Origin of the sequence: Marinomonas colpomeniae, assembly GCF_014803385.1 — a bacterium.
In the GTDB taxonomy this organism is placed as follows: Bacteria; Pseudomonadota; Gammaproteobacteria; order Pseudomonadales; family Marinomonadaceae; genus Marinomonas; species Marinomonas colpomeniae.
Genome location: NZ_JACYFC010000002.1, coordinates 461,372 through 519,042, shown reverse-complemented (window position 1 = coordinate 519,042; position 57,671 = coordinate 461,372). Strand labels below are relative to the sequence as shown.

The 57,671-nt window shown below is 41.8% G+C and carries 61 protein-coding genes (1 of these 61 cut by a window edge); 28 read left to right on the top strand and 33 right to left on the bottom strand.

Going from position 1 to position 57,671, the window contains the following annotated elements:
• Positions 1-187: 187 nt before the first annotated feature.
• Both IF202_RS07590 and IF202_RS07585 read left to right on the top strand, forming a co-directional pair.
• Complete coding sequence (locus IF202_RS07590) at positions 188-343, top strand: hypothetical protein (RefSeq protein ID WP_191594278.1); 156 nt, start codon at positions 188-190, stop codon at positions 341-343.
• Positions 344-463: 120 nt separating this feature from the next.
• Positions 464-1,303 carry an isopenicillin N synthase family oxygenase gene (locus IF202_RS07585; RefSeq protein ID WP_191594277.1) on the top strand — a complete coding sequence of 280 codons (840 nt, stop codon included), beginning with the start codon at positions 464-466 and terminating at the stop codon, positions 1,301-1,303.
• Positions 1,304-1,423: 120 nt separating this feature from the next.
• Here IF202_RS07585 and IF202_RS07580 read toward each other — a convergent pair whose 3' ends face one another.
• On the bottom strand, positions 1,424-2,173 hold the full coding sequence (locus IF202_RS07580; protein WP_191594276.1) for a sulfite exporter TauE/SafE family protein: 750 nt from the start codon (positions 2,171-2,173) through the stop codon (positions 1,424-1,426).
• A 243-nt stretch (positions 2,174-2,416) separates the two neighbouring features.
• Here IF202_RS07580 and IF202_RS07575 point away from each other — a divergent pair, with 243 nt between their 5' ends.
• Entirely contained in the window at positions 2,417-3,076 is a 660-nt protein-coding gene (locus tag IF202_RS07575) for a DsbA family oxidoreductase (protein ID WP_191594275.1), read from the top strand.
• Here IF202_RS07575 and IF202_RS07570 read toward each other — a convergent pair whose 3' ends face one another.
• From IF202_RS07570 to IF202_RS07560, 3 genes are read right to left on the bottom strand one after another with little or no spacing between them, the layout of a single operon-like run.
• Positions 3,077-3,679: a Crp/Fnr family transcriptional regulator gene (locus IF202_RS07570; protein WP_191594274.1), complete on the bottom strand. Its 603-nt coding sequence runs from the start codon at positions 3,677-3,679 to the stop codon at positions 3,077-3,079.
• Entirely contained in the window at positions 3,654-4,604 is a 951-nt protein-coding gene (locus IF202_RS07565; protein ID WP_191594273.1) for a DMT family transporter, read from the bottom strand. The genes IF202_RS07570 and IF202_RS07565 overlap by 26 nt, the downstream gene beginning before the upstream one ends.
• The gene (locus IF202_RS07560) at positions 4,601-5,464 is read right to left on the bottom strand and encodes an arylamine N-acetyltransferase family protein (protein ID WP_191594272.1); all 864 of its coding nucleotides are present in this window, start codon (positions 5,462-5,464) and stop codon (positions 4,601-4,603) included. Before IF202_RS07560 ends, IF202_RS07565 begins: the two co-directional genes overlap by 4 nt.
• 298 nt (positions 5,465-5,762) lie before the next feature.
• On the opposite strand from IF202_RS07560, the gene IF202_RS07555 reads away from it, so the two are divergent.
• Entirely contained in the window at positions 5,763-6,701 is a 939-nt protein-coding gene (locus tag IF202_RS07555; protein WP_191594271.1) for a DMT family transporter, read from the top strand.
• Positions 6,702-6,736: 35 nt separating this feature from the next.
• Here the strand turns inward: IF202_RS07555 and IF202_RS07550 are convergent, their stop codons facing one another.
• Both IF202_RS07550 and IF202_RS07545 read right to left on the bottom strand, forming a co-directional pair.
• Positions 6,737-7,240 carry a GNAT family N-acetyltransferase gene (locus tag IF202_RS07550; protein WP_191594270.1) on the bottom strand — a complete coding sequence of 168 codons (504 nt, stop codon included), beginning with the start codon at positions 7,238-7,240 and terminating at the stop codon, positions 6,737-6,739.
• A gap of 23 nt (positions 7,241-7,263) precedes the next feature.
• Positions 7,264-8,223, bottom strand: a complete 960-nt coding sequence (locus IF202_RS07545) for a helix-turn-helix domain-containing protein (protein WP_191594269.1) — start codon at positions 8,221-8,223, stop codon at positions 7,264-7,266.
• A gap of 208 nt (positions 8,224-8,431) precedes the next feature.
• On the opposite strand from IF202_RS07545, the gene IF202_RS07540 reads away from it, so the two are divergent.
• From IF202_RS07540 to puuE, 5 genes are all read left to right on the top strand, one after another.
• Positions 8,432-9,853 (top strand): ethanolamine ammonia-lyase subunit EutB, encoded by a 1,422-nt coding sequence (locus IF202_RS07540; protein WP_191594268.1) that lies wholly within the window; start codon positions 8,432-8,434, stop codon positions 9,851-9,853.
• Positions 9,850-10,737, top strand: coding sequence for an ethanolamine ammonia-lyase subunit EutC (eutC, locus tag IF202_RS07535; protein ID WP_191594267.1), 888 nt, complete (start codon positions 9,850-9,852; stop codon positions 10,735-10,737). Before IF202_RS07540 ends, eutC begins: the two co-directional genes overlap by 4 nt.
• Positions 10,738-11,002: 265 nt before the next feature.
• Entirely contained in the window at positions 11,003-12,328 is a 1,326-nt protein-coding gene (locus IF202_RS07530; protein WP_191594266.1) for an ammonium transporter, read from the top strand.
• A gap of 17 nt (positions 12,329-12,345) precedes the next feature.
• A complete protein-coding gene (locus tag IF202_RS07525; RefSeq protein WP_191594265.1) occupies positions 12,346-12,510 on the top strand; it encodes a hypothetical protein in 165 nt (54 codons plus the stop codon).
• Between the two features lie 195 nt (positions 12,511-12,705).
• The gene (gene puuE / locus IF202_RS07520; RefSeq protein ID WP_191594264.1) at positions 12,706-13,647 is read left to right on the top strand and encodes an allantoinase PuuE; all 942 of its coding nucleotides are present in this window, start codon (positions 12,706-12,708) and stop codon (positions 13,645-13,647) included.
• 61 nt (positions 13,648-13,708) lie between these two features.
• Here puuE and IF202_RS07515 read toward each other — a convergent pair whose 3' ends face one another.
• Positions 13,709-14,542: a helix-turn-helix domain-containing protein gene (locus tag IF202_RS07515; protein WP_191594263.1), complete on the bottom strand. Its 834-nt coding sequence runs from the start codon at positions 14,540-14,542 to the stop codon at positions 13,709-13,711.
• Positions 14,543-14,802: 260 nt separating this feature from the next.
• Here IF202_RS07515 and IF202_RS07510 point away from each other — a divergent pair, with 260 nt between their 5' ends.
• The 5 genes from IF202_RS07510 (at position 14,803) to IF202_RS17595 (ending at position 20,408) form a co-directional block, all read left to right on the top strand.
• Entirely contained in the window at positions 14,803-15,957 is a 1,155-nt protein-coding gene (locus IF202_RS07510; RefSeq protein WP_191594262.1) for a tyramine oxidase subunit B, read from the top strand.
• A gap of 107 nt (positions 15,958-16,064) precedes the next feature.
• Positions 16,065-16,484, top strand: coding sequence for a Rid family hydrolase (locus tag IF202_RS07505; protein ID WP_191594261.1), 420 nt, complete (start codon positions 16,065-16,067; stop codon positions 16,482-16,484).
• 27 nt (positions 16,485-16,511) lie between these two features.
• Positions 16,512-17,804, top strand: coding sequence for an NAD(P)/FAD-dependent oxidoreductase (locus IF202_RS07500; protein ID WP_191594260.1), 1,293 nt, complete (start codon positions 16,512-16,514; stop codon positions 17,802-17,804).
• Positions 17,805-17,857: 53 nt separating this feature from the next.
• Positions 17,858-19,249 carry an APC family permease gene (locus tag IF202_RS07495; protein ID WP_191594259.1) on the top strand — a complete coding sequence of 464 codons (1,392 nt, stop codon included), beginning with the start codon at positions 17,858-17,860 and terminating at the stop codon, positions 19,247-19,249.
• 82 nt (positions 19,250-19,331) lie between these two features.
• Positions 19,332-20,408, top strand: coding sequence for a methyl-accepting chemotaxis protein (locus IF202_RS17595; RefSeq protein ID WP_206705420.1), 1,077 nt, complete (start codon positions 19,332-19,334; stop codon positions 20,406-20,408).
• Between the two features lie 158 nt (positions 20,409-20,566).
• Here IF202_RS17595 and IF202_RS07485 read toward each other — a convergent pair whose 3' ends face one another.
• From IF202_RS07485 to IF202_RS07435, 11 genes are all read right to left on the bottom strand, one after another.
• On the bottom strand, positions 20,567-20,932 hold the full coding sequence (locus IF202_RS07485) for a cupin domain-containing protein (RefSeq protein WP_191594258.1): 366 nt from the start codon (positions 20,930-20,932) through the stop codon (positions 20,567-20,569).
• 135 nt (positions 20,933-21,067) lie between these two features.
• A complete protein-coding gene (locus tag IF202_RS07480; RefSeq protein WP_191594257.1) occupies positions 21,068-22,294 on the bottom strand; it encodes an allantoate amidohydrolase in 1,227 nt (408 codons plus the stop codon).
• On the bottom strand, positions 22,294-23,514 hold the full coding sequence (locus IF202_RS07475) for a pyridoxal-phosphate-dependent aminotransferase family protein (RefSeq protein ID WP_191594256.1): 1,221 nt from the start codon (positions 23,512-23,514) through the stop codon (positions 22,294-22,296). Before IF202_RS07475 ends, IF202_RS07480 begins: the two co-directional genes overlap by 1 nt.
• A gap of 56 nt (positions 23,515-23,570) precedes the next feature.
• Positions 23,571-24,389: a sulfite exporter TauE/SafE family protein gene (locus tag IF202_RS07470; protein WP_191594255.1), complete on the bottom strand. Its 819-nt coding sequence runs from the start codon at positions 24,387-24,389 to the stop codon at positions 23,571-23,573.
• Positions 24,390-24,495: 106 nt separating this feature from the next.
• Complete coding sequence (locus tag IF202_RS07465) at positions 24,496-26,103, bottom strand: gamma-glutamyltransferase family protein (RefSeq protein WP_191594254.1); 1,608 nt, start codon at positions 26,101-26,103, stop codon at positions 24,496-24,498.
• Complete coding sequence (locus IF202_RS07460; RefSeq protein WP_191594253.1) at positions 26,100-27,323, bottom strand: amidase; 1,224 nt, start codon at positions 27,321-27,323, stop codon at positions 26,100-26,102. The genes IF202_RS07465 and IF202_RS07460 overlap by 4 nt, the downstream gene beginning before the upstream one ends.
• A 131-nt stretch (positions 27,324-27,454) precedes the next feature.
• Complete coding sequence (locus IF202_RS07455) at positions 27,455-28,198, bottom strand: BPL-N domain-containing protein (RefSeq protein ID WP_191594252.1); 744 nt, start codon at positions 28,196-28,198, stop codon at positions 27,455-27,457.
• A gap of 57 nt (positions 28,199-28,255) precedes the next feature.
• Positions 28,256-28,816 carry a biotin transporter BioY gene (locus IF202_RS07450; protein ID WP_191594251.1) on the bottom strand — a complete coding sequence of 187 codons (561 nt, stop codon included), beginning with the start codon at positions 28,814-28,816 and terminating at the stop codon, positions 28,256-28,258.
• The gene (locus IF202_RS07445; protein WP_191594250.1) at positions 28,816-29,439 is read right to left on the bottom strand and encodes an energy-coupling factor transporter transmembrane component T family protein; all 624 of its coding nucleotides are present in this window, start codon (positions 29,437-29,439) and stop codon (positions 28,816-28,818) included. The genes IF202_RS07450 and IF202_RS07445 overlap by 1 nt, the downstream gene beginning before the upstream one ends.
• Positions 29,414-30,184, bottom strand: coding sequence for an energy-coupling factor ABC transporter ATP-binding protein (locus IF202_RS07440; protein WP_328797207.1), 771 nt, complete (start codon positions 30,182-30,184; stop codon positions 29,414-29,416). Before IF202_RS07440 ends, IF202_RS07445 begins: the two co-directional genes overlap by 26 nt.
• A 366-nt stretch (positions 30,185-30,550) precedes the next feature.
• The gene (locus IF202_RS07435; RefSeq protein WP_328797206.1) at positions 30,551-31,384 is read right to left on the bottom strand and encodes a MurR/RpiR family transcriptional regulator; all 834 of its coding nucleotides are present in this window, start codon (positions 31,382-31,384) and stop codon (positions 30,551-30,553) included.
• Between the two features lie 324 nt (positions 31,385-31,708).
• Between IF202_RS07435 and IF202_RS07430 the strand changes: the two genes are divergently transcribed.
• From IF202_RS07430 to IF202_RS07415, 4 genes are read left to right on the top strand one after another with little or no spacing between them, the layout of a single operon-like run.
• Complete coding sequence (locus tag IF202_RS07430; RefSeq protein WP_191594249.1) at positions 31,709-32,500, top strand: transporter substrate-binding domain-containing protein; 792 nt, start codon at positions 31,709-31,711, stop codon at positions 32,498-32,500.
• 9 nt (positions 32,501-32,509) lie between these two features.
• Positions 32,510-33,172, top strand: a complete 663-nt coding sequence (locus tag IF202_RS07425) for an amino acid ABC transporter permease (protein WP_191594248.1) — start codon at positions 32,510-32,512, stop codon at positions 33,170-33,172.
• Positions 33,173-33,187: 15 nt separating this feature from the next.
• Positions 33,188-33,838, top strand: a complete 651-nt coding sequence (locus tag IF202_RS07420; RefSeq protein WP_191594247.1) for an amino acid ABC transporter permease — start codon at positions 33,188-33,190, stop codon at positions 33,836-33,838.
• On the top strand, positions 33,825-34,553 hold the full coding sequence (locus tag IF202_RS07415) for an amino acid ABC transporter ATP-binding protein (RefSeq protein ID WP_191594246.1): 729 nt from the start codon (positions 33,825-33,827) through the stop codon (positions 34,551-34,553). The genes IF202_RS07420 and IF202_RS07415 overlap by 14 nt, the downstream gene beginning before the upstream one ends.
• A 267-nt stretch (positions 34,554-34,820) precedes the next feature.
• On the opposite strand, the gene IF202_RS07410 is transcribed toward IF202_RS07415, so the two are convergent.
• The 6 genes from IF202_RS07410 to IF202_RS07385 form a co-directional block, all read right to left on the bottom strand.
• Positions 34,821-35,507, bottom strand: coding sequence for a fumarylacetoacetate hydrolase family protein (locus tag IF202_RS07410; RefSeq protein WP_191594245.1), 687 nt, complete (start codon positions 35,505-35,507; stop codon positions 34,821-34,823).
• Positions 35,508-35,850: 343 nt separating this feature from the next.
• The gene (locus IF202_RS07405) at positions 35,851-36,141 is read right to left on the bottom strand and encodes a YciI family protein (protein ID WP_191594244.1); all 291 of its coding nucleotides are present in this window, start codon (positions 36,139-36,141) and stop codon (positions 35,851-35,853) included.
• A 41-nt stretch (positions 36,142-36,182) separates the two neighbouring features.
• Positions 36,183-36,662: a GNAT family N-acetyltransferase gene (locus tag IF202_RS07400; protein WP_191594243.1), complete on the bottom strand. Its 480-nt coding sequence runs from the start codon at positions 36,660-36,662 to the stop codon at positions 36,183-36,185.
• A 49-nt stretch (positions 36,663-36,711) separates the two neighbouring features.
• A complete protein-coding gene (locus IF202_RS07395; RefSeq protein WP_191594242.1) occupies positions 36,712-37,221 on the bottom strand; it encodes a hypothetical protein in 510 nt (169 codons plus the stop codon).
• Between the two features lie 117 nt (positions 37,222-37,338).
• Positions 37,339-37,923: a hypothetical protein gene (locus tag IF202_RS07390; RefSeq protein ID WP_191594241.1), complete on the bottom strand. Its 585-nt coding sequence runs from the start codon at positions 37,921-37,923 to the stop codon at positions 37,339-37,341.
• Positions 37,924-37,936: 13 nt separating this feature from the next.
• Positions 37,937-38,290, bottom strand: coding sequence for a DUF805 domain-containing protein (locus IF202_RS07385; RefSeq protein ID WP_191594240.1), 354 nt, complete (start codon positions 38,288-38,290; stop codon positions 37,937-37,939).
• Positions 38,291-38,463: 173 nt separating this feature from the next.
• On the opposite strand from IF202_RS07385, the gene IF202_RS07380 reads away from it, so the two are divergent.
• Positions 38,464-39,522 carry a helix-turn-helix domain-containing protein gene (locus IF202_RS07380; RefSeq protein WP_191594239.1) on the top strand — a complete coding sequence of 353 codons (1,059 nt, stop codon included), beginning with the start codon at positions 38,464-38,466 and terminating at the stop codon, positions 39,520-39,522.
• Here the strand turns inward: IF202_RS07380 and IF202_RS07375 are convergent.
• The 8 genes from IF202_RS07375 to IF202_RS07340 all read right to left on the bottom strand — a co-directional run bounded on the left by IF202_RS07375 (position 39,519) and on the right by IF202_RS07340 (position 48,726).
• On the bottom strand, positions 39,519-40,535 hold the full coding sequence (locus tag IF202_RS07375) for an alpha/beta hydrolase family protein (protein WP_191594238.1): 1,017 nt from the start codon (positions 40,533-40,535) through the stop codon (positions 39,519-39,521). The two genes, IF202_RS07380 and IF202_RS07375, sit on opposite strands and share 4 nt — an antisense overlap.
• Before the next feature lie 196 nt (positions 40,536-40,731).
• Complete coding sequence (locus tag IF202_RS07370; protein ID WP_206705418.1) at positions 40,732-41,712, bottom strand: aldo/keto reductase; 981 nt, start codon at positions 41,710-41,712, stop codon at positions 40,732-40,734.
• Between the two features lie 96 nt (positions 41,713-41,808).
• On the bottom strand, positions 41,809-42,663 hold the full coding sequence (locus IF202_RS07365; RefSeq protein ID WP_191594237.1) for a fumarylacetoacetate hydrolase family protein: 855 nt from the start codon (positions 42,661-42,663) through the stop codon (positions 41,809-41,811).
• A gap of 60 nt (positions 42,664-42,723) precedes the next feature.
• A complete protein-coding gene (locus tag IF202_RS07360) occupies positions 42,724-43,671 on the bottom strand; it encodes an ABC transporter substrate-binding protein (RefSeq protein WP_191594236.1) in 948 nt (315 codons plus the stop codon).
• A gap of 98 nt (positions 43,672-43,769) precedes the next feature.
• A complete protein-coding gene (locus IF202_RS07355; RefSeq protein WP_191594235.1) occupies positions 43,770-44,777 on the bottom strand; it encodes an ABC transporter permease in 1,008 nt (335 codons plus the stop codon).
• A 24-nt stretch (positions 44,778-44,801) separates the two neighbouring features.
• Positions 44,802-46,295 (bottom strand): sugar ABC transporter ATP-binding protein, encoded by a 1,494-nt coding sequence (locus tag IF202_RS07350; protein ID WP_235963350.1) that lies wholly within the window; start codon positions 46,293-46,295, stop codon positions 44,802-44,804.
• 48 nt (positions 46,296-46,343) lie between these two features.
• Positions 46,344-47,093, bottom strand: a complete 750-nt coding sequence (locus IF202_RS07345; protein ID WP_191594234.1) for an SDR family oxidoreductase — start codon at positions 47,091-47,093, stop codon at positions 46,344-46,346.
• Between the two features lie 88 nt (positions 47,094-47,181).
• Positions 47,182-48,726: a UxaA family hydrolase gene (locus IF202_RS07340; protein WP_191594233.1), complete on the bottom strand. Its 1,545-nt coding sequence runs from the start codon at positions 48,724-48,726 to the stop codon at positions 47,182-47,184.
• A gap of 101 nt (positions 48,727-48,827) precedes the next feature.
• Here IF202_RS07340 and IF202_RS07335 point away from each other — a divergent pair, with 101 nt between their 5' ends.
• From IF202_RS07335 to IF202_RS17335, 8 genes are all read left to right on the top strand, one after another.
• Positions 48,828-49,520, top strand: coding sequence for a GntR family transcriptional regulator (locus tag IF202_RS07335; RefSeq protein WP_191594232.1), 693 nt, complete (start codon positions 48,828-48,830; stop codon positions 49,518-49,520).
• Between the two features lie 69 nt (positions 49,521-49,589).
• Entirely contained in the window at positions 49,590-50,033 is a 444-nt protein-coding gene (locus IF202_RS07330; protein ID WP_191594231.1) for an RbsD/FucU family protein, read from the top strand.
• Positions 50,023-50,853 (top strand): amidohydrolase family protein, encoded by an 831-nt coding sequence (locus IF202_RS07325; RefSeq protein ID WP_191594230.1) that lies wholly within the window; start codon positions 50,023-50,025, stop codon positions 50,851-50,853. Before IF202_RS07330 ends, IF202_RS07325 begins: the two co-directional genes overlap by 11 nt.
• 315 nt (positions 50,854-51,168) lie before the next feature.
• Positions 51,169-52,179, top strand: a complete 1,011-nt coding sequence (locus IF202_RS07320) for a zinc-binding alcohol dehydrogenase family protein (protein ID WP_191594229.1) — start codon at positions 51,169-51,171, stop codon at positions 52,177-52,179.
• Between the two features lie 339 nt (positions 52,180-52,518).
• Positions 52,519-53,436, top strand: a complete 918-nt coding sequence (locus tag IF202_RS07315; protein WP_235963348.1) for a sialic acid TRAP transporter substrate-binding protein SiaP — start codon at positions 52,519-52,521, stop codon at positions 53,434-53,436.
• Positions 53,437-53,459: 23 nt separating this feature from the next.
• Positions 53,460-54,038: a TRAP transporter small permease gene (locus tag IF202_RS07310; protein WP_191594228.1), complete on the top strand. Its 579-nt coding sequence runs from the start codon at positions 53,460-53,462 to the stop codon at positions 54,036-54,038.
• A gap of 8 nt (positions 54,039-54,046) precedes the next feature.
• Positions 54,047-55,324, top strand: a complete 1,278-nt coding sequence (locus tag IF202_RS07305; RefSeq protein ID WP_191594227.1) for a TRAP transporter large permease — start codon at positions 54,047-54,049, stop codon at positions 55,322-55,324.
• A gap of 233 nt (positions 55,325-55,557) precedes the next feature.
• Entirely contained in the window at positions 55,558-56,154 is a 597-nt protein-coding gene (locus tag IF202_RS17335) for a helix-turn-helix transcriptional regulator (RefSeq protein ID WP_206705417.1), read from the top strand.
• Between the two features lie 50 nt (positions 56,155-56,204).
• Here IF202_RS17335 and IF202_RS07295 read toward each other — a convergent pair whose 3' ends face one another.
• On the bottom strand, positions 56,205-56,666 hold the full coding sequence (locus IF202_RS07295) for an Lrp/AsnC family transcriptional regulator (RefSeq protein ID WP_191594226.1): 462 nt from the start codon (positions 56,664-56,666) through the stop codon (positions 56,205-56,207).
• A 132-nt stretch (positions 56,667-56,798) separates the two neighbouring features.
• Here IF202_RS07295 and IF202_RS07290 point away from each other — a divergent pair, with 132 nt between their 5' ends.
• Positions 56,799-57,671, top strand: partial view of a DMT family transporter gene (locus tag IF202_RS07290; protein WP_191594225.1) — the 5' portion only. It continues 57 nt past the right edge of the window; 873 of the gene's 930 nt are visible here — the first part of the coding sequence; it begins with the start codon at positions 56,799-56,801; the stop codon falls past the right edge of the window.

The window sequence follows — 57,671 nt, the reverse complement described above, 5'->3', positions numbered from 1 at the left end:
TAAGACGGTTTAACAATAATGTCGACTCAAGCAGTATAGGACAAGCTACCAATTAATAACCCCCTAAAGATACATTTTTTTACTAAGTGACTTCAAAATACACATTTCAAACAGTAAACTACCGTCTTGCTATACAAGATTAGCTTATTTGAAATGAGCTTACTTATTCACGCTTAGGAAACCTAAAATGCCCTTAGTTTTATCAATAAACGTACTAGGTAACTCGATGCTAATCGCGCTACTTGATCGTCTTAATATGATGAGTCTGGCGCAATGGGTACAACATTACCAAGCTGAAACCGTTGATTTACGCTATTTTTTTCATAGTGGATGGTCGTCATAACCTTTTTTGTATCACGTCACCTGTATGCGACGAATGTATGCCATCACATCAATGTGGCAACACTCAACTTTGATAAGAATACAAAAAAAATGCCCGCTATTTGGCAAAAAGGAAATGACCATGCAACTACAAGCAATCGACTACACAAGCCCGACGGCTCAAGAAGATTTCGTAAAATCTCTTCATGAAACTGGCTTCGGCGTTTTAAAAAACCACCCAATTCAACAGGCTCTTGTTAGCGCTATTTACAGTGAATGGCAGTCTTTTTTTGATAGCGAAGAAAAATACGATTATCTATACAACAAAGGCACGCAAGATGGATTCTTCCCACCCGATGTATCGGAGACGGCGAAAGGTCACACTAAAAAAGACATCAAAGAATATTTTCACTATTACCCATGGGGGCAATGCCCAGAAGATAAAAAAGCACAACTGAAGCAGTATTATGCAGAAGCAAATACACTGGCATCAGAACTGCTTGCTTGGGTAGAAAAGCACACACCATCTGATATCGCAGCGAATTATTCACAGTCACTTTCCAGCATGGTTGATGGCAGCGGACAAACACTTTTGCGTGTACTGCATTATCCGCCACTGAAAGGCGACGAAGAATTGGGTGCGATTCGTGCAGGGGCACATGAAGATATTAACCTATTAACCATTTTGCCATCAGCGAATGAGCCTGGCTTGCAAGTAAAAGCCAAAGACGGCAGTTGGATGGATGTACCTTGTGACTTTGGTACCTTGGTCATTAATATTGGTGACATGCTGCAAGAAGCCTCTGCAGGCTACTTCCCATCCACGTCTCATCGGGTGGTTAATCCAGAAGGCGCAGACAAAACTAAATCACGTATTTCATTACCGCTTTTCCTGCACCCACATCCTGAAGTTAAGTTATCAGAACGTCACACTGCTGGAAGCTACCTACACGAGCGCTTAGTAGAGCTTGGAGTTATCTAGCAAAACCTATCTCGACTAAAAACTCACTATCTAAAAAAAAGACACGTTAAATAAAATCTAACGTGTCTTTTTTATTGTAGCCTGCCATCCCTCTAAGCTTTGAATGCTTAATTTTTCTGATTAAAGCAATGCCTTTAGTGATAAGCTCACGCCAGATAAAAGCAATAAAATAAGAGCGATACGTTTGATCACCTGCGGCGATATGTTTGGCGGATAGCGCTTCGCTAACACAGAAGTAATAAGCACACAGGGTAAACCAACTAAACTAACCCAAATCATTGGTGCCGTAATTTGTCCGCCCACCCCCATGATTGCAATTCGCATTAAACAAGAAATAAAGAAAACACTTAACAAGGTGGCACGAATCACACCCATCGCAAGAGGTTGACGATACATTAAATAAGAAATAGGCGGCCCTGATGTCGCAAACAAACCACCAAATATTCCAGAAATGCCGCCAAATACAAAATACACCCAAGGACGGGAAGACTCTGCACTTTGCTTAGGTTTTATCAAACTCATCAAACAGGCTAAAACAATGGTAATACCCAAAAAGAGTTGCAATCCATTCAATGCATTTTTACCAAAATAATTCAGTAGATAAACACCGAACGCAATCATCGGTGTAGACGCGATAAAGTACACGATTAAATTTTTTGCATTAACTTGCTTCCAAACACCACCATATAATCCAGTGGCGGCATTGGTCAGACTCAACACACTGACGGAAAAGGCCGCGACCTCTAGCGACACTAAAGAAAAGAGCCCTGCAATGCTCATTACTATCAAACCAAAGGCAAAGCCCGTTAAACTCTGGACGTAGCTTCCAACGACAAATAAAAGGAGAAGCCATATAGAAATATCATGCATAAAAACGCTCAACTGAAAAATATTACGAATGGAATAATTTATTGCCGCACATTAAATCATAAACCGTCTTGGAAGGTTAAAATAAGTGCTAATTAGACGATCTAAAATAAAAATTTGTTCTCACCAAACACTGCATAGATTATGCAAATTTTCGTCAATTGCAGACTTTATTCCTTAAAATACTTTTATTCTCAGCCTTCGCCCATAACAATACATATCTATCCAATACCAAGGTCATAATTCATGAAAGACTCAATAGACATTCAATTTGTATCCGATGTGATGTGCCCTTGGTGCGTCGTTGGACTAGGAAATTTAAACAAAGCATTGGCAGAACTAGAGGAAACAGTTACTGCTAACACTTCGTTTCAGCCTTTTGAACTGAACCCTTCAATGCCAGCAGAAGGCCAAAACTTCAGTGAACACATTATTGAAAAATATGGCATTTCGAAAGAAGAGTCAGAAAAAAATCGTGCCGTTATGCAAGAACGAGGTAAAGAACTGGATTTCGATTTCAACTTCACTGAAGAAAGCCGTATGCGTAACTCTTTTGATGCGCACCGTTTATTGCATTGGGCAGAGTTAGAAGGCAAACAAACCGAATTAAAAATGGCGCTATTCAAAGCTCATTTCACTCACAACCAAGATGTAAGCGATTACACAGTACTAGCAAACCTTGCAGCCAGCGTTGATCTAGACCCAGCCGCAGCAAAGGGCATTTTAGAAAACGACCGCTATGCAGAAGAAGTACGCAAACAAGAACAATTTTGGCAACAAAACGGCATCAGTTCCGTACCGACCGTTATCATCAATAACAAATACGCAATTACAGGTGGACAACCTGCCGAAAGCTTCAAACAGGCCATTGAAGACATCGTAGCGAAAGAGAGAGAAGGTGCATAACTAACTCGTTTGCAATCTCTTTCTAATTCGGCTTAAAGCAACAGGCGTAATACCAAGATAAGATGCAATGTATTGCTGAGGTATTGCGCTTTTAAGTTCAGGGAAATCGGCACAAAAATCCAAATAACGCCGCTCAGCAGAATGCTTCACAAAAGCGCTTTCTCTTTCTTCTTTTGCGATAAATATCCGCTCTAAAAAGTGGGAATAGCATTCTAAGAACGCCCTATCTTCTCGCATTTTGCTATAAAAGACTTTCCATGGATAAGACAACACCACGGAATTTTCTAATGCCTGAATACCAAATAATGCGGATGCTTCTGTCACCATGGCCCGAGTAGAGCCAATGATTCTGGGACCTTTCACTAACGTTTGAGTAAACTCTTTTCCAGTGTCAGATACGCTGACATAACGCACTAAACCTACGGATAAAAAATAAAGTCGGTTAACAACATCACCTTGTTGAAAAAGATAGCCACCTTTCTCTACAGAATGAGCCTCTATAGGCAAATTTAATAATGACCAATCGATGCCATTACCTAGCTCTCTAGTGTTTAAATCTAAGAAGTATTTCTGAAATCTACTTTTTAATTGAGCTTGATCCATAAATGCGTTTTACCTTAGCTAGAATTAACGTCCCATCAATTAAAAGCAGTGCAACGAACACACACAATAGCCCCAACAGAAAGCCCCAATCAAATAAGTTCGATAAACGACCATTTACCGTGGCGATAAACAAAGCGACCCAAATAGGTATCGTATAGGAAAAAGCCAGCAATCTGCTTGCACCTGCCGTCATCACTAAGCGTTGCTGCAATACAAAAGTAAATAAGGTCGTGAAAATCGTCAAGTACAAGCCATATAACCAGAACCCACTACTTTGCCATTTAACGTCGGACAAATTTCCCCATAATAAAGCAATGGGCAACAACCAGAGAGTGCCAAATAGCATGATCATAAAAGCGCCCGATAAAGCGCCTAACGATCGCCCCCACTTCTGAACAGACACAACATGCAGGGCCAGTAAAAAACACGCACCTAAAAAGATGTAATCTCCAGAATGCCATTCAAAGCCACTTACACCTTGAGTGGAGAATAAAACGATCATGGCACCAGCCGAACCTATTACAAAGCCACTTATACGAAGCCATGGTGCGGCCTCTTTTAACCAAAATCGAGCAATAAAAACACCAATAAGTGGAACCAGAGTATAAAGAACAGAGGTATTCAAAGGCGTTGTAGATTGTAAGGCGACAAACAAACCAATAAAAAACCAAACTAAAGCACCGCTAATCAGCACATAATGAAAAAGCCTTTCCTTAGACAAAAACAGCTGTTTGAACTGATCTCTTATAGCTAGCTTTGACTTCCTCCAGCTCAATATTAACACTAATGACATAACCAAAAGCGCGACTATAAAACGAAAGGCAGACGTGGCAATGGGACTCGCGTAATCGATCATAAAACCAGACACTATAAAAGAAGAAGCCATCAACCAAGTCCAGACTAGTAAGGTAAAAAACTGCCTCATGATGAAACACTCACTAACTGTGGTTCATTCTCACTTTTAAGCTCCAGCAATTTACTCGCTAAAAAACGATCAAAAAGGTGTTCAGCAATCACCAGTTCGATATCAAATTTAAATGTATTGGTTAATATTTGGTGCAAAGCTTCTGGAGAATATAAAACACGTTTTTGCGATTCACCTTGCCGTCTTTCTATTAATTCATGGTTCATCAAAAAGATCGTATGATCCGCGTTTTTGAGGCCAACCATTAAATTATTTACAAAGCCGGCGGTTGGATATCGATAAGAATAGAAATTACCTACCAAACAATCTGCATCCGTATAAACAGCCAGATCAAAGCGATACATAGTATAATAATCGCCTTGTTTTAATATTTGTAAGTCATACTCTCCATTTTTTTTAGCCACAATACGATATATGTCATGACCCGCTTTTTGCAGTAAATCTGGTTGCAGAAGCAAAGGTGTAATAGGGCAATTCCCACCAAAGCCAGTATCGATGACGTAGTTATTTCCTTGATGATTTAATAGAGTTAAACGATGCGTTCTTGGAACATCATCTTCTTTATTATTTAGTACGCGAGCCATCACTAACTTAACGTCGTATCCCAACGAATTGAGCAACTCAAACGTTAGTTTATTATGTTCAAAGCAATAACCACCCAGACCACATTCAACAATTTTTTTACTGATGTCCTCTAGATCCAAAGAAATTTCTTCACCCATTACCACTGCCAAACTATTAAAACTATAACGAGCAATATGTGAAGCCTGCAGTGCCTTAACAAAGCCGATGTTTAATGAAGTAGGAATGGTTAAACCAAGATCTGAAATATAATTTTGTAAACTTATTGGTAATGTCATGCTATGCCCCTTTGAAGTAATCAATAGGTACAGAATATAGAAGCTAAAAGGAGAAGAAATTAACCGAGGTTAAGTGATAGGTAAAATATTTTTTCAACAAAAAGCCAAACCACTCAATTAATACAAACCATCTGTCCGACAATCACAGTCATTTCTTTATTATCCTAGTCCATTGTAGGTATATAGGCTGAGTTCACTCTGCTATATAATTATTCATTACACTGATCTTAACTATCCGACACGCCATTGAGTGAGACGAAGGGAAGGTATCAAAAACAGATTATAATATGAGAGAGTTATGACAATCCAATCCCAACGCACCGCAATACTTTGCTTAGCTGTAGTGTGTTTTATATGGGGAGCTGAATTTACCCTAATTGATTTGGCCATTGATGTTATGCCCGTCAATACGTTTAACGCCATACGGTTTGCACTGGCAGGATTGTTTCTGATCCCTCTATTATTGTGGTCAAAGGAGACTATATCCAAACAACACCTTATCCCTTTATTGATTAAAGGCTCGACTCTAGGCTTTTTACTCTTTATCGCTTTCTATACTCAGACAGAAGGACTCAGGCACACTAGCGTATCAAACGCCGGATTTATAACAGGTTTGGCTTCCCCTATGATCCCTGTATTGGGTTTCATACTATTTAAAAAACGAGTCAGTCGATTTGTCTGGATTGGCACATTATTCGCTACATGTGGACTGTATTTTCTAACGGTTGGCGATAAATTAGTATTTAACCAAGGCGATTCACTTGTATTAATTTGTGCATTGGCTTTCGCAATTCATGTCTTACTGACTGGCCGTTTTGTTAAATCTTTACCTGTTATTCCACTCACTATAGTACAGCTCTTTGCCGTCGCGATTTACAGTGGTTTAAGCGCTTTCTCATCTCCAGAACCTGCATTTTATATTGAGGGCCATACTCAACTTACTTGGCAAGAAAGTATTTTTACTCCCATTGTTGTGATTACTATTTTAATCGCAGGGATTCTAGGAACTTCTTTTGCATATTGGGCCCAAACCACTTGCCAAACGATATTGCCTGATTACAAAATAGCGCTGATTTTAACGCTCGAGCCCGTGTTTGCTTGGTTAACCGCTTGGTTATTTTTAGATGAAAAGCTAGGTATCGCAGGTCTGATTGGCGCGGCCTGTATTTTAACCGGAATGGTGGTGGCAGAAACTGGTGGGAAGTTATTTGTGCGTAGTTCACGCCCTTTATCTTAGCTAAGATGAAGAGCGTGGTGTATCAAAGCGCCTGATCAGTTTATGGCTTTTTCAAACTGCTCGACGTCCCAGTATTGATCAAATTTTCGACCGACTTCTCGATATAAGCCCGCCGATGTAAAGCCAAATTTTTGGTGGATAATCCGTGAGGCGTCATTTGGTAATGTAATACCCGCATAAGCACGATGAACATCTTCCTTAATAAGCTCTTCAAATAATGCTTGATACAGAACTTTGCCTACTCCTTTCCCTTTTGCACTAGGCTTAAGGTAAATACTCACTTCCACAGACGTTTCGTAGGCTTGTTTCTGCTTAAAAGAAGCACTGCAAGCATAACCAAGTACCTCGTCTTCTTGTTCTACCACCAGTAATCTATGACGTCCTACTTCTGCGAACTGCTCAAACCAAACACTTCTCGTTTCTGGTGTATAAAGCTCAACATCAAAAGTGATTGCCGTATTTTCAATGTAATAATTGTAGATATCGGTTAAAGCCGTTAAATCGTCGATAACGCCTGCACGAATTTGAAATGTGCCCACTGGCTTAACACCCCTTTATCAATCTAGCTTTGCCATTCTAGCGTTTGTGATGGTTGCTCACCAAACAACTGCTTATAGTCTTTGGAGAATTGACTCAAATGCCAAAAGCCCCATTGTGCAGCAATGTTACTGACTCCTTGATCTTCAGTCGCCTGCACAAGTGAGCGCCGTACACCATTCAAACGACTAATTCGAAGATACTGAATTGGACTGACACCTAATATACTTTCAAAACTATATTGCAGTGTTCTACGACTCACATTAGTAATTTCACATAATTGTGTCACCGTCACAGCATCATCTAAATGCTCAGCCAAAAATTGACGAGCACAATCTACAACTGTTTTTCGGTGGTGATAACTCTGTGTTGCAGCAGGCTTAGGCGTTTCTTCTTTTAAAACTTCTAACAGCGCCATCATCACAATGTCTTGCTGTAGTCTTAATGGTGTTTCTTTATGTTGGACACCTAACAAACGCCCCAATAAAAACCGCACTTCTTCCAAGGTTTTATCAGGTATGCTCAAACGGCCATGTTCAGCTAGCTCTCTCCAATTAAGCTCAACCCCATGAATATTGGCAAGTTTCATCAACATAGGCTGATCAACCACTAAACCATATAAATCGTAATTTTTCGGGGTCGATAATTGGAATTCACAATCCCCTGGTCGACACATAATAGTATTGGAACCAATGGTTAACCCATTAATTCTACTATCTTCTTGCCCAACAAGAGGAATTCCAAGCCAAACAGAATTAGGCCAGACAACACACTTTTGCTGCAATGCTTGGCTAGTGTGTTCACAAAAGACCTGTAAACCATCAAACGACAACTCTGTAATGCGACCATAAAAAGCACCTCGGCTTATTTGATCGTACTCTTGCTGCCAATTAGTCAGGTTGCTTGCATGCAAATCAGCATCATACGCCTCAGACACACTGATTCTTTCGCCCTTTTTTGGAGCATCAGTTATTGTATTGAGCATTGAGATACCTATTTAGGTTGTGATTTTCCATAATAAACAAGAAGAAATAGCAATTAACTTACTGAAATATATAAATTTTAGTAATTTTGCCATTATTCGATAACGTCTATTTATAAAGTTAAGTAACGTAAAGGAGAGCAAAAATTATGCCCTTTTCATCCTATCTTATTCGGGCCAACAAGATATTAGTAAAACGCGAGAAATGGTTATGAGTAATCCACATTCTGCTTTTCAATTTAACAATGTCGTAGGTGAGCGTACCTTCAGTTTTGTAGATCTAGCCGACCTCATGGCAAAAGCAACCCCTGCACGCTCAGGTGATCGCTTAGCAGGCGTTGCAGCAGAGAGTGCAGAAGAACGCGCTATCGCACAAATGACACTCGCTGACTTACCCCTAACCATTTTCCTTGAACAAACACTTATTCCTTATGAAGACGATGAAATCACTCGTCTCATAATAGATGACCATGACAAGCTCGCATTCACACCCATCTCTCATTTAACAGTTGGTGGTTTCCGAGATTGGTTACTAAGCGATATTGCGACGCCAGACGCACTTATTAGTATACGTGCAGGTGTGACACCAGAGATGGCGGCCGCTGTCAGTAAAATCATGCGTAATCAAGATCTCATCTTGGTTGCCAAAAAGTGTCATGTAAAAACAGCTTTTCGTAACACCATAGGATTACCGGGTCATTTATCTACCCGCTTACAGCCAAATCACCCAACGGATGACTTAACCGGCATTGCAGCATCTATGCTCGATGGGCTTTTATACGCCAATGGCGACGCTGTAATTGGCATTAACCCTGCGACAGATAATGTGCAACAGGCAACTCGCTTAATTAAAATGATGGATGAAGTTATCCAGCATTATGAAATTCCAACCCAGTCGTGTGTGTTAACTCATGTGACCAACACCATTGAGTGCATAGAACAAGGAGCGCCAGTCGATTTAGTCTTTCAATCGATCGGAGGGACTCAGGCTACCAATGATAGCTTTGGCTTTAACCTTGCTAACCTTGCGGAAGCTCAGGACGCGGCGCTATCACTAAATCGTGGCACCGTTGGTAATAACGTCATGTATTTTGAAACAGGACAAGGTAGCTCTCTATCTGCTAATGCACATCATGGTTTAGATCAGCAAACTTGTGAAACTCGTGCTTACGCAGTTGCCCGTAAATTTAATCCATTACTGGTTAACACAGTTGTTGGTTTTATTGGCCCTGAATACTTATACGATGGTAAAGAAATTGCTCGCGCCGGATTAGAAGACCATTTTTGTGCAAAGCTACTTGGCTTACCTATGGGATGCGATGTTTGTTATACCAATCATGCTGAAGCCGACCAAAACGATATGGACAACTTACTCACGTTATTAGGCGTGGCAGGCTGCACCTTTATTATGGGTATCCCTGGCTCAGATGACATTATGTTGAATTATCAAACTACGTCTTTTCATGACGCGCTTTACGCTCGTCGTGTATTGGGCTTAAAACCCGCACCAGAATTCGACGCTTGGTTAGCAAGAATGGAAATATTCAAAAATAACGAAAAATTCACACTGAATAATCAATTACCAGACGCCTTCAAACAATCACTTAATCGTATGATTGGGGGCCGCTCATGAGCCAAAAAGAAACCACCTCACCCCAAACGCAACAATCACTAAAGTCAGAAGAAGCAGTAACCGAAAACCCATGGCAAAAACTCAACGCGTTTACCGATGCTAGAGTTGGTTTAGGTCGAGCGGGAGTTAGCGTTCCTACTAAGCATTTACTCGCATTTCAATTGGCTCATGCTCAAGCTATTGATGCCGTTCACACTCAACTAGACACTAAGCAACTTGCAACAACCCTTACGGAGCAGGATTGGGCTCCAGACTGCGCACCCCTAATTTTGCACAGTCGCGCGACGGACCGCGCAACTTATTTACAACGTCCAGATTATGGTCGTCGACTTGACTATCAATCAGCAAACATACTCGACGAACACACAGCAATGAATCAACAACCCTATGACTTAGTCATTGCCGTCGTCGACGGTTTATCGTCTCTTGCCATCGAACAAAATACCGTATCATTTTTAAATGCCTTATTTACCCACTTAAAAAAACCAGAGTCAGCCGAGAATGATACGGAGTCGAATTGGAGCATCGCACCAATTTGTATCGTTAAACAGGGACGGGTAGCGATTGGTGATGATATTTGCCAACGCCTGAATGCCAAATGCGTTTTAGTACTGATTGGCGAACGACCCGGTTTAAGTTCCCCAGACAGCTTAGGTTTATATCTTACTTGGGAAGGCAAAACAGGATTAACAGACGCGTCTCGTAATTGCATCTCAAACATACGCCCCGCAGGGCTTGTATATCAAGAAGCCGCGCGCAAAGCCTTTTATCTATTGAACGAAGCTAGAACACTCAAGTTATCCGGCGTCAAATTAAAAGACAGATCAGACGATGATTTAGTGCTAGATAAAAGCACTGAATCTCATAATTTTTTAACTAACTAGTTAAATTTTGACATTAATGTAAGTAAATCGAAAAGGATAGGCACATTATTTGCTAACAGTATTCACTGACAGGATTAAATATTTCAGTGTAGTAATATTTCCAATACCTAGCTCTCTGCATTGGGAGTAGAAAGAATCAGAAAACAGCACGAAGATGCCGTACTGAAAACAAGCCACTTACATTTCTATAGTAAGCGTAAGCGGTAATAGTAATTCGTAGATATAAAATCTCTTTGTTTAACTTACCCACAATAGGAACAATATTATGGCGACAGAAACAACTTTAGAATCCCTCCAAACTGCGCTCGATTCGCAGCAGGCGGTATTCGACATGCACGCAGCGATGAACGTAGAAGTCTTCTATTGGTGGTGTACTGCCATCATGTTGATGATTCACGCGGGCTTCTTGGCTTACGAAATGGGTGCATCTCGCAGTAAAAACGCATTAGCAGCCGGTGTAAAAAATATTCTTGCACTTGCCGTTATCATTCCAACTTTCTACCTGTTCGGTTGGTGGATTTACTTATCTTTCCCAGCGGGTCTTATCCCAACAAGTGTAGCCGGTGCATTGCCATGGTCTACAAGCATGGGACCGGACGTAACAGACATGGGCTCCGGTATTTTCTGGGCAGCCTTTGCTCTATTTGGTGCAACAACAGGTTCTATCTTATCTGGTGCTGTTATCGAACGTATTCGCGTTAGTGCATTCTTAATTCTTGCGGTACTACTGGGTAGTGTTGTTTGGATTCTTGCAGGCGCTTGGGGCTGGCACCCAGACGGCTGGATGCTGACTAAGTACGGTTACCATGATGTTGGTGCCTCTGGTGTCGTTCACGCTATTGCTGGTTTCTTCACGCTAGGTGTGTTGATCAACTTAGGACCTCGTGTTGGTAAATACATCAACGGCGTGGCTCAGCAAATCAAAGCACATAACCTTCCGATGACACTTATCGGTTTGATGATGATCATCTTTGGTTTCTTCGGCTTCCTAGGCGGTTGTATCATCTTTAACGTTGATACAACTGGATGGACAACTATCTACGGCACTCCAACTAACTTATCTGCTTTCGCTTTCAATACCTTGATGGGCTTCGCAGGTGGTGTTATCGGTTGTTACATTGCTACTCGTGATCCTTTCTGGACGATGTCTGGCGGTCTTGTTGGTATCATTTCTGTTGCTGCAGGCTTAGATCTATACGATCCAGGTTTGGCATTCATCATCGCAATTTGCATGAGCTTCGTTGCCGTTGGTACAGCGAAATTCCTTGAGAAAATGGGTGTTGATGATGCCGTTGGCGCGGTTGGCGTACACGGTATAACTGGCTTCTTAGCGGTTATTCTTGTTGGTGTATTCGCTGGCGGCACACCAAACGTTGGTGGTAACCCTGATATCACGTTATATGGACAAACTCTTTGTGCGATCGTTATCGCAGTATTAGGCTTTGTACCTGGTTACCTAGTGTCTCTTCTTCTTAAGAAACTAGGCATGCTACGTGTACCAGCAAGTGTAGAAGACTTAGGTCTTGATGAAGTAGAAATTCTTGCTCATCCTTACCCAGAAACGGTTCCAGCATCTATTGCTAAATCATAAGCTAGAGGAGTATTACAATGGGTACATCTATTACGACTTGGGAAAACGTTTCAGCGTATTTTACCTTTGCTGACAGCCCAACAATGTTAGTGTTATTCAGCATTGGTGTAGCAGCCATTGTTGTAGGCTTAGTTGGTTCTATCATGAAGCACGAAAAAGAAGCCTTTAAAAACCATAAATAATCTAGGCTAATGTTTGGTTCATCTTAAATGATGTGAACAAAAGCAATTATTTATCACTGCTATATGACTTAAAAAGCCCCGTACTGATTCAGTACGGGGCTTTTTCGTTTTATACTAAAAGCATATTTTCAGCCACTTACTGTAGTTAATTACTTTCAACTTAAAACGTTAACGTCAGACGACCGAGCTCCTATTATGAAACATTACCTAGAACGAGATTACGCAGGTTACAGCCGCGACCAACAGCCCAAAGTAGCTTGGCCAAATGATGCTCGCATTGCACTACAGTTTGTATTGAACTTTGAGGAAGGAGGAGAGAATTGCATTCTTCATGGCGATGAGCATTCAGAAACATTTTTGTCTGAAATTTTCGGAGCTCAGCCGTTTAAAGATCGTCACATGAGCATGGAATCTCTGTACGAATACGGTTCCCGTTCTGGTGTATGGCGTATTCTGAACGAATTTGAACGTCGTGGTTTACCTTTGTCTATTTTCGCCATTGCCACCGCCTTAGAACGGAATCCTGATGTGGCAAAAGCCTTTGTAGATGGTAACCATGAAATTGTTTGTCACGGTTTAAAATGGATTCACTATCAAGACATGAGTATCGAAGAAGAGCGCGCGCACATGAGCCAAGCACTCGCGCTGATTGAGAAAGTAACTGGAGTTAAGCCTTCAGGTTGGTACACAGGGCGCGATTCACCCAATACTCGAACCCTAGTTGCTGAACAAACTCAGCTCAAATACGACTCAGACAACTATGGTGACGATTTACCTTATTGGGTTGAAGTACCGCATCATGACACGGCTCATAAAAGTGAAGGAAAGACCAAACCACATCTGATTGTGCCTTACACTCTCGACTGTAACGACATGAAATTTTCTTCACCTTATGGCTTCAACCACAGCGAAGAATTTTTTCAATATTTGAAAGATAACTTTGATTGTTTATATGAAGAAGGAGCCACTTCACCAAAGATGATGTCTATTGGCATGCACTGTCGAACCTTAGGAAAACCAAGCCGTTTCATGGCGCTAAAGCGTTTCTTAGATTACGTTCAGTCCCATGACGATGTTTGGATTGCTCGCCGAGGCGATATTGCCGATCATTGGATAGAAAATCATCCACCAGCCTAAAAAAGCAACTGTTTTTTTGCGCAAAATTAGAGCACAGAAGTAAATAAGGCGCTTTTTAAGCTCACAAATATTGAATCTTTTCTAGGTAGGTTTGATGTTTAACACGGTTTAAATAGTCCAATGGCGTCGCGTTAACAAGCTTTTTAAACTCTCTCAAAAAATGCGATTGATCACTAAATCCTAGATCACAAGCCAAATCAGAAAAGGTTACACCTTCACTGTGATTGATATCATAAACTGCAGATTGGCAACGTATAATTCGACAGAACGCTTTCGGTGACATTCCCATATCAGCACGAAACTGTCTTTGCAAAGTACGAGAGGTATAACCTGTTAGATCTTCTAAGTCGTTAATACGAATAGTGCCATTTGTTTCACAAATACTCTGCAAAGCCTGAGACGTTAAATCTGAAGACTTTCGTATTTCTTTATTATTAAAAAACCGCCCAAATAAAGCGGCCTGTTCAGACAAATCTACACTACTCACAATATCTTCAAACATTTGATTTGCATGAGGAACAATGTCCAAAAGATTGTAATGATGACCAACTAATTCTTCTGCAGAAGCATTCAAAAAATCAGGCATAACACCAGAAGCAAATCGCACCCCAAAGTATCGATGATTCTTATTTAACTCGATAGTAATCGCTTCCATCGGCGTACCAAAAACTTCAGCACTGGGTCGACTTTCATCGCAATCAAACAGTATATCGACACAGCCATCTGGAATAGCAAAAGTCTGCTCTTCAGTATTTTTAGCTTCAAAGCTATAGAAGTGAGAAATAGCCTTATCATCAGAACCTGAGAGCGAAAACTTCTCCGCCGCACTCATCACTAACCAAGGCTGTTTGGAACGAATACCTGCAAGATGATCAATAAGAGGAGAATGTGACATGACGGTAATTTACTCATAAATATGCCTAAGATACGCCATCTCCTGCAAACCAAATGCCAAACAAACAAAAATCAATCAATTAAAAAATTAATAACACCATGTCGCAAAAGTTCAATACGAGGTTTTTTTAGAAGTCTAGGATCGAAATCATCTGCTGTTTGAGCAAGGTCTACCAGGCTGAAAAAATCGCCTGTTATTCCATAAAAGCGAACTAAACAGCGACAGATAAAAAACCTATTCCATACTTTTGAGGTGATGTTATGTCAGAGAGCACGAGTCCAAACAGTACAAAAATCGATTTTATATATCTATCTGAACCAGACATGATCAAAGCAGGCGTGACAGACATGCCTAAATGTGTCGACGCTATGGAAGATATGTTCGCACTAATGCATAAAGGTGACTATCGAATGGCTGGCGCGAACAATGATTCCCATGGCGCTATGGTGACCTTCCCTGAAGATCCAGAAATTTCTACCATGCCACGTCATACACCAGACCGCCGTTTGATGGCGATGCCAGCTTATCTTGGTGGTGATTATCAAACCTGTGGTGTGAAATGGTATGGCTCCAATATCGCCAACCGCGAAATCGGTCTACCACGCTCTATTTTAATGTTTACCCTAAATGACATTGATACCGGCGCACCACTTGCTCACATGTCTGCCAACCTTCTTTCTGCTTATCGTACTGGTGCCGTTCCCGGTGTTGGTGCACGCCATTTGGCTCGTAAGGATTCCAAAGTAATCGGTCTACTCGGGCCGGGGGTTATGGGAAAAACTTCTGTTGCCGCCTTTATGGCCGTCTGCCCAAACATTGATACCCTAAAAGTAAAAGGTCGTGGTCAGAAAAGCCTAGATAGCTTCCTTGAATGGGTTAAAGAAACCTTCCCTCAAATCACCAATGTACAAGTTGTCGACACGCTTGAAGACGTGGTGCGCGATACCGATATCGTGACTTACTGCAACTCAGGCGAAACCGGTGATGTTTCATCTTATCCAATTGTAAAACGTGAATGGGTAAAAGCAGGCGCCTACATTTCGATGCCAGCCTATTGCCGATTTGATGAAGATTTAGAAAAACACGACGTTCGAAAAGTCATGGACAACATTGGTTTGTATGAAGCGTGGCATGAAGAAGCACCGAAACCTGCCCACATGTATATCCCGATTATTGGCTGTCGCTTTATGGACATGATCGACGAAGGTTTGATGACAAAAGGCCAATTGGAAGATTTGGGTTCCATCGTAACGGGGGACAAACCAGGCCGTCAAAATGATGATGAAATCATCGTGTTATCTGTAGGTGGTTTACCGACAGAAGACGTTGCTTGGGCAACCAAGATCTATCAAAACGCGCTTAAGAAAAATATCGGTGTGAAACTAAATCTTTGGGAAACCCCAGAGCTAAGGTAAGCAATTTACCCCCTTCAACGTTTAAGAGGCTGGCGTGAATATTAGATTCAATTCGCGTCAGTTATATTGCACTTATTTTCATTACTAGATTCTTATTGGAAGACCAGATGACAACAATCACCAAGGTAAAAACAGGTTCAAAGTTTGAAATCATGGGCAGCTATTCTCGCCTTGTTTCTATTGATAACTGGATTTATGTCTCAAACACCGCAGGACGTAATCCAGAAACCAAAGAAATTCCAAACGATGTGATTGAACAAACTGAGCAAGTCTTTCGGAATATTGAATCCGCTTTAACCGCAGTGGATGCATCTCTAGAAGACGTTGTTATGTCACGCGTGTTTATTCAGGACCCAGCAGACACAAATATGGTTATGGAATACATAGGATCACGATTTCACGGCATTGATCCAGCAACAACGGTCACTTGCCCACCATTAGGTTCCACGGTTTATAAGGTGGAGCTCGAAGTTACCGCGTACCGAGGTGCATCTTCAGCCGCCGTTACGAAAATCAACCTCGCTTGATCAAGCATACTCATAGGAATTGACCTGATGACCAAGACACTTGAGACAGTTCACACAACCGATCAACTACCAGATTCAACGACGGTCGTCATTATCGGTGGAGGCATCATTGGTGTGACCGCTGCATTAACGCTAGCTGAACGGAATATTCCTGTTGTGTTATTAGAGAAAGGCCATATTGCTGGCGAACAATCTTCACGAAATTTAGGCTGGATACGCAAAACCAGCCGTCATTTTGAAGATGTCCCTTTGGCAATGGCGGCCGATAAAATCTGGACAAATATGCCAGAACGTATTGGCAAAGAAGTTGGCTATAAAAAATCTGGAATCATGTTCTTAGCCAAAACTGAAGAACAAGTTGCCATACACGAAGCTTGGTTGAAATCGGTTAATTCACTGTCTTTAGATTCGAAAATGATGAGTTCAAAAGAAATAGATGAAGCTGTTCCCGGTGGCAAAGGTAAATGGTTAGGCGGGATTTATACGCCTTCGGATGGTCGTGCTGAGCCATCTATTGCAGCAAGCTCTATTGCCAAATCAGCCATAGAGAAAGGCGCTATTATGGTTCAAAACTGCGCTGTACGAATGCTGTCTACATCTGGTGGAAAAATCAGCGGCGTAGTCACTGAAAAAGGAGAAATACGCTGCGAGAAAGTCCTGCTTTGTGGCGGTGCATGGTCGAGACGTTTCTTAGGAAACCATGGCGTTTCTTTACCGACACTCCCTGTAATTTGCTCTGTGTTACGAACCAAACCAATGGACGGTCCAACAAACATTTCCGTAGGCGGCCCAGATTTTTCGTTTCGAAAACATCAGGATGGTGGCTTTATCATCACTCAACGAGGTGCGCTTGATGCACCGATTACACTAGACCATCTATTAATTGGTTGGCGTTATCTGAGCCAACTTCGTGCACAAAGAAGCTTTCTGCGCCCGTCCTTAGGGCGTGAATTTATCAAGGATCTCACTGTTGCACGCCGTTGGAACGCCAATAGCCCATCGCCATTTGAAAAAATTCGCACTTTGGACCCTTCATTCAATCCAGATTTAAATCAAGAAGCATTAACCAACCTTCGTAATGCTTGGCCAATTTTCGACCAAGCAGAAATAGAAGAAGCCTGGGCTGGCGTCATCGACGTCACTCCAGATTCTAATCCTGTTATAGATCACATCAAAGAAATCCCAGGTCTGACTATAGCAACAGGATTTTCAGGCCACGGATTTGGTACTGGCCCAGCAGCAGGACAATTAGCGGCAGACCTTGTCTCTAATGCAATCCCCCTTATCGACCCAAGCCCTTATCGGTTTGATCGGCTCTAACATCGTAAGAACGGGCATCGTAAGAACGTTTTACTCACAAGAGGAATAGGAACATGAGCGATATCGCAAATTCAGGAACCATAAAAACAGCTGATCAATCAGCGATAAAAAATAAAGCAAAAATGGGGTTGCCTACCATGATGGCAATTTGTATTGGCTTAGTTATCGTTCAAGGCGCGATGATATCAGCGATGCAGGGTGTAGGCATGGGAGGAACAACGTTTGTTTTCGCCATGATCGCCGCTCTGATTATTTCACAATTTAATGCAATGAGTTTTGCCGAGTTGTCACTCATGTTTCCACAAGAAGGCACATTGGCAACTTACACACAAAAAGCTATAGGACATTTCCCAGCAATTGTTTCTGTTTTCGCCGGTTATGTCATTGTCGCAAGCCTAGCAATACCAGTAGAGTTATTTTTGGTCGATGCTATGTTATCTGAATTACTACCTGGTATGTTTCCAGAAAAAGTTGTCCCTATTCTTATCGTCATTATTTTGATGATTACCAACCTTGTTGGGACAAATGTGTTCGCCAAAGTACAGAACGTTGTGGCATTTATCCTTGTTAGTGCGCTTGTTCTACTTGCTCTCATAGCAATTATTGGAACCTCTCCTGCAGAAGCAACAGGTACACCTGTGGATTGGGGTTTTGCTGGCGTAGCTGATGGCAGTTTCATCAGCCTAATTGCCCTCGCTATGTGGTTATTCGTTGGGGCAGAATACATATGCCCTATGATTAATGAGGTGAAAGACCCTGTCAAAAACATTCCACGTGCGATGCATTTTTCATTATTCGCAATCTTCGGAATATTTCTTGCGTTCATATTTGGCGCAAGTTTGTTTTTAAGCACAGAAACATTGCTCGGCTCTCCAATCCCCTATCTTGATTACGCTAATGCAGTCTTTGGTGACGCAGGGTTATTCATTGCTACATTAATGGCATTAGCGGCGACATGCAGTACGATTAATACGATTTTTGCGGCATTACCTAGAATGCTTCATGGCATGGCCGAGCAAAAACAAGCCTTCCCCCAATTGAAAGCATTAAATCGTTACAATACTCCATGGGTAGGCATTGTGATGATGGCGGCTTTCACTATGATTCCATTCTTATCACTTGATATTGACTCCTTAATCGTCTTAGTTATTGCCGCGACAACAAGTTATTTACTGGCTTACATCATCTCTCATATTGATGTGATCGTGCTTCGTAAACACATGCCAAACCATGCTCGTCCGTATAAAACACCTTTTTATCCACTTCCTCAAATTGCAGGTATCGTGGCGATGGTGTACGTCATCATCAATAACTCACCTGCACCAGAAATGACACAGATGATATTCAGCATCGCTGGCGGCATGTTGTTAGTGATTAGTGTTATCGCGGCTCTGTGGGTCAAGTTTTATATGAAACGCGGCTTGTTTGAACCAGATATGGATTAATACCTAAGTCATCCGATATCAGAAATACCAGCATCATACGGTGCTGGTATTTTCGTTCACTTATTCGTTATTAGGAGTCCATATGCTATTTGGTAAGAAGCGAATTCAAACATTAGAAAGTGAATTAAACACAGTAGAAATAGAAAAAAATACATTAGAGCGAGAAATTGAAGCGCTAAAAGCGGAAGTTCAGGTTCTGACAGAAGACAGTCTAACTTTAAAAAATACACCCCATGCAGGAGATCAACTCATCTTGCCACAACAAGATGTAATTACATGTTCGTTAAAATCCGTAAACAAAATATCTGACTTGTTATTCGAACCAATGAGCGCATCTGAAGGGGATAACGAAGACGTTGCACGTAATAAAAAAGAAATCATGCAATTAGTAGAATCATTAGCAAGCATCACATCGTTAACCAAAAGTAGTGCAGAAGAAGTAAATGGATTAAAAAGCACGGCCAGTGAAATAAAAGGGTTTACCGATACAATTCAAAGTATTTCCGATCAAACGAATTTACTCGCACTTAATGCCGCCATTGAAGCAGCACGAGCAGGCGAACATGGTCGCGGTTTCGCGGTTGTAGCCGATGAAGTAAGAGCACTAGCAACAAAATCTAGAGACTCCAGCGAACAAATTTCAACACTCGTAAATAACATCGACGAGCGAACCAATAAAGTCAGCCTTCAAATTGGAAATCTACACAGCCTAACCGTCGATGTGAGCGAATCTTGTAAAAGCCTGAGCAGTTCATTTGATAAAACTGCCAAAAATTCGGAAGAATTAATGGAGGCTGGCTATAAATCTATGGCCTTTGCTCATACTGCATCTTGTTTGCTTGAACTGCAAAGCTGGAAAATACAGTTCCTCATTGATGCCCTACAAGGCAACACTCAAGCATCACATCTAGACATAAAAGAAACCCGATTTGGGGACTGGTATTACAAGGGAACAGACAATGAATTTGATTTCCGCTCCCATGCAATTTTTACTAATATGGGGCGAGAACTTGAACAAGTCGAAATACTAACAAAACAGATATCGGAAACATCAGATAAAGAAACACTAACGGCATTGGACACTAAAGCAACCGTACATATTTTAGCAATAGACAAAGAACTAGACGAACTACAAGCGTTCTTATTCTCACACATTTAAACATCAATACGGTTTTTCAGCTTATAATAGCCACAGACAAATTAGATGTTACTTTGCTCTGCAAAACTATTGAAATTGAAACCAAGAGCAACCCCACCCCTTCCACTTACTTTTTAGCTGAAGGAAAGCAAAAAGGAAGGAACTAGTGATGTTCAGGTCTAAAAGGTGACGTCTTCCGGTACGGTGACGAAGATGGAGTGGCGGATTTCATTGAAGAGCGCTTTGCTGCAATGGCCTTCGCCTGCGGTGTCTTCTAGAAGGATTAAATCACCACCACCGAATTGGCGTGTTTCGCCAGAGGATACTTTGAACTCACATCGTCCTTTAATAATGAAAAGAAGCTGACGCTGTGGTGCTGGATGCCATTTAAAATCGTAGTCGCTTGGGGTTTCACGAAAGATAATGTCGCCCGCTGGGAATCGTTCTGACAAAAAACCAATCGGCCCGCCGTCTTTCAGCTCGAGTTCCAATTCACCAAAGTGGCTTTTGCCTTCTTTATCGTTGTAAATTCTTGTGAACTTCATTTTTTACCTCACAAATTCTGAATGTCTTTTGATAGCGTATGAGAAAAATCCAACATAACACCAGAGCGATTCTTCGAGTCTTCTCGGGAAGCTGCGGTGTTCTGTGAGCTCTTCAGCAAAACAAACTATCTAACCCTAACCCAAGTTTTTAATAGCGTGATCCAAAACCTCTAACGCCACCGCGACATCTGGTGTAGTAATCGCTTCCGCTGGATTATGGCTGATACCTTTGTCACAACGCATAAACAACATAGCTACAGGGCAAATGTCCGCAATCGCCATAGCATCGTGCCCTGCACCAGAAGGCAATGTCAGTACTTTGTGCCCTGCGTGTTCTATGGCGTTACGAAGGACTCCCTGCAATGCTGAGTCACAATGAACCGAAGGCGCAGAATGGGTTTGCTTCGATTCTAAAATCACGTTTCGACGGTCGGCGATGACCTGTATTTCTGCCATGATTTGCGCCAGTCCTGCATCGCGTTTCCCATCAAATTCACTGCGAATGTCTAATGAAAATTGAGTGTTACCTGAGATGACATTTACGCCATTGGGACGGTTATTTATCTGTCCGACGGTGGCAACAATGCCATGTTCTTGAGCGACTTTTTCCACGACCAAAATCATTTCACTGACCGCGCATAATGCGTCTTGACGTAGTGGCATTGGCACTGTGCCTGCGTGTCCCGCCATGCCTTTGACAGACAGATCAAAACGCTTCGCGCCAGCAATCGCACTAACCACGCCAACCGGTAAATTTTCGTCTTCTAACACAGGACCTTGTTCAATGTGAAGTTCCAAATACCCTATTAAATCATCTGTAGAAATGGCCGCATTGGGGATTTTATCGAAGTCGGAGCCGAAGGTTTTTAAAGCATTTTTTAAACTAATACCGTCAGCGTCTTCCACTTCTGCCCATTCAGCTGGCCATTCGCCTGTGAGTGCACGACTGCCCAATAAAGTAGAACGAAAACGCGTACCTTCTTCGTCGCCAAACCCAACGAGATCAAAATGAAATGGCAATTCGATAGATTGTTCATTAAATTCATTTATTAAGGAGATCGGCGCCAATACCCCCAACATACCATCATATTTACCGCCATTCGGAACCGTATCCAAATGACTGCCCACTAAAAATCGTGGTGCATTTGGTGTTTTACTTTCCAAACGTCCCCACAGATTTCCAGCTTCATCTTGCCAAGTTTTCATACCCGCTTGGGACATCCATTCGCCCACTAATTGGTTCGCCTGCTGGTGCTCTGGTGTGAGATAGCGTCGATCCAAATTTTCATCTGATTGACTGATTTTGCCAAGCTCATCACAACGCATCATGACTTGTTGTGCGATTTTGCCGTAATCAGGCATTATGATTCTCCACTGTAAACAGCCATCGCAGCATCAACCGCTTCACCTGCTGACAAGCTGAATCCAGCACGTCGCAATACAGTTTCAAGAGATTGTAAGGTTTGCAATACCGCATCTTGGCGGGCGTTATAACCCATGGTTCCGATACGCCATACTTTGCCTTTTAGTGGGCCAAAGCTGGTGCCAATTTCAATATTAAAGGTATTCAACAAAGTATGACGAATCGCTTCGCCGTCTACATTATCTGGAATATGTACACCAACCACATTGCTCATTTTGTGTTTCAAATCGCCAAACGGTTGAAGCCCCATGGCTTGAACACCTGACAACATGGCATTGCCTGCAAACTGATGACGCTTTAGTACTTCGTCTTGGCCTTCGGTCAATAAACCCACTGCGCATTCACGCGCACCAAACAACATGGTGGCGGCTTCCGTGTGATGATTCAGGCGTTCATCGCCCCAATAATCCATGATCATGGGTAAATCAAAATAGTTTGAACGAATACGCTGACCCGTCGCGCTTTTGTGATGGGCATCACGAATACCCGCTTCAACATGAGCACGTTTGCGGACGCAATCGACAAAGCGATCACTCAAGGTCATTGGCGCACTGCCTGATGGACCACCAAGACATTTCTGCAAACCAACCGACACCGCATCGATTTTCCACGCGTCTGTCTCAAATGGATTTCCGCCGATTGATGCCGTCGCGTCTGTGTAAAACAACACATCGTGAGCGCGGCAAATATCACCAAGCTCTTCCAATGGCTGCAACATGGTTGTCGAGGTATCGCCTTGAACAATCGCTAACAACTTTGGCTGTATTCGCTTTAATGCCTCTTCAATTTGCTGAGGATCAAACACTTCACCCCAAGGTACTTCAATTGTATGAACTTCGGCATCGGCGCGTTCTGCTATTTCTGCCAACAAGTGTCCAAAGCGACCAAAGATCGGCACCAAGACTTTATCGCCTGGCTCCAAACAGGAGATCAGCGCGGCTTCAATACCCGCGCGAGACGTTCCATCGATCAAAAAGGTTTGTTGGTTCTGTGTATTAAATACACGACGGTACAGTTCCATGACTTCGTTCATATAACTTGTCATGGTCGGATCGTATTGCCCAACCAATTGCGTCGACATCGCAGTTAACACACGCGGATAACAGTTAATTGGGCCTGGGCCCATTAATAACCTTGGAGGAAAAGACAAAGGTTGCATAAGTACTCCTAATGAGAAAGACGTCTAATGAGAAAAACGCTTAATTAGAGAAACGTTTAAAAAATGGATTGGTAAAGCATGCGTAAACCCGTGATGATCAACACAATAGCAAAGACTTTTTTCAATTTCGCGGAATCAAGACGACTCCCAAGACCCGCTCCAATAGGCGCAAACACAACCGTTAATGGTACGATGCAAGCAAAACCAATCACGTTTACCAAACCAATCGTACCGAAAGGCGCATCGATTGGACGCTCACCGAATATCAACATAGTAATGGCGGCTGGAAGGGAAATAATCAAACCCACAGCGGCGGCGGTTCCCACTGCGCGATGAGCTGGATAGTTACAAAAAGTCAGTGTTGGCACTGTTAATGTCCCGCCACCAATACCCACCATGCTGCTGAACAAACCGATCAAGGTCGCCATAACACTTTGACCCGTTTTTCCCGGTAACGACTTGAACATGGCCTCTTTGCGTGCGAACAACATATTCAACGCCGACAGACAGGCAACGATGCCGAACAACAGCGTTAGCCATTGGCCTTCAACACGGGTAACGACAACACTACCGATCACAACACCGATGAATATAAACACGCCCCAATGCTTCAATAGATCAAAATCCACATTGCCTTTGGCACGGTGCGAACGAATAGAGCTGATTGATGTTGGAATAATGGTCGCCAAAGACGTTGCCGTCGCGACTAACATTGCAGTATCACTGCTGATGCCCAAACCTTGATAAATAAAGAACAAAACAGGAACGATGACGATACCGCCACCCACACCCAATAACCCCGCCAGAATACCGCCGACAATGCCGGTTCCCATCATGGCCAATAACATTGGGTAATTTTCCATTACAAATGACATTCATTTTTCCTTTTTCTAATTCAGATCAACTAAAATCAACAATTACTACTGTGTAAATTACCACGTAAATTAGCGTTAAATTCACGACAAAAACTCAGTAACTTCACTATGTAGCACTAACTTCATTATTTTGTAGCGCTAAGCCATCGCTGCGCGTATCGGTTGCCGCTAATACTTCACCATTACCAAGCAATACAACGGCCCCAGCGTGCCCCATCATTTCACTTTGCGAATCGACAACGACCAAATCATGTCCGCGTGTTTTCAATTCGTCCGCGACCATTTCGGCAAAATCTTCTTCAATTTTCAAATTATGGCTCACATCACCCCAAGTGCGACCCAACAACCAGCGACCTTCGCTAATGGCTTTATCTAACGGCATATTGTGATAAACATAACGACTAAACAGCGCCGCTTGAGTTTGTGGCTGACCTTCTCCGCCCATGGTGCCGTAGCTCATACGACGGCCATCGTTCAGTTCAGCGAACGCAGGGTTCAATGTATGGAAAGGTCTCAGGTTTGGTCCAAGCTCTTGAAGTGAGCCTTCTTCCAATGAGAAAGATGAGCCTCGGTTGTTCCAAACAATGCCAGTAGAAGGGCTCACCACACCGCAGCCGAATTCCCAATAAAGGCTCTGAATGTAACTCACCATCCGGCCTTCACTGTCACACGCGCCCATCCAAATGGTATCGCCGTGCTTCGCCATATGAGGCCAAGTCTGTGCGCGGTCTAAAGAAATATTACTCAGCATTTCTTCCAGTGATTCATCGGCTAATAAAGCCTCTAAATCTGCTGTTAAACGTGATTCGTCCGTCACGTACTGATTACGTGCAATAAAGGCTTGTTTGGTCGATTCAATTAACAAATGCGCCATGTCGGTTGGCGTTTTAGCTTGTGTATGTAAACGGTCGTACAAAGCCAAAATCAATAACGACGCGATACCTTGAGTCGGCGCAGACAAATTGTATAAGGTTCCTGCACTGGTTGTGACTTGCAGCGGTTTTACTCGTTTAGCTAGATAAGAATGAAAGTCTTCCAATCGAATTGGCGAACCTGCAGTTTCTAAGTCTTTTGCCAATTCTTGCGCGATTTCACCATGATAAAAATCGTCTAAACCATTTTCAGTAAGGCGTTTTAGCGTTTTCCCTAAAGCTGAAAGTATTAAATTATCGTCTTTCTGATAGACGATACCGTCTTTTAAATACACCGAAAAGCCTTGAACGTCGGCTAAATCATCAAAAACCTTATTACTGGCGTCTACATAGGTTTGCGTCACCGCACTGCCGTTTTCAGCAAATTGAATAGCGTCTTCCAATAAACCTGATAAAGGCAAAGGCGATTGCCACGTTTCGCTGATCGATAAGGCTTCTTGCCAACCGGCTACCGCGCCAGCCATCGTCAACGCGGCTTTTCCGCCTCGCGTTGGAATGCTTTCGCAGCCGCTGTTCTTATAGAAATCAAGCGTTGCACCTTGTGCCGCTTTACCAGAAGCATCGATGCCAACTGGCGCTTTTCCCGGCTCACTAATCAGCCAAAAACCATCACCGCCTAAACCATTCATGTGCGGATACACAACAGCAATTGCTGCCGCTGCGGCCACCATAGCTTCTATCGCGGTGCCACCTTGTTCTAGTATTTTTTGCCCTGCTTCTGTCGCTTTAAAATGCGGTGCCGTAAACGCGATCCCACTTTTATTCCTATTCTCTTGGCTCACAAGCTTTGCTCCATCAATGTTTTTGCAAATTCAATTAACGCTAAATCACTGCCCTTTGACCCAATCAAAGACAAACCGCACGGTGCACCATTCAATTCACAAACAGGTAAATGCAATTGCGGCAAACCCGCTAATCCAGCAATGGCCGTCATGTCCATTAATTGATTACGGTAAGCCGCCAAATCGTCCGCGGAGGCAGTAAACAATGGCGATAAACCCGGTGTTGTTGGAATAATAAGAACAGAGTCTTTTAACTCGCCTTGAATCCAATCAGCAAAATCTTTGCGCTGTTGTTTCGCTGCAGCGATGTCATCAGCCGAAATCGTTGCACACCATTCAAAACGTAACTGAATATCAGGTGCGAATTCTGGCTGCACTTCTGTAATCCAATCGCCATGTTCTTGCCAAATTTCCGCACCTTGTAAAGTACGAAACGTTTCACTGGCTTTCCACGCTTGAGTATCAATAAGCAAAGAGGCTTCGTCTGTTAACAATCCTTGATGACGCCATAGATCAAGTTGCGTATGTAGCTCGCGACTATGGGCAACTTGATCGACTAAATTGTCGCAAATCAGAACCTGATTAAAGGAAGTTAGGGCGTTTTCTGGCAACACTTTACTAAGTAAAACCTTAGCGACATTCTCTAAGGTTTCTAGATCTTTCGTCATCCATCCGACCGTATCAAAAGATGGTGCTAGAGCAACCATGTTGTCGGAATCAATCACACCATGAGTCGGACGTAATCCAAATAAACCGTTGTAACTAGAAGGCACACGAATAGAGCCACCCGTGTCGGTACCTAAGCCAATATCAGCCAGCCCAGAAGCTACCGCTACGGCTGAACCAGATGATGAACCACCTGGTAAACGATCTGGTGTAATTGGGTTTTCAGGGGTTCCGTAATGAATGTTCTGGCCATTTAAACTGTACGCCAATTCATCGGTAATAGTTTTGCCACAGAACTGAACACCAGCCGCAAGTAAAGCCGTTACGTTCGATGATGTGTGAGTTGGAATATCATGACTGGCTAGCCAAGTTGGATTGCCTGCGGAAGTGGGTAACCCTGCCATATGAAACAAGTCTTTCACGGCTAAGCGAAGGCCTTTTAAAGGCTGATCTTTATGAGTAACTGAATCCGCTGTTGTACTGGTAAAAAGAGCGCTATTTCCGTCTTGATCGCTTAACGTAATAAATGGATTTTGTACGATGGCATGTTTCATATGTCCTCCTTAATTAAAACATATGAAACAATCGTTTCACCAAGAAGTCAACTGAAACAGCACTAGGTGCTATGTGTTAGGTAAGATGTTATGAGCACACTGAGTCAGATATTCTTAAAATAGGCGCCTTATTAACAGGAAGGAAGGTCTAGATTAACTAATAAGCTCTCCAGCAGCTCAAGTCGTAAATCGGCATCATTTGGCAACCGAGAAAAATGCTCGTACTGATTGCCGATCACATTAAAGTCCAGCAATTCAACAGCTTCGTTGTCGTATTCGGGATGTGTTGAGCAAAGTAACCATCGCCCCTGACCGTAACGACCAGAGACAATAGCGGCAGGTTTGTCCGGTAAATCGGAAAAAGACGCTAAGACTTCATAACTATCCTTAGCATCAGGCTGAAAAACACAGCCACCCAAATACAGTGATTCGACAAGCTTACCTTGGTATTCCAGCGTCACTAGATGAGCATCGGTTTGGTTATAATTATCGCCGCGACCAAACGCCTCAACTGGGCCGATAGCCGCTCCCGAGAAAAAATTCAGTTCATTGTGAACAATGATTTCATGAGGCAGACCTTGCGCCCATTTCGTCACATTACAGCCCATGTAGGCGCCGCCACAAATACCAAAATAGCGGCCACCCTGTTCAACATAAGCTTTAATTATGTGATTTGCTTTGCCATTGAGTTTATCCGCTTTGTAGCGGCTGGCACCGCCGGGCATCACGAAAAGATCCACATCCTTGCTTAACACGCCGCTTAAAATTTCATTGGCATTAATAAAGCAAACGCTGTTTTTGCCGTAGAGTCGTGTCAGCGCATAATAGAGGATGTGGTTAGCGGAAACATTATCGGTATAAATCTGAATGTTCATCTCACTTCCTCTATTGCAGTCCACAGATATTAGGATTCACGCAGACTTAAACGTCTATTACGATGTGGCTTTAACCTGTCGAGACAGCAAGCTGGCTGGACGAGCTTTAGCAATAGCCCCAGTAAGGAAGGCAGCAATAATCACTTTAATAATGTCTCCAGGAATAAAAGCAACCATCAGTGCAGCGGCCTCGAAGAATGTTTTTTCCAAGACGATCGCCATGCCAACAATACCAAACAGATACACCACAAAGATGCCGCCGATAACGGACGCAATGGCTGAAACAAGGACAATAGAACCTGTGCGCCATTTCTCAACAATCAAACCTGTTACATAAGCAGAGATAGGCCAGCCAATTAGAAAGCCGCCCGTTACGCCAAAGAACAGTCCCAAACCGCCTCGACCACCCGCCAATAAAGGCAAGCCAATGGCAACCAATAACAGCAACAACAACACAGCTAACGCACCGCGTTTGGCGCCCAGTATCGTACCGCAAAGCATAATACCAAGGCCTTGCGCCGTAATCGGCACACCAAAGCCAAGGGTTATTTTAGGGATCAAGCCCAGTGCTGCAACCAAAGCCGCAAACAAAGCAATATAAGCAATATTTTTTTCCATTATTTTCTCTCTTGGTTTTCTTGGTTTGTTAATCCGCCGCGAGCTTTTAAAGCTTCGGCAACATGATCCGCATCGTCAAGCGCGAGGACCGTAAAGGGTAAAATAATTCGCCAGCCAGAGCGGCGAGTTGAGCGAGCGCGCCACGCCAAAGTCAGTTTTTGCCCTTTGGAAACAAGCACTGGAGTCATGCGAATCACTAAGGCAATTGACAGCTCTAATACTCGAGGGTTAAAACCTAGCTTGCGCAGCGGTCGAGTAAGCCAATGTACAACATCAATCATGTCGGAAAGGCGTGTTGTCATGGTCACCAGATTTGCCATCCCCACCGCAGACATCATGCGAAAGGCAACGGTTAAACCCAGCGGTAGCTCATCTGTGAACAGATGCCAAACAACCACAATAAAAACAAATGGCCATAAAATCTTCAGATGCTTCCAGCCATTTTTAAAGAACACGGTTCCCGGTAATGCATAGAGCACAGCGACAAAAGCCAAAAACAAGCCGTGGAAGATAACGCTATCAACAAAGAACAAACCAAAGGTCACCAGACTCAGCAACCCTAGTTTTAATCCAGCAGGCCAATGATGTGCTCGGGTTTCAACTGGAGAGGTCAGAGATATCATCGCTTTCCCCTAGTTCGTGCATGGCCGCTAAATAACGTGACATAACTTCATCAGAATCCCCTAAAGCCGCCACTTGGCCAGCTTCCAACCATAAAAGTTGGTCGTAATTCTGAAGGTCGTCTGGGTCGTGGCTGATATGAATAAGGCTACCGGAAAACGTATCGAGGTAACGCTGTAATTGGCGTTTAGTAGGAATATCCAAGCCAGCAAACGGCTCATCGAGAATAATGAGATTAGGTTTCATAGCGACAATCGACATCAGGCAAACCAGATGTTTTTGTCCATGAGATAAAGTAGAGCAATGCACATCCTGCCAGTGCTCTTTGCCGAACGCCGACAACATTTCCAACACATTCTTTTTGGCTTCGGTTTTGTCTTGACCCAATTGGCGCAACCCGAAGGTCAATTCTTCTAAGACTGTTGGAAAAATAATCTGATGGTCTGGATTTTGAAACAGTAGACCGACCTCTCGCAATGCAGCGCGGCGGTCTTTAAATGGGTTGAAACCAGCAATTTCAAGCTGTCCAGATGTCGTGTCAATCAAACCTGAAAGTAAGCGGGATAACGTAGACTTGCCCGAGCCATTACGACCAATCACACCAAGCCGACGGACATTAGTATCCAGAGACAACTGATGGATGACTTGTTTACCTTCAATCTCTAGGCAAACCTGATCTAACCGAATGGCACAGCCAATCGTGGTGAGTTCTTCAGCAGGGTTGTTTATATTATTGATAATGCACACCAACGTAAATCACAGATAAACGTGCCGTGGACACACGTCCCGTTAAAAATTACAGGGAAGTGCGCGCATCCATACACTTTGATGCGCGAGATACTAGCAACACCAACAACGAATGTAAACTCAAAGATATAGGCAAGAATACTAAAGATTAAAAAATGAACAACTTAGAAAGTGAGTGTAATTCATCTACTGGATAAACGATTAACTCACTACTTGAAATGCCATGCTGGAAGATTTTAGAGTGAATCCCAAGGAATACTAGATCAAACTATCCATATTTAATTTATGCTCGCCATATTGCAATGCATACAGCAAAAACCCCATGAAAATAATAAAGTAAAGTAAAACAAAAACTAACAGACAGATTTAAGGTTCTAATTCATCTAATGCTTCATATAACTCTGCGATGTCTTTAGTCTGACGATTAGCACCATCGCCAAGAAAACCAAATACTCGATTACATAGCATAGAAATAAGGCTCATTGGCGCCGCGTAGCTATCAAAGGGACTTTCGCTACCAAGATGACATACCAACACTTGAGAGACCTGTTGGTTATAAACTTGCCCAGTTGGGTCTGTAATCAATACAGTATCTCGGCCTTCTAATGCCTGAACAATTTGCTTAAATTGACGAGTACGCCGTCTAAAACCAAGTAATACAATCACTTCATCGTCTAAAATATCATGTAAGTCTTCACCTAAAGTTTGACCCGGTTGAGGCAATAACCGAACAGAATGGCGAACTTGCTGGAGCTGTTGACGAAAATGTAGAGCCAATGGATAGGCATTTCGAAAGCCTATTAACGTTACTCGGCTCGCCTTGACTAGACGCTGACTAATATCGTTTAAGGTTTCTGGACTCAAACCTTCAAACGTCAATGCGAGGTTTCTCATTTCCTGAGCAGTTTGGTCTAACGAAGAGCCTTCTGTAAATATAGGCACGCCTCTTTCACGTAAAGCAAGTTGAGCCTGTTTCGCTCCTTGATGAGAGTCGTAACCAAGCTGACGAAAAAAACGGCTCACAGTCGCCTTTGATGTATTGGTGTTATCTGCAATCTCAGCCGATGTCTGGCTTACAATCGCTAATGGATTCTGTTGTAAATAATTGGCAATTGATCGCGCAGAAGGAGACAAGGTGGAATAATTTGTCTCGATCAGGGATAACACATCCTGCTTTGCCTTCACCGGCGTTGTCGTCACGTAAGAACCTCTGCTTGATAATGATTGCCAATAAGGTAATCGATTGTTGATTACCTGCCAACTTAGATTAGCGTTTTATTTCACTAAGCACCAAAAAAGAAACGAAAGTTTCATCGACGCACCGATTTTAAGCATTAAAAACTACCAGAGCTCAATGCTCTTCTCTGAGTCGTTGCTTCGAGTACATATAATTAAAGTCATCAAGCATGAAAGAGAACCTTTTGTTTCACAAGAAAACAAATAAGAAACTTTTGTTTCATATTGGCACGAGAGTTGCTTCTTATATTTCAGGCATTCAATCAATTAAAAGAAAGGTTTTCCCTAATGAAAAAATTAACAAAACTCCTAAGTAGAACATTAATCATCGCAGCAGGTTTTTCTGCATTAAATGCAACGGCTGATGTTTTACAAGACATCACGGATCGTAAGCTGATTCGTATTGCCGTTCCTCAAGACTTCCCTCCTTTTGGTTCTATCGGTACTGATTTAAAGCCACAAGGGATCGATATTGATATGGCAAACTACATTGCAAAGGAAATGGGCGTTGAAGTTGAAATCGTTCCGGTTACCAGCGCAAATCGTATTCCTTATCTACAAACCAAAAAAGTAGACTTGGTTATCTCTAGTTTGGGCAAAAACCCTGAGCGTGAAAAAGCCATCGACTTTTCTACACCTTACGCACCTTTCTTCTTAGGCGTCTTTGGCTCTAATGATGTAAGTATTAACAAAATCCAAGATTTGGCTGGAAAAACTGTAGGCGTTACTCGTGGTTCTGTTGAAGACCTAGAACTAGAAAAACACGCACCTAAATCTGTGAACGTTCGTCGTTTCGAAGACAACAACACAACGTTAACAGCCTACCTTTCTGGTCAGGTTAACTTGATCGCAACAGGTAACTTAGTCGCAACAGAAATTGCAAACCGTCAGCCTCAGCGAGCTCCTGAAAGCAAGTTCATGCTAAAAGACTCTCCTTGTTATGTAGGCATGGCAAAAGGTGAAGTTGCACTACAAGCGAAAGTAAATGAGCTAATTAAAAAAGCATTGGCAAATGGCGAATTAAACAATATTTCTATGAAATGGTTAAAAGCGCCGCTACCAACAGGCTTCGGCGCTTAAGGCTTCCTCATGTTGTATTTCTCTGATCTTTTGCAATACAGCGACGTTTTCTTCAGTGGTCTTATGACCACTGTTGAGCTCACTGTGCTGACAACTATTCTAGGTGTAGCATTAGGAACAGCCTGCGCAACTACTCGTCAATATGGTAATAAAGCCAGTCAACGTGCAGTGACTGTCTATGTAGAGTTAATTCGAAACACACCTTTTATTGTACAACTCTTTTTTATCTTCTTTGGTCTTCCTGCTCTAGGTATGAGGTTGTCACCGTGGGAAGCCAGTATGATCGCTCTCACCATCAACTTAGGCGCTTATAGCACAGAAATTATCCGTGCTGGACTAGGTAGCATCTCTAAAGGTCAAATCGAAGCAGCAAAGGTATTGGGTCTGACTTTTCGTCAAACGTTGACTCGCGTCATCTTCGTACCTGCTTTCGAGAAAATTTACCCAGCGTTAACCAGCCAATGCATAATAGTAATGCTTGGTTCTGCAGTCATTTCTCAGATTTCCGTTGAAGATTTAACATACGCCGCAAATCTTGTGCAATCACGTAACTTCCGCGCATTTGAAAGTTACTTGGTTACTGCTTTGCTTTACCTTGGTTTATCTATCCTTCTAAGGTTTGCTTTTAATACATTAGGCAAACATTTGTTCACTTATCGCGCGACTAGATAAAAGGAGAAAGATTCAATGGTTGAATTTACAAATTACGATATTCTTCGCAATTTATTGTTCGCAACACAATGGACAATTCTACTGTCGATAGCCGCTTTTATTGGTGGTTCATCTGTTGCACTGTTATTAACTGCGATGCGCCTAACTCGCAACTCAGTGATGACAAAGGTAGTGCGTATTTATGTAGAATTGTTTCAAGGTACACCTTTATTAATGCAGATGTTTTTGTGCTTCTTTGGCTTGTCTATGTTGGGTTATGAAATATCCGCATGGGGCGCAGCGATTCTGTCGTTAACGTTTTTTACCAGCGCGTTTTTGGTAGAAATCTGGCGTGGTTGCATCGACACCCTACCAAAAGGCCAATGGGAAGCCAGCCGCTGTTTGGGACTCAACTTTCTTCAAACGCTGCGTTACATCATTTTGCCGCAAGCAATTCGAGTTGCTACCGCACCAACGGTTGGCTTTTCTGTACAGGTTATTAAAGGTACCGCGTTGGCTTCTATTATTGGTTTTGTCGAGTTGACCAAGGTTGGTACTATGCTAAACAACGCCACCTTCGAACCGTTTAAAGTGTTTACTTTAGTGGCCATTATTTACTTCCTGCTTTGTTACCCACTTTCTTGGTACAGCAAAATTCTGGAGAAAAAATTCAATGTCTCTCGTTAACCTACATCAAGTTCATAAATACTACGGCGACCTTCATGTTCTAAAAGGCATTGATCTGGATATCAAAGCTGGAGAAGTAATTTCTATCATAGGAAGAAGCGGTTCGGGGAAGAGCACTCTTTTGCGCTGCATTAATGGTTTGGAAGAATACCAAGAAGGAGGCATTACCGTTGATGGTAACGAAGTGACGTCAGAAGACATTCAAGTACGTCGTCTTGCCCTTAGCGTTGGTATGATTTTCCAAAACTTTAACCTCTTCCCACACATGACGGTTGGCGAAAATGTCATGCTTGCGCCAACAATCGTGTTAAAAAAGAGCAAAAGCGAAGCGGAACAAATCGCTCGCGCCATGCTCGAAAAAGTAGGCCTCGCAGAGAAGTTCGACAGCTACCCAGAAAAACTTTCTGGCGGGCAGCAACAACGTGTTGCTATTGCTCGTGCATTGGCTATGTCACCAAAGGTCTTGCTCTGTGACGAAATCACCTCAGCGCTTGATCCTGAACTCGTAGGTGAGGTATTAAAGGTACTCGAACAACTCGCTAAAGAAGGCATTACCTTGGTTCTCGTTACCCATGAAATGAATTTCGCTCGTGATGTAGGGAGTCGAGTAGTTTTTATGCATGAAGGCAAGGTTTGGGAAGAAGGCGACTCTAAAACGCTTTTATCTGACCCACGAACCGACGAACTAAAACAGTTCATTGGTGCCGTGTTATAGCAATTAATGCTGTAGTTATAGAATTTTCTATGTGTAAGGTGACAAGAGTCAAAAAGACCAGCTTGTTAAGAGGCAAACTGGTCTTTTTATTTATTCTATTTGGTTTAACGAATGTTATTTATTTAGAAAAAGTTCAAATCACATATTGAAACAATATTGCTAGATAAAAAGATTACCTATAAAAGCCACTCTTCAACTATGAATTTTCTACTCAAAAAGCAGAGGCTTGCACTTAATAATACATCATCAAGCACAGCTCAAAAAAAGCTAAACAACGGTAATATTGAATTCGCCTAAGCCTGCGATATTGCCTGTCATAAGGTCGCCTTTTATTATCGAGCCAACACCCGCTGGCGTACCTGCCATAATCAAGTCACCTGCGGCTAATTCATAATATTCAGATAAATAATTTATCATTTCTGCCGTTTTCCAGATCATTTGGTTAAGGTCACCTTGTTGCTTCAATTCGCCATTCACTTTTAGACTGATAGGCCCTTCAGAAAGATGACCCACTTCTGATGCCGGAACAATTTCGCCCATAGGCGCTGATTTTTCAAAAGCTTTACCTATTTCCCAAGGGCGTCCCATTTTTTTCATTTGTCCTTGTAGGTCTCTTCGAGTCATGTCCAAGCCTAATGCATAACCAAAAACATGATCTAGCGCATTTTCGACAGAGATATTACGGCCACCTTTGTTTATGGCAATAACCAACTCCATTTCATAATGCACATTGCTAGACTTTTCTGGATACGTAAATGAGCCAGAAAAGTCTAGATTATTAGGATTTTTTTGGAAAAAGAACGGTGGTTCACGGTCTGGATCGTGACCCATTTCTATTGCATGATCTGCGTAGTTTCTGCCAATACAATAAATGCGACGAACTGGAAAAACTTTATCACTGCCTTTAATTGGAGCAGTCACTTGAACGGGTGGAGTAAATAGATAATTTGTCATCTTGCATCCTTATATGAAGAATATATTAACGCTTTTATTACTAGTGATATTTACACTATCTTCTTGCTGCGTAATACCAAAAGCGTCTACCTAAAGCCGCTAACCTTTCAGCAATTAAAAATGCAAAAAAGAACAGAACTAATGACATGTTCCTGTTAATACATTTAGCCTAGGGCAATTAGAAAAAATAGTGCTAGATCGCTTTCAACTATTTTTTCTAATATTGAGCATAGAAGCTATGAATTAGACTACGGGTTGATGGAAAAGCATTTGGTCTCAGTATCAGAAAGGTTTTCTCATATCCTCAATAGTATAAATATCGCCTTTTCATCTCATCGGTTCATTACAATACAAAAGGTTCGTCAATGGCTTTGCCCCACACTAATAGTTTATAAGATCTCAGTTCTGGAGCGTAGTAAGGATCATTTTTAATGAGTTCTTTTGCTCGTTCAAAAGATTCCACATCCATTACCCATAAATCACCGACAAACTTATCATTTGGTTCTGGTCTCAAGCCACCAGCGATCAGGATTTCAGATCTGTTTGCCTTCAGATAAGCAAGATGCGCAGGTTCATGTGCTTGACGATGTTCTATCATTCCCGCTTTGTCATCGAAATAGGCTACGAGTCTCATTTAGATATCTTTTTAATTATTTTTCTGTTTTAACCATGTATTTAGGATTCGGCCAAAGCAATTAAATTTTCACCTGTTAACTGATAGCCAATCCACTCATTTTTCGGTTTAGCGCCTATTGATTCATAGAAATCAATAGCAGGCTGATTCCAATCCAGTACACTCCATTCGAATCTTCCACAGTTATTTGCAATGGCTATTTTTGCCAAATACTTTAACAATACTTTTCCAGCACCACTACCTCGTTCTGCTTGTGATACATACAGATCTTCAAGGTATAAACCGTGCTTACCAAGCCATGTAGAATAATTAAAGAAGTACACAGCAAAACCAACTGGGTTACCATCTTTTTCACAAATAATAGCTTTCGTTGAAGTCGTTTCAGAGAAGATTGAGTATTTTATAGACTGTTCTGTCGCAAGAACTTCGTGTTCCGCTTTTTCATATCGCGCTAGTTCTTTAATGAATCTTAAAATAGTACTGGAGTCATTTAGATTCGCCTCACGTATAACAATCGACATGATCCCCTCCTATCTATTATGTTTAAAAAGTCATTATAAAAAGTTCAATCTAGATTGCAACGTGACTTATGTATATCAATGCATCCTTGATATCAAAGACAAAAGAAAATATCAGAACACTTGTCATTAGCCCTGACCAAGCACGGAAACTCATTCGCTCGTTACAATTAAAATACGGGCGCTTAATTAGAAATATAAGCAACGCCGGGGACCAACAAACAAGATGCATAATGGCGATACTACCGCCTAAAAATGGCAAGTTGAGCAATCCGAATATAGTGTGACCCATTGTCATAGAAAAGATAAAACCACCGACTGCCCATCTTGCGATTGAGTGCTTCCAAGCAAAATAAAAACCTGCGATGAATGTCCCTATTAAGATAAGTATCCAAATCTGTACCCACCTTGGCGTCACTAAAAAGCCTTCTTGATTAAAAATGTCTAACGCCCCATGGCCAACGAAATATTGACTGTCTAATCCAAAAGCAATACTAGGCAAGATTAAAAGGCTGACAGCCATGACAAGAAATCGAATGACATAGAACAATCTTAAAAACATGTGAAGGGTTGCCCTTTTATTTGTTTAGCGAGTCAGTTCAAAGGACAGACTACTCTTTAAACATAAGAGAGGCAGCAAACTTTTGCGCCTTTCTTATATTCTATTTATTGGTATGAATTAGATTGGTAATAACCTATCACAAGAAGTATTTTCTTTGTCATTACCAAACAAGGACGACCAAGACCATTCACCTGGATTAAGAACGAAGCCGTAACTAAGCGTTAAGCCCGACTCAATTTTAATATCACCCAACCTTCCTTCGCTGCTATCCGTAATATCAAAATCTTCACTGACCACTTCGTCACCGGCGATAAGTTGATTTGCCACTTCGTCAGAATAAATAGTCAATCGAATCGCATCAGTAGAATCGATACCAATGCTAGATCCATTAAAGTCACCAGCGGCAAAACGGATCGGGGCAGAAATACAGCGAGTATTGTCTTGCTGCTTTTCAAGTGAGGACCTCGATATAAGTTCACCTTTTCCGGCAATTCCTCTAAGGTACATCAAGGCACCTACTTTTGGTGATTCTATGTATACGATTGCCTTTATCTCTTTTGATATCTGACTTTCTATTGAGTCGTCTCCGTTTACTGCAGACTTAACAATAGATGCACTTGTTCCAGTAGAAAAAAGCCATAAAAACAACATTAATGAACATAATATAGTGGATAAGTGGGGTAAGTTATTAACAGTTTTCATTTTCTTCTCCTTTTTAAAGAACAGTGCCATTTTGTGGATAGTTAGTATCATTTGTTTGAGGTGCGCTCGGTAAGGCTAATAAAACAAACAATGCCACCATGCCAATTGCTGGTACTAACATCACCAATAACCACCAAGTAGAGCGACCTGTATCATGTAACCTGCGTACGGTTAAAGACAGCGTAGGAAGAAAAATCAACAGGCTATATAGAGCTTCTATTCTCCATGTCATTTCAAAGAAAATTTCTAAAACTACAAACGCAGCAGAGATTAAGACATTCAATAACAGAAACATCCAAAATGCTTCTCGTGATGCCGTTCCTGAAAAGACAGCGTATTGTTTCCAAGCGTCAAAATACCAATTCATACTTTCCTCCTAATAAGTTTTTCGAAGCGAATAAAGTACGTTTTGATGAAAGAATAAACGTCCTAAATCAGGTTTAAGGTCGTCCTTGATACGGTTCTAGGACATAATGCAGAATCAAAGTGAAGGTAAAACTTTTCTGATTGAAAATAATAAACACACTAAACGGAACCATAATGATCGCTATCCCATTGCCTTTTGTCATTGCTTTACTTTTGTTTATTTTGGCGGTTTTATTGTTTATTCGTCGGGAGGAAACAACACAGTCTGCCTTTGTATTTATCGCATTATGCGCACTAACCACGACCATAGTGGGTTTACGTTGGACTTTTGATTATCCCTTGTTCCGTTTACTACAACCTATCTTTGCAGCCTGTATTCCTGCGACAGCTTGGTATTGCTTTTCAAACGCTCACAAGCGTCACAAGTTTCGCCTTTGGCATCTGTTACCACCAATTTTGGTTACCTTAAGCTCGTTTACTTATCCGTTCTGGCAACCGCCTTTAGATCCTGTTTTAACACTCCTTTATGTGGGTTACGGGATAGCTCTGATTCGCGCGTCATTACAAACATCAAATCTACCTGAGCAGGTACGTTTATCTGATATTGATAACGCCTTAAAAGCGGAAAGAATCGCGGGGGGAATGCTACTGATGTCGGCGTCTATTGATGGCGCGTTGGCGGTGGATTTTTCTGTATTTGACGGTGAACATACCCTCATCATTCTGACCATTGGTCATTCTGTATTATTACCTATGCTGGCAATTGCTGTGATCATGATTAGCTTAAGTGTTGCCCCAAGCACGACCGAAACAACAAGCCAAAACGAACCAGAAGCCGCTATTGAAGAACAAAAAGAAAAGCCTCACCACCAGCTAACTGATGATGAGGTCAAAGACATAATCCACAAAATAGATGTGTTACTGACCACTAAAGAAGCTTTCCTCGATCCTGATCTCACATTAGATCGTCTTGCTCGAAAAGCCTGCATTCCTGCACGACAGATATCGGCAGCGATCAATCAGGTGTATGGTCGCAATGTGTCTCAGGTCGTCAATGAATATCGAATTGAACGGGCAAAGTCACTGCTTACTTCTAGCGAAAAAGCCATCACTCAGATTTACTTAGATTCCGGCTTTCAGACTAAATCGAATTTCAACCGAGAATTTTCCAGAGTGACAGGACAAACGCCGAGTGCCTTTCGACGCTCAGCGGTTGATCAAAACACCGTTTAATGAGTCTGAATAAAGCCTAAAATATCTTTAAACATCACATCATGAAGTGTATCTCGCGAGCGCGCTCCTCCATCTTGGCAAACAATGCCATCGCCTTGCTCTTCCTCTTCAAGCAATTCAATCGCACCCTGTTTACAAAGCTGCATAAAACTAAAATGCGCGGCATCTGGATAGATAATGTATTGTCGCTTTGCTGCGGGAATGTATTCTGCCAAAAAACCAGATTCATCGGCTTGAGGTAAATCACCAATGTCCACACCTGCCGCCAGAATAAGAGTCGGTGTAGTGAGTGATTTCAAACTCTCTCTGGACAAGCTTCGCGCTAACCCTAAATCCAAAGACACCACACGTTTAATACGACCATTTTGTAGACTGGCTTCTGGCTCACCTTCTTGATGCTGACCTAAGCCTAATTCTGGCATCAAGCCACACACACGAGGGTTCGATTTTATCAAACATTCTTGCTGTAGTTGGTCTCGATTAAATTCTGCACCCGCTAACATCATCACAGTCCAACCACCCAATGAGTGGCCAATAGCCGTGATATCCGTTGCATCGATAATAGGCCTTAAGTCGGATTTATTAAGCAACCAATCCAATAGGCGAGATAAGTCTTTAGGGCGCTCCCACCATTGGCTCGCTGTCGAAGATGAATGATCAAAGGATGAGGTACCAGGGTGATCAATCGACGCAACGATGTAACCTTGTTGAGCCAGCTTTGTGGCGAGCCAATTTTGATTTCGCCAGTTACCTCGATATCCATGGGAAATCATCACCAATGGAAAACGACCAACCGAAGACGTTCCAATTCGTACTATATCTGTTCCTAAAAATGCCGCATTGTCGGCTATTCTTTCTTTTGGAAACATGGTTTTAGACGGATACCAAATACTGGTTTTTAATGCTCTTTCGCTCTCGCCATATAAAAGAATTTGGTCAAAACCCACAGCCTGCGGCGAAGCATAAACAGTCCAACATGAGATAAATAGAATTAAGTTAATTAGCCATTTCATTAGAGGATTCCTTTTTTGTAAACAGTATTTAACTGAATGAGGAATCAATATGAGAGAGTTATAAAGAGAAAACGTCCTACATCAAGATCGAGGACATCTGATCAAGCAATATCAGGTACTTTCTTAAAAAATATCTGATACGTTAGCGCCAGACAGATTAATGAATGATTGTTTGTTTTTTTTAACTTGGATGACCTTAGATAACATCTGCCAATGAGAGCCAAAACGCTTCTGGAATGTCTTCTTCGTACCAAGCGATGTTTTGTGCCACTCGGCTTTCATTCGTCATGCCAATTAGAATGGATTTAACACAGTCATAGCGAAGTGCATATTGAATGGCAGCAGCCTGAAGCGAGACATTAAACTGCTCACAAATACCTTCTATAGCAATCACTTTTTTCACAATGTCTTGTGGCGCCTCGCCATAAAAATAATGTCCTAGCCCCTTGGAGCCTTTTGCCAATATACCTGAATTGAAAGGTGCAGCAGCAATCAAAGACACTTGGTTTTTAGAGCATTTATCGGTGAAATAATCAGTAATATCATTGTTTAAAAGAGTGAAACAATTTGCCACCATAAAGCAGTCAAATTGAGCATACTCCATTGCTTGATCACAAATCTGCCATTCGTTAACGCCTAAGCCGATATTGCGCACAGCACCTTGTTCACGCAGCTCTGCCATGGCTTTAAAACCACCATCAATAGCTTGCTGTAAATAGTATTGATGTTTTTCTTTATGGGTTAACTCGCCAATATCGTGCATTAACAACATATCGATGCTACTAACACCCAAACGCTGCAAAGAATCTTCAAATGAACGCATGATTCCGTCATAGGTGTAATCGTATTCACGATCAAAAGGACTGGCTTCTACATAACAATCGGCGTCTTTTTTTACACTATTTTTATCTGCATGCAACACTCGCCCGACTTTGGTCGATAAGAAAATATCGGCGCGTGGCATTTCATCTAAAGCCACACCAAGGCGACGTTCGGCAAGGCCAGCACCATAATGAGGAGCGGTATCAAAATACTGGATACCAAGAGAGTGAGCTTTATTGATGGCTTTCGTAATCTCATCATAAGACACAGGGCGGAATAAGTTACCCGCTCCCGCACTACCAAAACCAAGCTCCGTTATAGCGGAACCACTACTGTTTATTATTCTTGTTTTCATTGTACACTCGCTGAGTCACAACCTCTTAAGTGCCAACACTAAAAAGAGGTTGAGTTAGTCACATCTAAATTTGAATATAGATGGCTTGTTATGCCATTAAGCCTTAACCACTTTTTGACATTGCACACCCAGTTTATCGATACCGAGCTTCATTTCTTCACCACCTTTTAAATAAATAGGCGGATTAAAGCCTAAGCCAACACCTGGAGGCGTGCCTGTTGAAATAATGTCACCCGGTTGCAAACTCATAAAACGACTACAGTAAGCAATTAAGTGCGGAACTTTAAAGACCATGGTGGACGTTGAGCCGTTTTGATAACGCTTGCCATCTACTTCCAGCCAAAGGCCAAGATCATTGAAATCACCCACTTCATCAGGTGTCACCAACCAAGGGCCAGTTGGACCAAACGTATCGCAACCTTTACCTTTATCCCATGTACCTGTGCCTTCTAATTGAAATGCACGTTCTGATACATCGTTAATGACGCAAAAACCAGCCACATGTTTCATTGCATCCACTTCAGAAATATCGCTTCCGCCTTCACCAATAACAACGCCTAGCTCTACTTCCCAATCTGTTTTTTCTGAACCTTTTGGAATTTTTACATCATCGTTAGGACCTACTATTGCAGAGGTCCATTTGCCAAAAATAACGGGCTCGGCAGGCACTGGCAATCCAGACTCTGCAGCATGATCTGCATAGTTCAAACCAATACAGATAAATTTACCTACTTTTGTAACACAGGCTCCTAGACGTAACGTTTCCTGAGGAATGCCATCGACTACTGGTAAACTTCCTATGTCCAATGAACGTAACTTCGCCATCGTTTTTGCACTCAGATGCTCATCACAGAGGTCTGGAATAATGGATGATAAATCTCGAACTTGGCCTTTTTCATCAATAACACCAGGTTTTTCTTTTCCTACTGGTCCAAAGCGTACTAATTTCATTATTCACTCCTATCGATAAAAAACACCATGATGGTTAAATACCATCATGGTATGAAAACGTTATTTATAAAGAACCGCTGCTATTTTTGGATCATCTATATTTTTAGCTGTGTAATAGTAAAAACCCGTATCAATTACTTTTGGTAATGACTGACCTTTAATAGCCATTACTGCTGCCTTAACTGTTTCATAACCGATTCCTACAGGGTTCTGCGTAATAGCGCCTGCCATCAAACCACTACGAATAGCATCTGTTTGAGCTTGACCAGAATCAAAACCAATAACCACTAAGTTTTTAACGTTTGATTCACGTACCGCATTAACCACACCAATCGCTGAACCTTCATTAGTACCAAACATACCCGCTAATTTAGGGTAGGAAGTTAATACTGCACGTGCTACTTCGGTAGATTTCAGTTGATCACCATCACCATATTGAACCGTCACAACATCTATATTCGGGTAGGCTTGCTTCATACGATTAAGAAAACCGTCACGGCGATCCATTCCAGTTGTTCCAGTTTGACTGTGGGCAATAACAGCTACTTGTCCTTTATTACCAATAAGTTCAGCCATTTTATCCGCAGCTAAAGCAGAAGCAGCCACGTTATCTGTGGTTGCCGTTGTCAGTGGGATATCACTAGCAACACCACTATCAAAAGCGACTACCGGAATGCCCGCTTTCTGAGCTTTACGTAATAAAGGGATAGCGGCTTGGCTATCTAGTGCAGCAAAACCAATCGCATCTGGTTTATTGGCTAGTGCAGCAGCTAACATGTCGATCTGACGATCCACTTGGGCTTCTGTATCTGGCCCTTCGAATGTAACTCGAACATTGAACTCTTCTGCAGCTTGATCGGCACCTTGTTTAACAGCCTGCCAGAACTGATGTTGGAAACCCTTTGAAATTAATGGGATATATAACTGATCATTCGCTTTAACAACGGATGATGTCGCTATAATGGATACAGCACTGATAAGACCTATTAGCGTACGACGTGACAACATATTAATTACTCCATTTTATTTTTATTTTTAAAGCTTACTTTTGTTGTGATGACATTATGTCACCGATTAACACTTACCATTTCTACATTAACTTTTTATTACTTCGATTTTTGACGGCGCATCATATCTGCATACACAGCAAGAATAATGATGATGCCGGTAATCACTGTTTGCCATTCCTGTGCAACAGATAACACTCGTAACCCATTCGTTAATACGGCCACAATCAAAGCGCCGATTAACGTACCGATAATAGTTCCTCGACCGCCCGATAATGACGTTCCCCCAATCACTACAGCGGCAATGGCTTCTAGTTCATAACCTAGACCTAATGCAGGTTGAGCAGAGTTCAGTCGGGAAGAAATCAAAATACCTGCGATACCACAAATGCCACCAGCAACGGCGTAGATAGCAATTTTCCAGCGATCTGTATTAACACCAGATAGACGCACAGCTTCTTCATTAGAACCAATACCAAAACAGTAACGACCCAAGACTGTTTTACTCAAAACATAACTAGCAACACCCGCAACAACAAACAGAATTAATACGCCGTTTGGAATGGGTAAAAAAGGTAAGACCTCACCGATTAAAGAACCACGAGAGATAGCGTCATAACCTTCTGTGTTGTTGAAATAAATAGGGCGAGCGCCACTTAACACTAAAGATAAGCCTTTCAAGATAAGCATCATGCCAAGCGTCGCTATGAAAGGTGGTATTTTCATTTTGGCAACAAAAGAACCTGAACAAAATCCACAAAAAGCACCCGCTAAAATAGCACCTAATACGCCAACAGGCAGAGGTAAATTCATGTTCGTTAATAATATTCCTGCAACAACAGCAGTAAACGTCATTAAGGTACCGACAGATAAATCAATACCACCCGTTATAATCACTAACGTAGCAGCAACAGCTAATACGCCATTAACGGAAGTCGCTTGCAAAATAGCCAACATGTTCGACATTTGCATGAAGTTAGGCGAGGTAATAGAAAAGAACACCAATAATATGACTAAACTAGCAAAGGCGAGTACTCGCTGATGCGCTGTCATTTTTATCAGTTTACTAATAAAGCTTGGTGACGTTGTTTGGCTTTCGGTTGTCATTATTTTTGTTCTCCTGCGAGCCGTTTACTGTGTGGCTAATGCCATGATTTGTTCTTGTGTTGTTGCTTTTCCACCGGGTAATATTCCAGTCAATTTACCTTGGCACATCACTGCAATACGATGACTTAAGCGCATCACTTCAGGCAGCTCTGATGAAATTACAATAATCGCTCTGCCTTGCTTTGCCAGCGCTTCAAGCAATTTATAAATTTCGGCTTTCGCGCCAACATCGATACCACGAGTAGGCTCATCAAAAATGAGAATATCGCAATCTCTTAGCAACCATTTTGCAATAACGACTTTTTGCTGATTACCACCAGAAAGAAAACCTACTTCTTGAGTATCTGACGGCGTACGAATGGCTAATTGTTCAATATAGTCATTCGCAATTTTTTCCATATCGGCTTCTTTTAGTACACCGCAGGAATTAGTGAATCGACCTAACGTTGCCATGGATATATTTGCCCGTACATCCATGCCTAAAGCCAAACCAAAATGCTTTCGGTCTTCTGATAAGTAACCAATGCCCGCGGCAACAGCATCACTTGGAGTGGAAATGTTGCACAGCTCTCCATTCACCCAAACCTCACCAGAGTCAAAGGCGTCGGCACCAAATATAGCTCTGGCAACTTCTGTTCGCCCTGCCCCCATCAATCCAGCAAAACCTAATATTTCACCCTTTTTGAGAGAGAAACTAACATCTTGAATCGCTTTACCTCGATTCAAATGTTTAACATTAAGCAATTCGGGACTATCCGATAAATCAGGTATATCAACACTTTCGTCTTTTACTTCTCGACCAACCATCATTGAAATAATAGTCGACAAAGGAGTGTCTTTGGCTTCCACCGTGTCTATGTATTCACCATCGCGCATCACAGTGACACGATCTGCAATTCTCTTAATCTCATCCATCTTATGACTGATGTAAATGATACCTACACCTTCTGACTTCAAAGACTGGATAATAGTAAAAAGCTCTGCAATTTCTGCATCATTTAGTGCCGCTGTAGGTTCATCCATTATTAAAATACGTGATTTATAGGACAAGGCTTTGGCAATCTCGATCATTTGTTGCTTTGCGACCGTTAACTGGCTTACTTCGGTCGTTGGATCGAGATCAAAATTCATTTTTTGAAAAATTTCTTGCGCCTGCAGGTTCAGCTTTTTTTCGTTAATAATGCCTAAAAAAGAGCGTGGCTCACGCCCAATAAAGACATTTTGAGCGACGGTTAAATCGTTCATTAAGCTAAGCTCTTGGTGGATAATGCCAACACCTGCATCTTGTGCATCTTTGGGCCCATTAAATTCTACTAATGCGCCATCAACTTTAACCGTACCGCCATCTCGATGATAAACACCAGACAGTATTTTCATTAACGTCGATTTACCTGCACCGTTTTCCCCCATAAGAGCATGCACCTCGCCTGAGCGCAGCTCAAAACCTACACTTTTAAGGCAATATACACCGGGAAATCGTTTTTCAATTCCTTGCATTTCAACCAATAGAGACATCATTTTCACTCCATAATGGTGAGTTGATTCAAACAGTCTATTTCGACCTTGTTAAATCGTGCAGCCACCATCAACAGATAAAGATTGCCCAGTAACGCACTTACTTTCATCAGATAATAAGAATACAACCATCGGAGCAATATCACTGACTTCAGCAAGACGGCCCATTGGCTGACGAGCAATAAAATCTTTTTCTGCTTGCACTGGATCTGGTGCAGAAGAAATTCGCCCTTGTAAAGAAGGTGTATTCACTGTTCCAGGGTTAACCGAATTACAACGAATGCCTTTTTTCACAAAATCAGCAGCAATGCCTTTTGTTAATCCGATAACCGCGGCTTTAGTTGCGCCGTATGCAGTACGCATAGGAAAACCTTTAATAGAGGACGCCATCGATGCCATGTTGACGATAGAAGAAGATCCTGTGATTTTTGCTTGTTCCAACATGCCGGGTAAAAAAGTACGGCACATACGCATCATAGAAGTAACGTTCAAATTCATGCTGAAATCCCAATCTTCATCTGAGATATCCAATACGGTGCCGTTGTGAACAAAACCCGCACAATTGAATAAACCATCAAGATTAGGCACCGTCTTAGCAAACGCTTTTATTGCATTACTGTCCGTGACATCTAATAAATATGTTTGAACCTGTGGACAGTCCGATTTGAATTTTTGCAACGCCTCTTCATTAATGTCTGTGGCGATAACATTCGCCCCTTCTCTTAAACAGGCTTCGGCACTTGCTCTACCAATTCCTTGACCAGCGGCTGTTATTAATATTGTTTTGCCTTTAAGTCTCACAATCGTTTCTCCATTTCACGTTATGGTAATAGCTGCAAAACTGCAGCTATTTAATTTCAGTTAAGTAATCTTGATTACACCATTTCAACTACATCACTGCGCCAATTTGCCAAGGCACAAACTCTGCCCCGCCAAACCCAAGCGCTTCGCTTTTTGTCTCTTCACCTGACGCTATTCGAATAATTAGTTCAAACAACTCGGTGCCTTTTTCTTCTATAGAAATGCCACCAGTGACTATGTCACCACAGTTCAAATCCATGTCTTCTTGCAGGCGGCTATACATCTCAGTATTGGTCGCTAACTTAATACAAGGCGTTGGTTTATAACCTGAAACAGAACCACGCCCCGTAGTGAAAATAATCATATTTGCGCCAGATGCGACTTGTCCCGTAACGGAGCAAGGATCAAAACCCGGACTATCCATAAAAACGAAACCTTTTTTATCAATGGTTTCACCGAATAAATAAACATCAGTAAGTGGTGCGCTACCGCCTTTCGCAACAGCACCCAATGATTTTTCAAGAATAGTTGTTAAACCACCGTTCTTATTACCAGGACTTGGATTGTTATCCATCTCTCCACCATTTCGGGCGCAATAGTCTTCCCACCAATGGATGCGATCGATAAGTTTTTGACCTACTTCTTTAGATATAGCTCGACGAGTCAATAAATGTTCGGCGCCATACACTTCAGAGGTTTCAGATAAAATGGTCGTGCCACCATGTCGAACCAATAAATCTGAGGCATAACCCAAAGCAGGGTTAGCGGTAATACCAGAATAGCCATCAGATCCACCACACTGCATACCTACCATAATTTCTGATACTGGTGCTGGCGCTCTTACTGCCTTATTCGCTTCATTAGCCAACAAGTGTAATTCTGCCAACCCTTTCTCGATGGTTTTACGTGTTCCACCTTCCGTCTGGATTGTCATATAACGAAACGTTGTATCTGAGCCTTCTTTCGAATGGGAGTCAGGTGTTTGATTATCAACTAAACTGGAAACTTGCATAACTTCACAACCCAATCCAATCAGCAATATCCCACCAAAATTAGGGTTCTTAGCATAACCAGAAAGCGTACGATGCAAGGTTTGATACCCTTCACCTTGCCCTGACATCCCACAACCGGTGCTGTGAACTATCGGTACAATGCCATCAATATTTGGATAGTTTTTAAGGAAGTGTTCTTTATTTGCAGCCTCTTCTATAAAACGCGCAACAGACCCTGCGCAATTGACAGACGTCAAAATGCCGAGGTAATTACGTGTACCTACTTTACCGTTTAAACGACGGTAACCATTAAATGTACGAGGTAATGAGACAGTTGGAAGTGGTTCACTTTGTTTTGAGAACGCATAGTCTTGAAGGTGTTCTCCCATGCCCATGTTTTGCACATGCACATGCTCACCGGAAGCAATATCTTGAGTTGATTGACCAATGATTTGACCATAACGAATGACATTATCACCTTTAACCAAAGGCTTAATAGCAACTTTATGGCCTCTAGGAACATACGTTTTTAAGGTCACATCAAATTCATTAAGCTTACTGCCTTCGGCAAGATCGCTTAAAGCGATGACGACATTATCGTTATTATGCAAACGAATAATTTGTTTGGACCCAAATATCATGGGAAGCCCCTGTTCTAAATTTTTTATTGTTGTTGTATATTCAAACTAGCACCAACATAATCAGTCGTCAACTAACATGTTAGTATAAGGGAAATTAAATTATGACAGCGTCATCGCTTAATAAAGTTGAGAATTTGAGCGGCTCACTGTCTCAGCGTGTTTATCAGTCGCTACGAGAAGCCATATTATCGATGCAGTATCCACCGGGTACTGTGATTCGAAAAGGCGCTATTTGCGACCAACTTGGTGTATCTAGATCACCTGTAGCAGAAGCGTTAGCTCGCCTTTCAGCTGAAGGCCTTGTGGATGTTATTCCTCAGTCAGCGACAAAAGTGTCCTGCTTTTCAATGGATGAAATTCGTGAAGCGAGCTTTTTACGACAAGCATTAGAAATCGCAGCAGTAGAAAAAGTCACGCAAGAGCGCACGCCAGAACAATTGGCAGCCCTGACTCGAAACATCCGTATGCAGGAGTTACTCGTCGAAGATAAAGACTTCGTAGGGTTTTATGAAACAGATGAAGAATTTCACACTATGCTGATGAATTTCACTGGCTTTAATGGTGTTCCACAGGTGCTAGCAAGCGTTTCCTTACATTTAACAAGAGCTCGCATGCTGATGTTGCCAGACGAAAGCCGCCCTAAAGAAACAATCAAAGAACACCAAGCCATTTTAACGGCGATAAAAAACCAAGATGTCGATGCCGCACGAGAAGCGATGAGGTCTCACACAGGCCAATTAATCCCACGAATTTTACCCTTGGAGGAATCTCACGCAGAGTATTTCAAACCTTAATAAATCGTCCAACTTTATGAGGTCACTTCAAAACACGTCCACACCAAATAAAAATAAAAGGACCAAAAAATGCTTTATAACATCCCAAGTTTAATCACACCTGAACTACTTTATGCCATGAGAGCAATGGGGCACGGTGATGAGTTACTCATCACCGATGCGAACTTTCCTGCCACCAGTCATGGTCATGGACAAGAATGCATTCGATTAAGTGGTGTAGACAGTTCAGAAGCACTCACCGCTATCTTAGCTCTGCTTCCGATTGATACCTTTGTGGATAATCCTTTTACGACTATGTCCGTCGTCGATCAACCGGATATAACACCACCAACTGTCCAAGATTTCGCTCAAATCATTCAGAAACAAACAGCCTTTAATTATTCTCCTGTAGGGTTGGAACGCTTTGAGTTTTATGAGCGTGCGAAAAAAGCCTTTGTCATTATTCAGACCTCAGACATTCGGCCTTATGCCAATATCATCATCAAGAAAGGAGTTATTAATCATGCGGATTGATGCTCATCAGCATTTTTGGAATCTACAAAGAAATGACTATGGTTGGCTCACGCCAGAACTCACCAGTCTTTATAAAAATTTTTTACCTAGCAATTTAGCGCCACTCCTGAAAAGCCATAACATTGACGGGACAATACTGGTTCAGGCAGCGCCTACAAACGAAGAAACAGAATTTCTATTACAGCTGAGTGAACAAAACAACAGTATTAAAGGCGTTGTTGGCTGGGTAGATTTCGACAATGCAGACGCTTCGAAACGTATCATGGAACTGGCTAAACACTCTAGACTTATTGGCTTAAGACCCATGATTCAAGACATTGATGATGTAGATTGGATGCTCAGGTCTAATGTAGCAAAAGCATTACAGACAATGACCGATGAAGAGCTTGTATTTGACGCACTGGTAATGCCGAAGCATTTACCAAACTTAAAGCAGATAGTCGAACAAAACCCTAATTTAAGCACTGTGATAAACCATGCCGCTAAACCTAATATAAAAGACCAAGCGTTCACACAATGGCATGCTGACATCTGCGCTTTTAGCGAGCACCAACAAGTGAGCTGTAAATTGTCTGGTTTAGTCACTGAAGCCAAAGAGGATTGGCAAGCGGAAGACTTATATCCCTACATGGATACACTGTTTGATGTATTTGGTCATCAGCGGATTATTTGGGGAAGCGATTGGCCTGTTTGCTTACTTGCCAGTTCTTATGCGACATGGATCAAGCTTGTTGAGCGTTATCTAGACGAAAAAAAGCAATCCAGTGAGGCGATTCTTGGAGCTAACGCACTTAGAATCTACAAACTAGAGTCTAACTAAAAAATAGATTTTTACTAAGAAAAACTGACATTTAGGTACCTTATTTTGTAAAGAACTTACGAATAACTGTCTTTTATAAATAGAAAACATTTGATTTTTATTTATAAAATTTCTAATGTCATACAATACAACAATAAAAATAATACGTAGGTTTTACTATGAAGACCAAAATATACACCCAAAAACCATCCACTCAGACCTTGTCCGAAGGTGCACTTACTTGCTCTAAAAGCAAATATCGAGCTATCCAAAATATTTTTCCAATCAGCCAAAATACTCTTACTCTTCATACTCAACCTATGGAGAACATTTAATATGAAATCTGTCTTTTGTATTCAACCAGGCGTTATGGAAATACATGACACTCCCCGCCCTGAAGATAAACCTGGACATGTAATCATAAAAATCAAACACATAGGTGTCTGCGGAACGGATATTCACGCTTTTGCAGGTCAACAGCCTTTTTTCCAATACCCTCGTGTTCTTGGTCATGAGCTATCTGGCCTAATCGACTCTGTGGGTGATGGGGTTAATATGGCAATCGGACAGCATGTCTATGTTATTCCCTACATGGCTTGCGGTAACTGTATTGCTTGTCGTCATAGTAAACCTAACTGCTGCACAGACATTCAAGTTATTGGTGTGCACGTAGATGGTGGAATGTGTGAGTACTTACAAGTACCTGTCGAATATGTCGTCGAAACGAATAATATGCCTCTTGACCAAATGGCTGTTGTTGAGTGTTTAGCCATTGGGGCACACGCCGTACGCCGTTCAGAATTGCAAGCCAACACAAATGTCTTAGTCGTTGGTGCAGGACCTATTGGCATGGGCATAGCTCAATTCGCAAAAGAACGTGGTGCACGAGTCATCATGATGGACACCAACAAAGAGCGTTTAGATTTTTGTAAAAATGATCTTCATGTCGACGACATTGTTCTTGCTGGATCAGAAGCAACTGAGCAGCTAGCGAAGCTCACCGACGATGAATTTTTAATGTCAGTTTTCGATGCGACGGGTAATCCTAAAGCCATGGAATCTTGTTTCCAGTGGGTTGCTCATGGAGGACGATTAATTCTTGTCAGTGTGGTTAAGGCTAACATTCAATTCGCTGACCCAGAGTTTCATAAACGTGAAATGTCGGTTATTGGCAGCCGAAATGCGACGAAAGAAGACTTCGAACATGTTATTAAGTGCTTACGTGAAGAGCGAGTAGTTGCCGCCTCTATGATTACTCATCGAGGCGGCTTGCTAGATTTACCGACGCTATTGCCCTTGTGGAGCAAGAGTGAAACTGGCGTTATCAAAGCATTAATTGAGGTATAACTTAATTATTTAGCTTGATAGTAGTCGTTTCCAATAAAGCGAATAAAGGCGGGAAGCCTTCATCAACAACTAACTAAAACTTGAAACTAAAGGAGATACACCAACCAGAAAATACAGATGAATGTTCCTCTGAGGTAAGCATTTATGGACTTTCCTCAACAAACAAAAAAACAAACAAACCGCACACTCAAATGTGCTAATTATAAAAATAAAATAGGTATTGTTATGTCAAAGCTTGTAGAACTAAATCATAAATTTAAAAAAACTTCTTTTTTGTCGATGATAACTCGTAGCACCTTCATTACAGCCGCTACCACTGTACTTGCAGGTGCGAGCATAATGAGTACAGCAGCAAACGCAACGACATTAAAGTGGGCTCATGTATATGAAGCCAGCTCTCCATATCATGAAGCTGTTCTTTGGGCAGCAGATGAAATTAAAAAGCAAACAGATGGCCGCGTAACAATAAACGCATATCCAGCCTCGTCATTAGGTAAAGAATCAGAGCTCAATGAAGCTCTAGATTTCGGTACAGTCGACATTATTTACACTGGTGAAACATTTGCTAGACAGGCATACCCTCCAATAGAAATATCCGCATTTCCTTTCGTGATTCGTGATTACACTCACTGGAAAGCCTATAGAGACAGTGCTCTTTTCACAGAAATGTCAGAAGGTTATGAAGGAAAAACAGGCCATGATGTCACCGCATTTACGTATTACGGCGCTCGACACGTCACATCAAATACGCCGATTAATACACCTGAAGACATGAAAAACATCAAAATACGTGTACCAAATGCACCTTTGTTTTTAATGTTTCCAAAAGCCGTTGGTGCAAACCCAACCCCTTTAGCCTTTTCTGAAGTGTATTTAGCACTGCAGCAAGGTTTAGTGGATGCTCAAGAAAATCCGCTACCAACCATCAAATTCAAGAAATTCTATGAAGTACAGAAATACATCAACCTTACTGGCCATATGTCGAACTCTCTCTTGACCATTGTTTCTAACTATTCAAAAAACAAAATTAGTGCAAGTGATTATGACAAGCTAACCGCCATAACTAAGCAAGCATCAAATAAAGCCTCCGACCAAATAAATGATGCAGAGCAAAACTTATCTGCATGGTTTGTTTCTCAAGGCGTTACCGTCAATAAGGTAGATAAAGAACCTTTCAAGGCGATTATGAGACCTTATGTAAGCTCAAAATCTAATGGTTTTACAGCAGAACAATTAGCTCGTATAGAAGCGCTATAATCATTTAACTAAGAGGGATGCTGATGATGCAAAATCATAAGCAAAACGGGCAAATGGAAACCATCCATGAGCCCTCCCTCGATTTGGTTCATGACGACCAAACCGAGGATGCATTTAGTTTAAATAGAGCAGATATTCCTGTTCTTCTCATTTTCTGGTTACTTGTGGTGATTGTATTTCTACAATTTTTCACCCGCTACGTACTTAACGATTCCCTTGGTTGGACAGAAGAAATTGCTCGATACCTTCTAATTTTAGTTGGGTTTATAGGGTCCGTCACCGTGGTAAGGAAAGGTGGCCATATTTTCTTAGAGTTTTTCTATCGTTTTATACCGAGCCAATGGACTAAGGCATTGGTTATTTTTTCTCAGGTTTCTAGTACTTTTTTCTACAGCTACTGTGCCTATTTATCAAGCCAAGTAGCAATGCGTATGAATCAGACCTTGGTTTCGGTTCCTCTGCCAAAAAGCATAATCTATTGGATCGTCTGCGCTTGCTGCGTACTAATGACACTGTACTCTTTAATTTGGTTATTCAAACGCATACAGCAAAACCATATTGAAATGGCTAACAGTATTAACAACCAGGTAATTACAGACTAAGGATTTTTATGTCTATTTTATTCATGTTTCTCATATTATTTGCCTTGTTAGTCGTTGGAGTACCCGTTGCCGTTTCTTTAGGGTTAGCTTCGCTATTTTTTATCCTTATGGAAGGTATTCCTAACATTGTTCTACTTCACAACATGGTTAATGGCATCAATAGCTTCCCGTTAATTGCTATTCCCTTCTTCATTTTAGCTGGGCATTTAATGAATACAGGAGGTATTACTAACCGAATTTTTGCTTTTGCTCGATCACTTGTCGGTTGGATGCCTGGAGGTTTAGGTCATGTTAATGTTGGTGCCAGTGTTATTTTTGCTGGTATGTCAGGAGCCGCTGTGGCGGATGCTGGGGGCTTAGGCAATGTAGAAATTAAAGCCATGAAAGATGCAGGGTACGATACGGATTTTTCCGTCGGAATTACTGCAGCGTCTTCAACCATTGGCCCAATTATTCCGCCGTCATTACCTTTGGTTATTTACGGTGTCATGGCTGACACCTCTATCGGACAACTTTTTGCAGCAGGGTTAGTTCCTGGTTTATTGATGGCGTTTTCGCTAATGGTTATGGTGTCTTGGTTCGCCAAAATTCGAAAATACCCAAAAGACGATCATTTTAGCTTCAAAGTATTATGGTCAACATTTAAACGAGCCTGTCTCCCCTTAATGACGCCTGTGATTATTGTTGGTGGTATTTCGACTGGAATATTTTCACCTACGGAAGCGGCCGTTGCGGCCGTTGCTTACTCTATGTTTTTGGGACTAGTTGTTTATCGCACACTGTCTTTCAACAACATACTGAAAGTGTCACAAGAAACCATTGAAACCACGGCTTCAATTTTAATGATCGTTGCCGCATCGACTATTTTTGCTTGGATACTAACAGCAAATCAATTTGCCACTTTCTTTGCTGACCAGCTCTTGTCGTTTACGGATAACAAAGTCGCAATTTTATTAATTATTACCCTATTAGTATTAGTAATTGGCTGTTTCATGGAAACCATAGCTGCCATTACTATTTTAGTCCCAGTGCTGTTACCAATCGTTATTCAGATTGGTATTGATCCAGTACATTTTGGCATTATTCTAATACTTAACTTAATGCTAGGACTGCTTACGCCTCCTGTAGGAATGGTACTTTACGTGCTTGCTAAGGTGTCAGATACCCCGTTCGAGCGATGCGTTATAGCAACAGCGCCATTTTTAGTTCCTTTAATTGCCGTGCTCATGCTGTTAACTTTTATTCCTGCCATTTCAATGTGGTTACCTACTATGATCTATCGATAGTAAATCAGTTCTTGACCATTCTTTCATTACCGCAAGCGCCCTTCTTAAAATAGAAGCGGCGCTTTTTCATTATTAATGGAAAGCATAAAACAAAGATTCCTTATTCATATTTTATTCTTAAAAAGTGTATCGACCACTTAAAGCCTATTTTTCCTATTGTTACTTATCTGTCATATTAAGTATGTATGATCATTTTATATACACACCTTTGATACCATTGGAGACGATATAAGATGAAAATGAAGGATCAATTAGATAGCGCTCAGCCTATGAAGAAACATAAGGCAAAAACCAAAAAAACCGATTTGAAAAAGAAGAAACGAGCCAAGCTGGAAGCGAAGAAACAATCAAAAGACAAAAAACAGATCAAAGCTGTGACATTACCTACATCGGTAGTAAAAGCACAAGAAACGAAAGAATCTATTACAGTACAAACAGAAGCACCTACAACAGCACCATTAATTGTTAACACAGAATCATCATTTACAAGCATCACAGACGCTCAAGCTGTTCGAACACGAGCATCGAAAAGCCTCACGCCGATGACAAAAGCACAACAACGAGCAGCCATTAATAAAATCATCAAGAGCTTGATACTAGATGAGATTACCCAAGGGGCTGCATTACGTGAATTACGTGTAAATGTTCTAGGGTTAAGACAAGAAGCCTATACAGAACTGACAGGTGTTTCTCGTAAGACTTTGTCCGAAATCGAAAACGATAAAGGCAATTACACACCAGAAATAATCAATAAAGTGTTCAAACCTTTTGATTTAAAAGTAGGCCTGATACCAATATCAAGCTCGGCATTAAAAACACTTTTACGTTAATTAGAAATAATCGATTTCATTTTTTAGGTGCAAGGTAAAAAAGCTTTTCGTTAAACCAACAAGCGACGCTTCACTGGTGTGGACTTCACTATAGAAGTATTGGTATCTGCTAGATCCGATATGCTGTCTAATATCGGGTCTAGTTCGCTAATATTTTTTAGATATAAGCGGGCAATATAGCAATCATCTCCTGTTACTTTGTCACACTCTACTAACTCAGGAATCAAATTGATTTGCGCTTCCAACTCATGCATTTTCCCTGGAAGCTGACGCATTCGTACAATAGCGATTAAACTATAGCCCAAGGCTAAAGGATCAATATCGACGCGATATCCAGCAATAACACCGCTTTCCTCAAGTCGCTTTAAGCGCTCATTAACACTTGGCGCAGTCATACTAACGCTACGAGCAAGCTCGCTCACGGGTGTTCTTGCATTGTCGTATAAGAGCTCAATTAGCCTTTTATCAATACCGTCTAGGTGGATATCACTTTTTCTAAGGTCATTGCGCATATTTACCTCTAATACATACAGTATTTTGTTTTATTTACCTTTTTATATGCCTGCCAAAAGCACTAGATTACCTTTATCCTATTAACCATAGAGTATTTCACTCATAAAAAGCAAAGTGTAGGGAGAATAATAATGAATCGCTCAGCAACCAATATCGGTACAATTGAACTTGTTATCGCGATGATGCTGTCAGGAACAATCGGTTATTTTGTTATCAGCTCAGAACAGTCTTTGTGGAATGTGGTGTTTTTTCGCTGTGTCATCGGTGCTGTTGTTTTAGGTGGTTATGCGTATTTTTCTGGGCTAATCCGTCGTGAGTTTTTTAAGCGTAGTGTGCTATTAATGATTATCTTGGGCGGTATTACGCTTGTGGCTAATTGGATTTTTCTCTTTGCCTCGTTCAACTATATTCCTTTTTCCATTGCGACTGTTGCCTATCACATGCAACCTCTATTTTTGGTTCTAGTCGGCGCGATCATTACCCGAGAAAAACCTTCTGGTTCATTGCTTGTTTGGCTCGCGTTGGCGTTTGTCGGTTTATTCTTAATCGTTGAATTGGATGTGAATGAAATCGCCGCGATCTTCTCTGGCGATTCAAGTGCTTCTTCTGAACCGTCCGCACTTATTGGTTTGTTGCTCGCCTTAGGCGCGGCAATGCTTTATACCGTAACAACGCTAGTGACTAAGAAAGTCAGCCAAGTACCTTCGACCTTTGTTGCTTTGGTTCAGGTTATCGCTGGCATCTTCATATTATTACCCTTTGTCGATTTGACTAACTTGCCGACGCAGACAAACCAATGGATTGATTTATTGGTTTTGGGCGCAGTGATGACGGGTTTTATGTACATTATTATGTATGACAGTTTTCAAAAACTACCAACCAGCCTAATTGCACTTTTGTCATTTATTTACCCTGTAACCGCACTCTTTGTCGATTATGCCGCGTTTTCAACGCAAATCAGTCTGTGGCAAGGTCTTGGCGTTTTATTGATTTTGTTGGCCGTA

Coding starts and splice junctions, on each gene's coding strand:
- IF202_RS07590 (WP_191594278.1), top strand. CDS start 188: ATGCCCTTAGTTTTATCAATAAACGTACTAGGTAACTCGATGCTAATC.
- IF202_RS07585 (WP_191594277.1), top strand. CDS start 464: ATGCAACTACAAGCAATCGACTACACAAGCCCGACGGCTCAAGAAGAT.
- IF202_RS07580 (WP_191594276.1), bottom strand. CDS start 2,173: ATGCATGATATTTCTATATGGCTTCTCCTTTTATTTGTCGTTGGAAGC.
- IF202_RS07575 (WP_191594275.1), top strand. CDS start 2,417: ATGAAAGACTCAATAGACATTCAATTTGTATCCGATGTGATGTGCCCT.
- IF202_RS07570 (WP_191594274.1), bottom strand. CDS start 3,679: ATGGATCAAGCTCAATTAAAAAGTAGATTTCAGAAATACTTCTTAGAT.
- IF202_RS07565 (WP_191594273.1), bottom strand. CDS start 4,604: ATGAGGCAGTTTTTTACCTTACTAGTCTGGACTTGGTTGATGGCTTCT.
- IF202_RS07560 (WP_191594272.1), bottom strand. CDS start 5,464: ATGACATTACCAATAAGTTTACAAAATTATATTTCAGATCTTGGTTTA.
- IF202_RS07555 (WP_191594271.1), top strand. CDS start 5,763: ATGACAATCCAATCCCAACGCACCGCAATACTTTGCTTAGCTGTAGTG.
- IF202_RS07545 (WP_191594269.1), bottom strand. CDS start 8,223: ATGCTCAATACAATAACTGATGCTCCAAAAAAGGGCGAAAGAATCAGT.
- IF202_RS07540 (WP_191594268.1), top strand. CDS start 8,432: ATGAGTAATCCACATTCTGCTTTTCAATTTAACAATGTCGTAGGTGAG.
- eutC (WP_191594267.1), top strand. CDS start 9,850: ATGAGCCAAAAAGAAACCACCTCACCCCAAACGCAACAATCACTAAAG.
- IF202_RS07530 (WP_191594266.1), top strand. CDS start 11,003: ATGGCGACAGAAACAACTTTAGAATCCCTCCAAACTGCGCTCGATTCG.
- IF202_RS07525 (WP_191594265.1), top strand. CDS start 12,346: ATGGGTACATCTATTACGACTTGGGAAAACGTTTCAGCGTATTTTACC.
- puuE (WP_191594264.1), top strand. CDS start 12,706: ATGAAACATTACCTAGAACGAGATTACGCAGGTTACAGCCGCGACCAA.
- IF202_RS07515 (WP_191594263.1), bottom strand. CDS start 14,542: ATGTCACATTCTCCTCTTATTGATCATCTTGCAGGTATTCGTTCCAAA.
- IF202_RS07510 (WP_191594262.1), top strand. CDS start 14,803: ATGTCAGAGAGCACGAGTCCAAACAGTACAAAAATCGATTTTATATAT.
- IF202_RS07505 (WP_191594261.1), top strand. CDS start 16,065: ATGACAACAATCACCAAGGTAAAAACAGGTTCAAAGTTTGAAATCATG.
- IF202_RS07500 (WP_191594260.1), top strand. CDS start 16,512: ATGACCAAGACACTTGAGACAGTTCACACAACCGATCAACTACCAGAT.
- IF202_RS07495 (WP_191594259.1), top strand. CDS start 17,858: ATGAGCGATATCGCAAATTCAGGAACCATAAAAACAGCTGATCAATCA.
- IF202_RS17595 (WP_206705420.1), top strand. CDS start 19,332: ATGCTATTTGGTAAGAAGCGAATTCAAACATTAGAAAGTGAATTAAAC.
- IF202_RS07485 (WP_191594258.1), bottom strand. CDS start 20,932: ATGAAGTTCACAAGAATTTACAACGATAAAGAAGGCAAAAGCCACTTT.
- IF202_RS07480 (WP_191594257.1), bottom strand. CDS start 22,294: ATGCCTGATTACGGCAAAATCGCACAACAAGTCATGATGCGTTGTGAT.
- IF202_RS07475 (WP_191594256.1), bottom strand. CDS start 23,514: ATGCAACCTTTGTCTTTTCCTCCAAGGTTATTAATGGGCCCAGGCCCA.
- IF202_RS07470 (WP_191594255.1), bottom strand. CDS start 24,389: ATGTCATTTGTAATGGAAAATTACCCAATGTTATTGGCCATGATGGGA.
- IF202_RS07460 (WP_191594253.1), bottom strand. CDS start 27,323: ATGAAACATGCCATCGTACAAAATCCATTTATTACGTTAAGCGATCAA.
- IF202_RS07455 (WP_191594252.1), bottom strand. CDS start 28,198: ATGAACATTCAGATTTATACCGATAATGTTTCCGCTAACCACATCCTC.
- IF202_RS07450 (WP_191594251.1), bottom strand. CDS start 28,816: ATGGAAAAAAATATTGCTTATATTGCTTTGTTTGCGGCTTTGGTTGCA.
- IF202_RS07445 (WP_191594250.1), bottom strand. CDS start 29,439: ATGATATCTCTGACCTCTCCAGTTGAAACCCGAGCACATCATTGGCCT.
- IF202_RS07430 (WP_191594249.1), top strand. CDS start 31,709: ATGAAAAAATTAACAAAACTCCTAAGTAGAACATTAATCATCGCAGCA.
- IF202_RS07425 (WP_191594248.1), top strand. CDS start 32,510: ATGTTGTATTTCTCTGATCTTTTGCAATACAGCGACGTTTTCTTCAGT.
- IF202_RS07420 (WP_191594247.1), top strand. CDS start 33,188: ATGGTTGAATTTACAAATTACGATATTCTTCGCAATTTATTGTTCGCA.
- IF202_RS07415 (WP_191594246.1), top strand. CDS start 33,825: ATGTCTCTCGTTAACCTACATCAAGTTCATAAATACTACGGCGACCTT.
- IF202_RS07410 (WP_191594245.1), bottom strand. CDS start 35,507: ATGACAAATTATCTATTTACTCCACCCGTTCAAGTGACTGCTCCAATT.
- IF202_RS07405 (WP_191594244.1), bottom strand. CDS start 36,141: ATGAGACTCGTAGCCTATTTCGATGACAAAGCGGGAATGATAGAACAT.
- IF202_RS07400 (WP_191594243.1), bottom strand. CDS start 36,662: ATGTCGATTGTTATACGTGAGGCGAATCTAAATGACTCCAGTACTATT.
- IF202_RS07395 (WP_191594242.1), bottom strand. CDS start 37,221: ATGTTTTTAAGATTGTTCTATGTCATTCGATTTCTTGTCATGGCTGTC.
- IF202_RS07390 (WP_191594241.1), bottom strand. CDS start 37,923: ATGAAAACTGTTAATAACTTACCCCACTTATCCACTATATTATGTTCA.
- IF202_RS07385 (WP_191594240.1), bottom strand. CDS start 38,290: ATGAATTGGTATTTTGACGCTTGGAAACAATACGCTGTCTTTTCAGGA.
- IF202_RS07380 (WP_191594239.1), top strand. CDS start 38,464: ATGATCGCTATCCCATTGCCTTTTGTCATTGCTTTACTTTTGTTTATT.
- IF202_RS07375 (WP_191594238.1), bottom strand. CDS start 40,535: ATGAAATGGCTAATTAACTTAATTCTATTTATCTCATGTTGGACTGTT.
- IF202_RS07370 (WP_206705418.1), bottom strand. CDS start 41,712: ATGAAAACAAGAATAATAAACAGTAGTGGTTCCGCTATAACGGAGCTT.
- IF202_RS07365 (WP_191594237.1), bottom strand. CDS start 42,663: ATGAAATTAGTACGCTTTGGACCAGTAGGAAAAGAAAAACCTGGTGTT.
- IF202_RS07360 (WP_191594236.1), bottom strand. CDS start 43,671: ATGTTGTCACGTCGTACGCTAATAGGTCTTATCAGTGCTGTATCCATT.
- IF202_RS07355 (WP_191594235.1), bottom strand. CDS start 44,777: ATGACAACCGAAAGCCAAACAACGTCACCAAGCTTTATTAGTAAACTG.
- IF202_RS07350 (WP_235963350.1), bottom strand. CDS start 46,295: ATGATGTCTCTATTGGTTGAAATGCAAGGAATTGAAAAACGATTTCCC.
- IF202_RS07340 (WP_191594233.1), bottom strand. CDS start 48,726: ATGATATTTGGGTCCAAACAAATTATTCGTTTGCATAATAACGATAAT.
- IF202_RS07335 (WP_191594232.1), top strand. CDS start 48,828: ATGACAGCGTCATCGCTTAATAAAGTTGAGAATTTGAGCGGCTCACTG.
- IF202_RS07330 (WP_191594231.1), top strand. CDS start 49,590: ATGCTTTATAACATCCCAAGTTTAATCACACCTGAACTACTTTATGCC.
- IF202_RS07325 (WP_191594230.1), top strand. CDS start 50,023: ATGCGGATTGATGCTCATCAGCATTTTTGGAATCTACAAAGAAATGAC.
- IF202_RS07320 (WP_191594229.1), top strand. CDS start 51,169: ATGAAATCTGTCTTTTGTATTCAACCAGGCGTTATGGAAATACATGAC.
- IF202_RS07315 (WP_235963348.1), top strand. CDS start 52,519: ATGAGTACAGCAGCAAACGCAACGACATTAAAGTGGGCTCATGTATAT.
- IF202_RS07310 (WP_191594228.1), top strand. CDS start 53,460: ATGATGCAAAATCATAAGCAAAACGGGCAAATGGAAACCATCCATGAG.
- IF202_RS07305 (WP_191594227.1), top strand. CDS start 54,047: ATGTCTATTTTATTCATGTTTCTCATATTATTTGCCTTGTTAGTCGTT.
- IF202_RS17335 (WP_206705417.1), top strand. CDS start 55,558: ATGAAAATGAAGGATCAATTAGATAGCGCTCAGCCTATGAAGAAACAT.
- IF202_RS07295 (WP_191594226.1), bottom strand. CDS start 56,666: ATGCGCAATGACCTTAGAAAAAGTGATATCCACCTAGACGGTATTGAT.